Raw genomic sequence first — 54,418 nt, forward strand, 5'->3', positions numbered from 1 at the left:
CTTATCGCTATCCTCGCAGTCGGCCTCGGCCCCGGTACGCGCGACATGCTCCGGGCGGCGTTCGGAATCTAACGGAGTCGTTCGAGCGTCGATTCGGGGTAATACTGGTCGCCACAGTTTTGACATGCTGCGACATCGACCGACCCCACATTTCGGAATCCCAGTCGGTCGACCGACACGCTTTCTTTGGATAACGGCGACCCACACGTTGCACAGGTTAGGTCGAACTCCGTCGTCATACTATCACCCAAACCGATGTGTAGCCCATATTATGCATGATTAATAGCCCACCACTCTGAAAGATACGATGACTTCTGATATAAAACCCGTGTGTTTCGCTAACACGGTACAGTTGGCTCACCCTACGGATACGGATGTGGCTCTCGATCGAGTTTCGGGTCGAATCCGAGCACGTCCGGGACGGTGCGAGCGCGCTCGCCGAAGAACGGGTCACCGGTAAACAGCGGTTGTGCCTCGGGTGCGAGGACACGCACCGTCTCGAAACCGAGCGATTCTACGTCACGAGTCGTGAGGCGCGCACCGTACACGTCGAATGTCTCGCTCGTGCGCGAGACGACCGCTTGTAATTCGGCAGACCCCGTCGGAACCGCACTTCCGACGCTCTCGCTCGGTATCGTCGTTTCCGGCGAGACGAACGGACGAACCGGTTCCGGAAAGTCAGCGTAGTGGGCAATCGACCCCTCCGCGTTCGCCGATTCTTCCGGCCCCATCAGTTTCAGTTCCGTCCAGTTCTGGAGCGCCTCCGCGAGCGCAGACCGGGCCGCAGCATCAGGGTCGAGATTCGCCCCCGACCCGACTGCGAACTTCGGCCACTCGTTTTCTCGATGAACTGCGACTGCGACCACCGGAACGTCCACGTCCTGCGTCACGAGAAGGGCAGTGACGTCGAGGGATTCCGCACGCGCTCGTTTCGTCAGTTCGTCGAATCCGTCGTCTTCGACCTGCAGTCCGAGCGGTTCGAACGATGAGTACCATGCGAGCATGGTCGCATCGCGCTCGATCACCTCGTACAGCCCCGACAACAGGGCCTCGGTGGTCGAATTACCCAACCCCAATCCCGTCGTTATCGCTGGCTTGTATCGCGCGTTCGACGGCGGGAACTGGACGAATTCCGCCGGGAGATGAACCGGCGTCCCCGTGTCGAGATTCCGCCCCGGAACCCACGCGAGTTCGTCGTTCCCCGGTTCGACCCACCCCGTTGGACGAACGAACTCGGCAGGCGAGACCGCATCTTCGAGGTCGGATGGACGTGCCACACCGAACTCCGACTCACGATAGATGCCCGCACAGTAGCGTTCCATCCCCTCTCCCAACGCTTTCATTAGTGCCTCATCCCACTCGCCAGCGACGCCCGCCGACTGCTCCGCGGCGCGCACGTCGCTAAATCCGGATGTATCACAGACGTTCGCCAGGTAGTAGGGAACTGGAAATGACGACACTTCCCCGAGCGACGCGACGGGGCCGATTCGCTCGTCTAGTGCTATTTCCGCGTATGAAACAGCATCGTCCAGACTTCGTTCCATATGGTCGATGCCCAGCGTTCGGTCGCGGGCATCGCCGCATGCGGGACAGTTCGGAACCGGCAGCAGTCTGCGCTCTGCGTGGGGTACTTCCACGACACCACCGAGTACCGGCGATTCCCCGCCGAACCGAAGCGTCACCGCTTCGCGTCCGGCGAGCGCCCCGGCGAACCGAGCAGTCGCGGTATCCGTGACCCCCTCGTCGGTATCGACGTCCCCCGCGTTCGACTCGACACGCGTTCGTAAACATTCAAAACACGCCGTTTCGGCCGTGAAACCGGAAATTGCGGCGTTTACGTCCGGAAGTGAGTGACCACCAATTCCCCCGAGTTCGACGGCGAGCCACGGCGTTCTGGAACGGTTCACGCGCCCGAACGCTCTCGAACCGACTTCTCCGATGACCACGGCGAAATCCACATCACCAACGTCACCTGCTTCGATTTCGGTGACGGTTCCGTCCGTATCGGACAGTGCAGTAATCACAGCGTCGGCCGCAGGGCCGGTTCCGACGACGCCCAGCAGGGTGCTCATGCGCGAGACGAGACGGGCGGATGCCAAAAACGCGACGGATAGCCGCCGCTAGAAGGTGTGAAAAACCGAAGGATTTCGGAGTTAGTGAAGGATACCCTGTGCGACGCTTGCAAGCTGGTCGGTGTCCGCGGTCTGGAGTTCGTCGTTGGCGAGCTTCAGGCGGAGGCGTGGGCGACCAACGTCGATGGGAACCTTCTCCGTGCCGATGAGGCCCATATCTTCGAGCTTGGTCTTCGTTCGAGAGAACGTCGCTTTGCTGGCGATGCCGACGTCCTCGCCCCATTTGCTGATGTCGTAGAGCAGGGCTTCGTTTTTGGCCGCGACGAGGAGGCTGATGGTCACTTCATCGAGACCGTCGCCGTCACCACGTGCGGTTTCGAGCGATGAGAGCACGCTGTTGAAGTCGTCCTCTGCCTCGGGGCTGATCTCTTCTCCGAGCGTCTCGCGGACACGCGTGATCGGGGGCGTGCGCAGGGAGAAATCGTCTGCGTCTTGCCAGTGAGTCGTGTATGTACCGTAGGCCGCATCAACGAAGTCGCCGTCGTCCGAGGTCAGACCGCCAACGCGGTCGCCCGCGGTGACGAGTGCGATGACGACATCGTCGGTGACGAGGAGCGAGTTTCCGGAGGAATCGTCCGTCGTTCGGAGGGTGAGGACACCCTCGTCAATGAGGTCGGCGGCGTTGCTGGCGATGATGAAGTCCTCCATCACGTCTTTCAGCGTGCTCTCGTCCGCGAGCATGCGCATCTCAGGGAGGTCACCGTCGTACTCCGTTGCGGCATCGATGAGCTCTTCGATGGCGTTTGCGGATGGGTTGACAACGACCATGACTTCGGGACTTTCGTCGATAACGGCACGAAGGATTTCGTGGACGCTTTGGTTCAAGAGGTTCGATTTTGTTTCCATAGTGGGTCGGACGAGATTCATCTATTTAATTTTAACGCTCAAAATCAACGGAAATCATAGGTTATGTAGCATGAACAATTAGTCAATGTCGTAATTATAATCGCCTAATTCGTATAATACCACCCTGAAAACCAGAAAGTCTTCGGAATCTTATAACTTTGGGAATTCAGCGAAATCGTGTTCAGAAAGCAGATACTGACGTATTTTTCGTCCCCTACAGGTGTTGCTGAACACCCCATCTGAGATAAATCCTGAGAGTAATCGCTAATTACCAATTACACCTTCCGTGAACAGTCCGAAAGAATGAAGTATGGATGTGAAGTATCAACACATGTCATGCGAGGAAAAATACGCGATTGGCTCATTGGACATCCAAAAGCATTGAACGCCGCATTCGGATTGCTGTTCGGATACACGGTTCTCGCGGAGTGGGGAGTATCTCCCTTCGTAGCTGGTGGAGGAATGGACGGACCATAATCAAAGACCGGATTTGATTTCGTCCGACCAGTACAGTTCTCCTTCGTAAATCGTTGGTATTTTCGCCCGTTGTAAAAATGAAACAAGCGTGTCGTAGCTTAGTTCGTAGCTTGTAGTGTTGCCCGGAATGTACAATTTATCATCGCTTTTGAGATAGGGGAGATAACAGCTCCCGGGCATTCGGACTGCCTCGCAATTATACTCTAGAAGATACTTCGAACCGTTGGATTGCGAAAGTCGACCAACGACAGGAAACCTGTTTTCACATTGTGCCAATTGGTGTGTTCCGTCACCGACGACAGCGTAATCTTTGTTCATCATTATTCGTCGTCGAGCGAGTTGAAGCGCGTGTTGGATGCTAAATCCATTTATTAGCAGTCGGGCGAACGACACACCGACTTTCGCCGCCTGCTTGTTCAGCACTTTGTTGAACGTAACCGCTCCTGCAACACTTCCTTTCGTAATTAGTTCCATTCCCTCGTAGTACGAACCGCAGGCGTTAAGGAAGAACGTTTGAACTTCGCTTTTCGTTATCGCCGCAACCGAGAGATTTCCATCCGTGCATCGAAGTCCATTTTCCTCACAGTGACCGATGTAGTGGACGTAATCACACGGCGTCTCCAACACATCGGTGAGCTCGTCGCATGTCAAATGTTCATGGATAGTGACCTCGATGGGAAGATCTTTCGCTCGGTCGCGATAGATGTTGGCGGCGTCCGCATGTTCGTCGCCCATCTCGTCGTCGTTCAGAACCAATGCCACTTCAATTTCGTCGCTGTCACGGTCGAAGTATTTGAATCGGTTTTCGTACGCACTCGCCTCGGCTTTGAACACGTCGATCGGGACGCCGTCGGCGAGCCACCCGTGAACGCGACCGCGATGTAGTGTCGGCTTGATTCGCTCCACAGAGTTGACGCCCTCCGCTCGAATTGCCCGATACGTACCACCGCTTGCTACGGCGCGTTGGGGATTGCTTGATTCGGACGGTCGATTCCGATAAAAATCGCCGAGAGAAGCATCCAGCAGTTCGTTTCGATTTAGATTGGACGATTCTGGCAGGTAGATGAGGCTGAGACTGGAAAGCAGATGCGGAAGCGTTGAGACGCTTTCGAGCGTGGGCTCGACGTACATCGACAGATGCCAATCCGGAAATTCGTCGTCGATCCGTTCGAACTCACAGAGGTCGTACGCGAGGAGTTGTTCGGCGGGCGTCGCCTCGTATGTCGATTTCGGGTCGATATCGACTTCGTCCAGAAGCGGCATCTCCGCGAGGTTCCACCGATGTGGGCCGCCGTTGCGGACGAGACAGTCGAGGAAGAACATTCGTCGAAGCATATCCGCAACCTCATGTTGATACTGCGGAAGCGAACTAAACGTGTAGGTGAAGTTAACTCCGGGCGCTCGGAGGACTGGTCGCGCGCGGTTCTCGACGGTTACGTTCGCTTGGAGATAATACGCGAGCGGTGCCGTGACGAACAGCGTATCGAAATCGTCGGGAACCCTGATTTCGATACCAACGTCTTTCTTGTTTTGGCGAACTTCTTTCGGAATGTCCAGTTCCTCACCCACCTCGAATCGTGGTGGATGGCTCCGTAATGTCGGAAACGAACGATCTGGGCCGGTTGTTTTGTGCGACGATGAGGCGTAGGAAATCGCCGTCGCTAATCCGTCAGTCGTTGGTGGAACGGTTATCGTATCGACGGGAATTTCGTGATGGCTGCGGAACCCGAGCGTTATCGGAATCTTGTCGTCGAAAGCGATAATTAACGCGTCGAAATCCGACGTTTTTTGAACCGTCGCGGGGCCGGAAAATCGAAAATACGTCTTGATATTTCCGTGGACGTTCGCCAAATATTCGCCCTCGGGGAGTTCGAGCACTTCCGTATCGCTCCCGTGGTGGTGTCGCTCACCCGAACCCACGTCCGTAATTGTAATCAAACTTGGAGGAAATCGAAGTTTCGATGCGTATCCGGCGACGGTTTCGTCGATGGGTCTATCGATGCGCTGCGTTTGGCCACCACTCCGCCAATCAGGCGCACATATCGTAATTCCGGTTTTCGTCCGGTCAAACGCGCGAAGGCCGGTATTTGTCTCCTCCCATTCGATCATACCGATGATAAAAGCGTTATCTCACTGTTAGTTTATATTTCTGTCGGGGACTCCCTACTAGCCGAAAGGTAAACTTATACGCCGTGGTATCCCGGATTTGCACATGGAGTATGACGATGTTCGGTCGGTCGATCCGGCAGTTGCAGACGCTCTCGAAGCGGAAGTCGAACGGGAACGTGATACGCTGGAGATGATCGCCAGCGAAAATTTCGTTAGTGAGGCAGTACTGGAAGCGCAGGGAAGCACGTTAACGAACAAATACGCGGAGGGATACCCCGGCGAACGGTACTACGGCGGTTGTGAGCACATCGATACCGTGGAATCGCTTGCCATCGAACGTGCGAAGGAACTCTGGGGCGCAGAGCACGTCAACGTCCAACCGCACAGCGGGTCGCAGGCGAACATGGGCGTCTACCTCGCCGTCCTCGAACCGGGTGACAAAATCCTCTCGCTTGACCTCACTCACGGCGGGCACCTGAGTCACGGTCACAAGGTCAACTTCGCCGGCAAACTGTACGATGTCGAACAGTACAAGGTAGACCCGGAGACGGGATATCTCGATTACGACGCAATCTACGACCACGCCGTCGAGTTCGACCCGGACATCATCGTTTCGGGCTACTCCGCCTACCCCCGCGAAGTCGAGTGGGAGCGTATTCAGGAGGCCGCAGACGAGGTCGGCGCATACCACCTCGCGGACATCGCCCACATCACGGGTCTCGTGGCGGCGGGTGAACACCCCTCGCCGGTCGGTATCGCGGACTTCGTCACCGGTTCGACACACAAGACGATTCGCTCTGGTCGCGGTGGCATCATCATGTGCGACAAAGAGTACGCCGACGCCGTCGATTCGGCGGTCATCCCCGGCATGCAGGGCGGCCCCCTCATGCACAACGTCGCTGGCAAGGCAGTCGGGTTCAAGGAAGCACTCGAACCGGAATTCGAGGAGTACGCCGCGCGAACCGTTGAGAACGCGAAAGTGCTCGGCGAAACGCTCCAAGACCACGGTTTCGGACTCGTCTCCGGCGGCACCGACACCCACCTCGTGCTCGTAGACCTGCGTGAATCCCACGAGGACGTGACCGGGAAGGACGCGGAAGAAGCCCTCGAAGACGTGGGAATCGTCCTGAACGCGAACACCGTTCCGGGCGAGACGCGCTCGCCTTTCGTCGCCAGCGGAATCCGTGCTGGCACACCCGCGCTGACGACTCGCGGGTTCGATACCGAGGACATCGAACGCGTCGGCGACCTCATCGCACGCGTGGTGAACAATATAGATGACAAGGACGTGAAAGCAGAAGTCGCGGAAGAAGTCCAGGCGCTCTGCGACGCGAACCCGCTGTACGAGTAGTTTCGGAATTCGGGGAAGGTTCGATTCGAACGGGCTTCCAACACAAAACTTATTTTCCAATTTTGACAAATATCGTGTACGGTGAACTCACGACGTCTGTTCCGTGGTGTTTGCGGCACTCTCTTTGCGTTTTTCGGCGGTTGTGTAGGACAAGATGTGGGTACCAGTCCCGGTGTCCCCGACACGACGACTACGACCGAAAAGGACTATCCCGACACAATTTCCGTAACGGAGACGATCAAGCGCGAGGAAATCGAATATCTGCCCGAAAAGGATTTGGTTCGGTACGTAGCGGCCTATCGGCGAGAGAAAACACGGGCGGGTGAGTCGAACGACTCACCCGAAAGGGAACCGGTGTCCGAAACCATTCCGTTCGATGACTGGGCAGAAACGGAGTGTTCACATGTCGGCGCGACGGCAGTCGATTCGGCGATGCAGCGTCGATTGGGTACTGCCGAGGGCCTCGCCGCGGGAATCACGCACGAAGATGGGGAACAAATCATCGCACTCGAACATCGGACGATGCTCAACTGGGACGGCGACGTGGTTTCGGAACCGACTGTGAAATACGAACGAGTGAAACGAGTGGCACCGAAACGAGTTCGGGCGACGATTTCGCTCGACGGTAACGAACACACCTCGGTTGTTCCGGTAAAGACCGAAAAAACGACGATACAACGGCAGTAGTCGCGGAACAGTCGAGAACGACTGTACACTGGTGCAGTAGATGTAACTACGCACACGGAGAGGTTTATCCCATGTCAGAACAGCTAGCGGGCTTCAAAAGCGCGGACATCGTTTTCACCGACGGAAAAACCCTCGCCGACGTGACCGTCGCCATCTACCCGGGATGGATACGAATCCAGACCGAAGCCGCGAACCAGTTCCATCCCCGCGAGCAGGTAGACAGGATTCAGTCAAATCGCCAGTAAGGAAGTGACCGTGATGATTTGTTTGCTCTCTACCCCATCATATTCAAGATTGTGTATATACTGGAGTCAGTAGGGTCAAAAATACTCACAAACCCGAATGTTGAAGGGGCTTCGAACCGGATGATTTGCCAATGACGGACATCATCGACGGGAATGCAGTCGCCGAGCGGATTCGAAATGACCTCGGAACGGGTATCGACGCGCTGAAAGACGAGGGCGTAACACCCGGGCTTGCGACGGTGCTCATGAGCGATGACCCGGCGAGCGAGACCTACGTCTCGATGAAACAGCGTGACTGTGAGGAAGTCGGCATCAACGGCATCCACGTCGAAATCGACCCCGATGCGCCCGCCGAAGAACTGTACGACACCATCGAGAAATTGAACAACGACCCGGAGGTGCACGGCATGCTCGTCCAGATGCCCGTTCCCGACCACGTCGATGCCCGTCAGGTCATCCGTGCCATCGACCCGGCCAAGGACGTGGACGGATTCCATCCCGAGAACGTCGGAATGCTGGTCGCGGGACAGCCACGATTCAAACCTTGCACACCCCACGGCGTCCAGAAACTCCTCGAATCGGCGGACATCAACCCCGAAGGCAAGGACGTGGTCATCGTCGGTCGGTCGAACATCGTCGGCAAACCGCTCGCCAATCTCCTCATCCAGAAGGCCGATGGCGGGAACGCGACAGTGACGGTCTGTCACTCCCGCACGGATGACCTCGCTGAAAAAACACAAAACGCGGACGTCGTCGTCGCGGCCTGCGGCGTGCCGGAACTCATCGACGGGTCGATGCTCTCGGATGGGGCAACCGTCATCGATGTCGGCGTCAACCGCGTGGATGCCGATACGGAGAAGGGGTACGAACTCGTCGGCGACGTGGAGTTCGACAGTGCGAAGGAGAAAGCAAGCACGATTACGCCGGTTCCGGGCGGCGTCGGCCCCATGACCCGAGCGATGTTGCTGTACAACACGGTGAAAGCCGCCGGACAGCAAGCGGAAATCGAAGTGGAACTGCCGTAAACCAGGAACCGAAAAAACGAAGCTGCGAGACGCGGGACTGCTGGTTTTCGATTAGTTGCCGATGTCGACGAGCGCCTGCCACGTGTTCGGGCCGACGACGCCGTCTACGGACATCCCTTGCGAGGACTGGAAGCTCTGGACGGTGTTGGTGACTTCCGAGCCGTAAATGCCGTCGTGGTACTGGAGGTTGTAGCCATGTTGTTCGAGCAGGTACTGAATCGTGTACACGGCCTCGCCTTGGTCGCCGTTCGAGTAAATCGGCCAGCTGTAGCCGCCACCACCGGAGTCGATGTGGTCTGCGAACGAGTTCATCACGTCGCGGATGCCTTCGGCCCAACTGAGATCCGTCGCGTAATCCTGATTCATCCCTCGAAGGGTTGGGCCGTAGGACGAGTAGTAGTGGTCACCACCGAGGGTCAGGTACTCGTCCCGAATAACGGGAATGACCGTCCGGATACACTGCGATTTCGAGGAGAACGATTCAGCACAGGAGTACGGACAGCTGTCGTAGGCTTTCCAACCGTAGATGTTGTTCTTGTCCTGTGCGATGTTGCTGGTTCCCCATGCGGATTCCCACGCGGCATGGGCAGCCATGTACACCGGGTTGATGCCTTCCTGATTGCCGACATCGACCCACGTGTCGCCGAGTCCGATGAGCGGACTGTCGGAACGAACCTGCTGAATCGCGTAATCGAGGTTGCTACCGGAGATGTTCTCGGTATTCGTGAGGTCGCTGTCGATGGAGTATCGCGCCGCGGCACCCGTACCCGTCAGTGCGCCGAAACCGCCGATCGTTGCGATGCTTGCCGTCGCGCTTTTGAGGAATGTTCGTCGTGATTGCATCATTGTTTCATACACCTAATGTAGGTAACATAATCATAATCTTTATAATCAAATAAATTTGTAGTTTGAATTGAGAATTAAAATTCGAAGTCAGGTCATGGAGATTCGGTGATCAGTCGCTGTGGCTGAGCGTCTCACGTGCACTATCCAATGCGTTCTCGTCATCCTCCCGGAGGTAGCATGCAAGGTCGCGTGCGGCCTCCACGAGCGCGTCAACCGTGTCTATATCGAGACCTCCTTCGAGTGCACGTGCGCGTCGGACATGTTCGCCGAGCATTTCGAGCGTGTTCCGGCCCTCACGAGTCAGGTCGTGTTCTCTCACCCAGTCGCCCATCTCTTGATGGTAGTCGTGAAGGGACTCCGCGTCAGCGAGTCCACGAACGTCATACATCGACTGCGGCACGTCGGCGGTCGCAAGGCGTTCTCCTTCGTCCGCCTCGCGGAGAAGGGAGAAAAAGTACAACTCTTCGTCGTCGGTTATCTCCAAGGTGCGGGAAATCACGTCCGCGACGTGCCGAAGTTCCTGTGCCATGAGATACGTATCGTCCAGTGGTTGCAGTTTGCCTCCTTTGATGAAGCCGCGCTTTCTGACGTACTCCCGTGCGGCATCCTTCGCTAGAGCGGCGATTTCCCGAAGCGGTTCTTCGTCCACAGCGCCGCGCACCTTCGTCAGGTCGAGAGTTACGGCGCTATCCGTGTGTTTGACACGGTCGTCTTCGAGTCCGACGCTCTGCATGCTCTCACAGTTCGGACAGGCGATGCTCCCCGTTTCGTAGTACGACCACTGCGTTCCACAGTTTTGGCATTCGCGGGTTCCGCGAACTTTCATACACACTCCTTCTCGTGCCGGGATGAAAACTCTCACGCGGTCGATAGCAAATCAACAGAATAGTGAATATAGCAAAAATCAATTCATATCCGTGATCGAATACGAAGAACCGCTTCTGAAACTTCGCGCCCCCATGTCTCCGGCCGACTGGTCGGCTTACGTCGCGCCACTCACACTGATGGCCGGTATCCTCCTGGTACTGATGCTTGTAGTGGCAGGTATCGACGGGTTCTCGGTCGTCGTTGCTTTCGTCGTCCTCTGTCTCGGAACAATTGCCGCCGGACTGGTTGTCTACAATCTCCTGATGGTCGTCGTGATCTGGCACCATCGGAGATAGCGATCGAACCGCCATCGACTCCATCGAATCGTCCCGTAGATTTATCCGTCACCTCCGTCTATCTGTTAGTACGATGTCGAGTGATGCTCACTCTGAGGATAGAGTAAGTCGCCCACCGGCGGCTGGTCGAGAAATTCTCGACGACGGATAGCACAACAAATTCTACTGAGGAAGACTATCCCGGAGATTTACATCTCACTGTAGTAAGTACGGACGATGGCGTCTCGGTGACGGTTTTCGGGGAACTGCATGAACTGTCCAGACGCGAGGCCGACCGCTTGCGCGAGGCACTCGGACGGGCGCTGACCGAACGCAGGGAGTTTCTCAACACGGTCGGCGAACGCCGCGACGATGGGAGCTACGTCGTCTCACGTCGAGGGGCAGAGTCGTCGGGACACCGAAAAGTGTTCGAGAGCTTCGAGGCGCTGGTAGAACTATACGACCGACTTTCGGCGGAGTTTACCGCCGAGGACGTCGGCGAGCGCGGACTGACCGGCGGACGACGACATATGCTCGTACACCATTTCGCAGAGCACCCCGAATTCGACTGCGAACTCGCCTCGCGCCAACCGCTTACTGCGCGAAAGGTGTGATTTGTGGTGAGCGCACTACCGGAGCTGGTCATAAGCGGCGGTTCCGCGGGGTGAACGCTTTTGCAGGTCGCCTTCTTCGGGAAGTGTATGTCACGACCATCGACGTTCTCCATCGTCGCACGAGACCCCGAGCAGAATGCGATCGGCGTCGCCGTCCAGTCGAAGTTCGTCGGCGTCGGGGCCGTCGTCCCCTTCGTCAGTGCGGACGCTGGAGCGGTCGCCACGCAGAGCTATGCGAACGTCGCCTACGGGCCGGACGGACTCGACTTGCTTCGGGCGGGACGGCCTGCCGACGAAGTCGTGATGGAACTCACCGGGGCCGACCCGGAGTTCGAATCCCGACAGCTCGGTGTCGTCGGACAGGACGGTTCGATTGCGGCCTTTACCGGCGAGGACTGTTTCGACTATGCGGACGACATTCGAGGAGAGAACTACACCGTTCAGGGGAATATCTTGGAGAATCCCGATACGCTCGAAGCGATGGCCGAGACGTTCGAGGAAACCGACGGCGGACTACCGGAGCGACTCATCGCCGCACTCCACGCGGGCAACGAGGCGGGTGGCGACAAGCGCGGCGAGCAGAGCGCGGCGCTCTACATCGCCAAACCCGAAGGCGGGTACGACGGGCGCAACGACCGCTGGGTGGACGTGCGAGTGGACGACCACGAGACGCCAATCGACGAACTGGAACGGGTGTTCAAAATCTACGACGTGACGCTGCTGGAACGCGAAGAACCCGAAGAAACACGAGAGCTATCCGGTGAAACCGCAATAGCAGTAGCGGAAACGCTCGCAGACCTCGGTTTTTTCGAGGGGACACCCACTGAGGAGTTCGGCGAAGAAGAACAGGCTGCGCTCGAAAATTTTCGGGGGATGAACAACTTCGAAAACCATTCGCTGGCCGTGCTGGAGGATGCGCTCGCTCGCGGTTGGGACGATGCCAACGGTGTGGGTGAAGACAGAGTGGTCGATGCGATTTGGCACGGACTGTCGCGGTTGGAACGGAAATGAGACAGAAGGGAAAATCTGAGTTCGCTGGTCGGTCACATCCAGGTGGCAGGCGGGCGGCGGCGGTTACGTGGAGTCTGCAACTGCTACCGACGAGAGGAAAGTACCGTCAGAATCGGGCAATCAGGGGGCGACAGTTATCCCAAACCGGTTTCAAACCTGCTCGACCAACAACCACATCCATGACCTCACGATGCCGATACGCCTAACCCGAAGAAACACGAAAATCCAGCCCACGTATGAGAGACGAAGCGGAAATCCGCGAGCAGTACGAGTATCTCGAAGAACAACTCGACAGCGAGGAGATGAACCACGAGGGAATCCGGCAGATGTTCACCTACTACAAGCGGGCGCTGGGATGGGTACTCGAAGAGGAGTACATTTGACTTTCTTTCGACTATCTTACCGGAGTTATCTAAATCGTTACCTTTAAGTCATTACACCGTCTTGTTGCAGTTGACGCTTCGCTTTGGAGGGCCGAAGCGTCAGCGGGGACCAATTCAGGGCGGCAAGCGGTACGCGGGGTCTTTTCGCCCCCGCGTGTTCCGCTTTCCTTTCGAAGCTACTTACCGAGCGACCGCATTGTTCTACCGACTGTGTAGCCGTACCGAGTCGCGACGTTCTACTCTACGGTCGTACCAAACCGATACAGCACGCCGAAAACGGATTCATCGCTCGGGTTGCGTTGACCGATTACTCGATTTCTAGCGACCCGTCTCTCCCCTCCTCACCCTCTTTCCATTCGAGTTCGAACTCGACGCTGAGTTCGCTCCGACCGGACGAAGACGTTTCACGTTCCGCTTTCACTTCGAACACCGGTCGGGTCGGCGGGTCGAGCGTAACGGACTGGCTCCCGGCGCTCAGGGTTATCGGGTCACCGCTTTCGAGTTTGTCCGCGACGGTACGCAGGTACTGTGCCACGTCCGTTCGGCTCTGCGTGCTTTCGGTTTCGAAGAGAACTTCTTCGGGCATACTTCTGCAGACGCGGCCCACGGAGATAAATACAGTCCCATCGGGAGAAATGAGTGAATTGTTATATTTATTTTATTCAGACAATAATCGATAATATTGACGATGCACGAACTGACGGGTTTTCAGCGCGATATTTTGTACGTTATCGCCGGACACGGCGAATCACACGGGTTGGCGATTCAAGAGGATTTAGAGCAGTACTACGACACGGAGGTTCATCACGGACGTCTCTACCCGAATCTTGACACGCTGGTCGAAGAGGGGTTCGTCGAGAAGGGCAAGCGCGACCAACGAACGAACTACTATCTGCTCACCGACCGAAGTAAAAGGCTCCTCGACGCACGCAAAGAATGGGAACGACAGTTCGTCGACCGCTGAAACGAACTCGGGATGAGTAGAAACGCGAGATTAGTTCGGCGACTCGTCGCCGTCAGTCGGCGTCATCTCCGCCGGTTCCGGGGACGGGTTTTCTCCTTCCGCTCCGTCTTGGTCGTCCTGTTCTGTACCGCCGATTCCCGCAGCGAAATCCCCGGTATCGACCGACTCTTCCGGGTCGCGCGGTGGTTGCAGAAGCGGTTCGCCGCCGCGCATGTTGGTCGGATCGACAGCCCACGGTTGAATCGGCTTGCCAGCGATGAGCTCCGGGAGGACGACTTCCACGAAGTGGACGACGAGCACGAGAATCATCGGGCCGAGGAAGATACCGTACCAACCGAACAGGAGCGGGCCGAAGATGTACGCGAACATCACCATCCCGACGTGCAGGTTCCGCCCGGAAACGTAGGGACGCAACACGAGGTCTGGGATGGTGTCCACGATAACGAACGAGACGAGGGCGAACACCACCGGGAACCAGAACAGACTCGGGTCACCCACCATTAGCGCATCGACACCGATAATCGCGGTAACCGGGAAGTAGACGAGTTTCATCCCGACTACGGGGATGAGACTGGCGACACCCGTCAGCAATCCGACAACGGTTGGATACGGAATCCCCAATCCGGAAGGGGCGATTGTGTTGAGTACGTTGTAGGAAATCGCGCCGATGGTGCCGGTCATGAACGCGTTCAATATGTTTCCGAAAAAGATGCTGTTGAAGTCGGTATCGACCCGCTGAATGTACGTTTCAAGGACACCCTCGCTGTCGGCGAACGTCCGGCGGAACCAGCGCGAAAGCTTGTGGTCGTCGCGAAGCAGGTAGAACGCGATGGCGATCATCACGAACAGGTGCAGAGCACCGTTTCCGATGAACGTGACGTACTTGAGCGTCGAACCGAAGGCCTGCTCGATGAGTTTCGTGTTACTCCCGTCGGTGAAAAACTCCTCTGGATGCTGTGCGATCACCGAAACGTTCGAGTACTGCCGAACCGGTTCCGGGAGCGATGCGACGTTCGTCATCTGCACGACCGCCGTCAACTCCTGAACGGCGATAGCAAGCGTGTAGACGATCAGTAAAATCGCGGGGAGCGCAAGGGCCAACAGCGCAACCGCGGCGGCAAGGCTCGGGGGACGAACGTGTCGTTTCAGTCGCCGGTACACCGGTCGAGTCGCGTAGTAAAGAAAGAGACCGAAGACGAAGGTCCCGATAAACGAGTAGACGACGAACAACGTCGCCAGTCCGAGTGCCGCACCTGCTGACCACCACGCGGCACGAGATTTGTCAATATTCCATCCGCTGACCATATGGCAGAAGTCCGGGCGCAGAACATAAAGATTTCGCGCACGGCACGGCGATGGCAGCAATTCTTTTATCCGCACGACTATATAGTCTATAGAGTGAACGGATTCGAAGACGCTCTTGCGTCGGCTACGTTGGACAGCCACGTTGTCCGTATCGCAATCGCCGGAGCGCTCGGTCTCTTTCTCGGATTGGAGCGTGAGTGGTCACAGAAATCTGCCGGAATCCGGACGTTCACACTCATCAGCCTCCTCGGTGCGGCGTTCACCATCGTCAATAAACCCATTCTGCTCGCACTCGGCGGTCTCCTCGTCATCGTACAAGGAATTCTTCTCGCGGTGCAAGGGTTACTGAATGACGACGAGGAAACGGGATTATCGCTTACGACCTCTGTTTCCATGCTCGTGACGTTCGGTGTCGGCGTCCTCGTCGCCGAAGGGTTCATCCTCGTCGGCGTCACCGTCGCCGTCGTGTCGTCGCTCCTCCTCGTGTTGAAACGGGAGCTTCACACTTTCGCGTGGGGGCTGTCGCGCGAAGAACTGAGATCCGCAGGAGAGTTTGCCATTCTCGCGTTCGTCATCTACCCACTGCTTCCGCCCGGTGAAATAGCGATGGGCAGCGTCATGGTCAGCCCTCGCCTCATCTGGTTGATGGTCGTCACCGTGGCCGGTATCGGAATCGCCAACTACGCAGTGGTCGAAACTTACGGGGGTCGCGGCATCGCCGTGACCGGCTTTTTCGGCGGATTGGCATCCTCGACTGCTGTCGTCGGCACTATGCTCGACCACATCCGTCAGCGGCCGGAAGCAGCCTCCTACGGCGTGGCCGCAATTTTACTCGCCGACGCCGCGATGGCGGTTCGGAACCTCGTCATCGCGCTCGCGTTCACCATCGGAAATCCGGACAAAACGCTGTACGGCGCGATTATCCCGCTCGGAACGATTATCGTCGGGAGCGTCGCCATCGCGGCCTACTCGGCGGATTGGTCACAACAGATGGACATCGACCTCAAAAGTCCGTTCTCGCTCAGAAACGTGCTCGGATTCGGTCTCATCTTCCTGTTCGTCGTGGTCGGTGGCGCGCTGGCGAAGAGTCAATTCGGCCAAACCGGATTTTACATCACGGCCCTGTTGTCGGGACTCGTTTCGAGTGCGGGTGTGACCGCCTCCGCCGTGACGCTGTACAGTGGCGGAAACCTCGACCAACAGACAGCCGTATTCGGGATTTTGTTGGCAACCGCGTCCAGCATCATCGTCAAGGCGGCGCTGACTATCTCATCACCGAACCGCCAGTTCGCCTATCGAATCGCGGTGTGGAGCGGCGTCCTCCTCATCGGGTCAGGAGCGACCGCAATCGTCGCCGTGGTTTGACCACACATAGCGCTTTTTTCGAACTTTTTAAACCAGGGCTTTTCGTAGCGGAGACATGGACCGGGAAACAGCCGAGCCACAGGTCCGGGAGATGCCCGGAAAGAAAGCGAAACAGTGGTCTGATTATCATCACCAGTTTGCCGCCCCGACGACGTACGTGTACGATTTCGTTTGGGACATCACCGAAGACGCAACTGGTCCGTTCTGTACCGACGTTGACGGCAACGTCCTCCTCGATTTTACCAGCCACGTCGCTGCCGCCCCGCTCGGGTACAACAACCCGAAAATCATGGATAAAATCGACGAGTTCGACCTGCCCGACCCGACGAAAATCGCGGGACAGGATTTCTACGCCGCAGGCGGTTGGCCGCCGGAAGACCCCGAATTCCCCGGCCCGACGCAGTTGATGGAACGACTCGTCGATGCGACGAGCCACTACGACATGGACACCGTCTTCCTGTCGAACTCCGGCGCGGAAGCCGTCGAAAACGCGATCAAAATCTGCTACAATCGCGGTGGCCACCGTGCGTTCAACTTCGACGGCGCGTTCCACGGTCGAACGCTCGGCGCACTGTCGCTCAATCGCTCGAAGGTCGCCCACCGGAAAGGCTATCCCGAAATTCCGGGCGTCGTGAGCGTTCCGTACTGTTCCTGTACGGGCGAGTGTGACTGCGGGTGGAAGACCAACGGGCCGGGTAGCAACGTTATCGCCGATAAACTCGACCCCGCTCAGGGCGTCATCGACCCCGAAGAGGTCTCGTACCTCATCCTCGAACCCGTGCAGGGGGAGGGTGGCTACCGCGTTCCGAACCCCGAGTTCGTCGCCGACATCGCCGAGATTCGAGAGACCTACGACATCAACGTCATCGCGGACGAAATCCAGTCGGGCATGGGCCGAACGGGCGAGATGTGGGCAATCGACCACCTCGACCTCGAACCGGACGTCATCACCAGCGCGAAGGGACTTCGCGTCGGTGCGACCATCTCGCGTTCGGACGTATTCCCCGAGGAGAAGGGCCGACTCTCCTCCACGTGGGGCGCTGGCGACGTGCTCTCGTCGCTTCAGGGCGTCCTCACGATGGACGCGATTCAGGAATACGACCTGCTCGCGAACGTCGATGCACGCGGCCAACAGGTACGCGAACTCATCGAGGATGCGAACCCCGAGAACGTCATCGACGTTCGAGGCCATGGCCTGATGCTCGCCGTCGAGTTCGACACGAAAGACCGCAGAGAGGCCGTCGTCGATTCGGCACTCTCCCGCGGCCTGCTCACCCTCGGCTGTGGTTACAAGACGCTCCGCATCCTCCCGCCGCTCGACGTGACCGAACGCGAAATCGACATCGGTGTCAACCTCCTTCTCGACGCCATCGAGGACGCAGCTTAAGCCACACAAGGCTATATCCCTTCGTGGTGTCTCAGTTTCATGAGCGTCACGACCGACCTCTCGATTCCCGGCGAAGAGTTTCTGCTCGGAACCGCCCTGCTTACCGACACCGATGTCCACGTCGAACTGGAGCGAGTGGTTCCGGCATCGCGACAAGTGCTTCCGTTTTTCTGGGCTATCGGCACCGAATTCGAGGCGTTCGAACGAGACGTCCAGTCGAATCCGAACGTCGAACACCTCGTTTCGCTCGACCGTGTCGGCAATCGAGTGCTCTACCGGGTCGAATGGAGCAAAGCCGTCGAAAGTCTCATCTACGGTATCGCGGAAGTCGGCGCGACCATCCTCGAAGCGTACGGCGACGACATCTGGCGGTTTCGGCTTCGATTCAACGACCACGATTCCCTTTCCGAATTTCAGACCTACTGTGAACAACACGACATCCACTTCCGTCTCGACCGAGTCGCGACGGAGATGGAGTCGGAGCAGGGCGAGTTCGGTCTAACCGCAGAACAGAGAGAGGCTCTCGTGTCGGCTGTCGAACGCGGCTACTTCGACGTGCCACGCGGTGTTACTCTCGGAGAACTCGCGGACGAAATCGGCGTCTCACAGCAATCCGTCTCGGAACGTGTGCGGCGCGGTGCTGGCAGTGTGCTCGAATCCGTCCTCCTCGACACGACTGCCGAGAAATTTTGACCCGGATAAAAGAGGTCTGTTATAACAGGCAATGGCGCTATTCTCATTACACTATTCGTAACGAGTACGATGGCCGAAATGCGAGACGAACCACGAAACGACCGAACTGGTGTTCGCCGCGGAGAGGGGATTTCATTCTCGCTGCGGAGTGCGATACAGACACTCGGATTGAACGCGCTCCTCCGTCTTCCCCCGGAGTTGTACGAGGCACTGGCCTCGGAACACCGGCGCACCGTCCTCAGCTATTTACACGAAAACGATGGCCGAGCGACGATAACCGAACTGGCGGCCCATCTCGTCACGTCCGGTATCGAAGCGAGCGAGCAGCGGGCGCACGTTGTACTGCAACATGTTCACCTCCCGAAGCTCGCAGAACGTGGGTTCGTCGAGTGGGCTTCCCGCCGCGATACCGTTGCTCTCGGGCGGGAACTGAACTAACTTCGGCTGGTTAGAACTGATAGCGACGCTCGTCGTCGCGCTGGGGATACTGGGTCGCACCCGTCATTTCTTCGAACGTCATGCCGGAAAGATACTCGTCGTACGTCACGTCGTAAGCGCTTCGCAGATGGAAGTCCAGTTTGCCGGTTTCGACGGTCGATTGGAACAGCAGGTGAACCGCCCTACGAATCAGTTCATCGCGGTCGTCGGGGTCGAGTGACGCCGAAAGCATAGCGAGTTCGTTGCGCGTTTCTCGGTCGAGCGACACGGCCAGTTTGTCGTCAAGGGCGGAGTACGCCGCTTCCACGTCGTCCGTCAACTCATCCAGACTCATAGCCGGGAGGTGGGACGGGCATGGGATACGGTTTTCGCTCTCGAACCGCCCTAAAACTCGTTTTCGCAGTATCGACAGACGTCCCTACTGGCAAAGTTACGGATGCCGCAGTGGGGGCAGATGATGAAATGTTGAGATTGCGGGCTCGACTCGTGCGCCGAGCGCGGCCCACGATTGCGGTGGAGCGCGGTTCCGATTCCTGCGAGAATGAACGCCCCACCCAGCGCCATCCACGCGGTCGGACTGCGGAAGAAAACGACCGGCGCAACGGGGACGACGATGATACCGACACCGATGAGGAAAAGTGTGGAGGGCCGTACGCGCATTTTCCGGAGATTGAGACGAACGGGCAATAAGCCTTCAGGTTGTTCGTTCGTGCGTGTCACGGACTGTCGTGGTCTCGGTGTGACGAGCCGAACACGGTTACTTGGCGGCGAACTCACCACGCACGGCCCCAGCGGTCATCGGTCGAACGGACGAAAACGCCCTCCCGAATCGCTACCGGTAAACCGACCCCGCCCAAAGCGCCGGTAATGACCGACACGTCGTGGTCGCTTCCGGACGACATCGACGCGGTGCGCGACGCCCTCGTTTCGTGGTACGAGGACGACCATCGTTCGTTCCCGTGGCGCGAGACGGACGACCCGTACGCCATCCTCGTCTCCGAGGTGATGAGCCAGCAGACCCAACTCGGACGCGTCGTCACCGCATGGGAGGCGTTTCTCGACCGTTGGCCGACCGCCGCAACCCTCGCGGATGCCGACCGCGCCGACGTGGTCGGCTTCTGGACGAGTCACAGCCTCGGCTATAACAACCGGGCGAAATACCTCCACGAATCGGCGAAGCAAGTCACGACGGAGTACGACGGCGAGTTTCCCGAAACACCCGAGGAACTCCAAAACTTGCAGGGCGTCGGCCCCTACACCGCGAACGCGGTCGCTTCGTTCGCCTTCAACAACGGAAACGCGGTGGTCGATACGAACGTCAAGCGCGTCCTCTACCGGGCCTTCGACGTGCCGGACGACGACACCGCGTTCGAGGAGGCCGCGAGCGAACTCATGCCGGACGGCGAATCGCGCGTCTGGAACAACGCCATCATGGAACTCGGCGGGGTGGCCTGCGAGAAAACGCCCTCCTGCGACGCGGCAGGATGTCCGTGGCGCGAGTGGTGTCACGCCTACGGAATCGGCGATTTCACGGCTCCCGACGTTCCCACGCAACCGAAGTTCGACGGCTCTCGCAGGCAGTTTCGCGGGCGCGTCATCTCGGTTCTGAAGGAGTACGACGAACTCCCGCTCTCGAAACTCGGCCCCCGCGTCCGGGTCGATTACGACGGCGACCACGGCGAAGCGTGGCTTCGTGAGTTGTGTTCAGATTTGGAAGAAGACGGGTTGGTGGAGTTGGAAAACACAGGCGACGAACGTGAGGAGTGTGTCGCCAGTCTCAGGCGATAGGGTCGAGTTGCCAGTCGTGACACAATCCAGAATTTCCGTCGTCGCCACGTGGTAGCCCGCCGACTTCACGAACGACTCGTTCGTGAACACGTTCGCTTCGAAGTCAGGTACGGTCGTTGCTCTTGTTTTCTCTTGGTTGACACGTAGCTATATTCACTTTCCACACCTATCCAGTTCTATGCCCAACGAACCACGCATCGTAGCGATTTGCGGCAGTCTCCGGGAACGTAGTGTAACCCGAGTCGCACTGGAGCAGGCGCTTTCGGGAGCGGAGCCGGCGGGTGGAACCGGCGAACTGCTCGATTTGCGCGAGTTCGACCTGCCGCTGTACGACCCGGATGACCGAATGGCGGGCGATGCGTCGGAACTCAAACGTCGGGTACGCGAGGCGGACGCGCTCATCCTCGGAACGCCGATGTATCACGGGTCGTACTCGTCGCCGCTGAAGGCGGCCCTCGACTACTGCGGGTTCGACGAGTTCGAACAGAAAACGGTCGGCCTGCTCGCGGTTGCTGGTGGACGATTTCCGATAACCGCGATGGATCACCTTCGGTCAGTCTGTCGTTCGCTCGATGCGTGGGTGCTTCCCTACGACGTGGCCGTGCCGCAGGCACACAGTGCGGTTCGAAACGGAAAGTTCACCGACGACGAACTGGCAGACCGCGTGGCCACGCTCGGTGCACAGGTCGTTCGGTATTGCAACATCGAACCGTGTCCGGCGAGTTTCGAGAGCGAGGAAAACATCGGCGCAGTCGATTGAATAAGCAATCCTTTTGATGGAGGATTGAGCGCAGTTCGGATATGCACAAAATTACGAACAGCGGGTGGGTGGAGGTCATCACGGGCTGTATGTTCTCCGGGAAAACCGAGGAATTGCTCCGTCGGCTCCGCCGCGCTGAAATCGCGGGCCAGGAAGTCGCCGTGTTCAAACCGGCGCTGGACGACCGATACGGTGAGGATTCCGTTGGCTCACACGACGGTGCCTCGTGGGATGCGACGGTTATCGAACCCAATGACGAGGGAATCTGGACGATTCCCGAGAAACTGAACGGCGAACAGGTCGTTGCCATCGACGAGGCGAACTTCTTCTCCGCGGAACTCGTCGCCGTCTGCGAACATCTCGCCGAGGACGAGCGACGAGTCGTCGTCAGCGGAACCGACCAAACCTTCCGGGGGGAACCGTTCGACCCGCTGCCACAACTCATTTCGCTGTCAGAGTACGTCGAGAAACTCCAAGCTATCTGTGCGAACTGTGGCGAACCTGCGACGCGAAACCAACGCCTCATCGACGGGGAACCGGCACACGTTGATGACCCGACGATTCTGGTCGGCGCACAGGAGTCGTACGAAGCGCGCTGTCGGAACTGTCATACCCTCCGAACCGACTAAGAAAAACCGTGACACAGTGGGTCGAGAATCCGACGGGTGGGCGCGACCGAGGGCCGCGGGCTATCGTCCGCGCGTGGGGCGAAGTGATGCTCCGCCCCCGGCGATTCTTCAACGTCGGTGTTGCGCCGGGCGACCAAGCTCCGGGAATGGTGTTTGGCGTCCTCGTGACGCTGGTCGAGATCAGTTCTCGAATGGCCTTCGGCGGGGTGGCTGTCGGCGGGGCGGGCGGTGATTCGTTCCTCTCGAAGCTCTTCGTACTAATCGCGGTTGGGTTGTTCGTCGCGCCCGCCGTCCTCCATCTGACGGCGGCGCTCCAGACGGTCGTGTTGATGCTGTTCGTTCCCGACCGGGCAGGCATCAGCGAGACAGTGCAGGTCATCGGCTACGCAGTCGCACCCTGTCTGTTCGCTGGACTCCCGTTCCCCAAAGTACGCGCCGCTTGCACCCTGTATGGTGCGATATTGCTCACGGTCGGGACAAGTGAAGTGCACGATACGTCGCTCATCCGGGCAGTCGTCGTCACCTCGATACCGTCGGCGCTCGTGTTCGGCTACGGGTTCCGCGGATTCGATGCATTCGTGACTTCCTTTCCTGCACTCGGGGGCGTCGTCCCCTGGTAATTAAGGCAAGGAGGGCGTATCGAAGGTATGCTCAACCTTCGGATGGACAATTTCATGGTCGAATTGAAGAACGGGTCGTTGAAGAACGTCGGGCCGACGAACAAGAAAGGAACGGCGAAACTATTCGACGTGGAATCGGCGGAAGCGCGTGAGTTCGGCGACAAGCGCGTGAAACTGGTGTTTGAGGACGAAGAAGGGAACGAAGTGCAGGTTTCGCTGTTCCCCGAACACGTCAGAAAAATTGCTGGAGAGATAGAAAAACTCGAGGACGATAGTCCGGTTTTCGAGTAAACGGCGAAAATAAGTCCCTATTTCGGTACGTTCGTTCGTGTTGCGTTGCTTTCCCATCGTTAGAGACTCAATAATAATATCATGGTAGATTGTAGCATGATCTGGGGAGCATGTCTACAATCACCGACCTCGATGCTATCGATACCTCCGACAGTGACGAAAAGACGGACGCTTCGTCCGACTACTCGTTTTCGACCCCGATTCGATTTCTCGGCTTCTGGGCCGCAATCACCCTTCCGTTCCTGTACGTGCCCCTGTTCGTAACCGGTCTCGACACCCCCGGTGAGTTTCAGACGTTTTTCATCCTGCTGGCGCTGAACCTCACCGCACTGCTGTTGGGTCACCGACACCGGGGAGACGCTTAACTGACCACTAACTCGTTAGTTGGGTGTTAACATGGGGCGCATATATTTCATTAGCGAGACTATAACTATGGGCTCCCGTACCGGAGAGAAGGGTATGTCCCAGTCAGCCATGTCCATCGGGTGCCCTCACTGCGGGACAGCGTCAGCAGTCACACTCGCAAGCAGCGATGGGAACGAGCGACAATCTGGCGAAGAACGGCTCAAAGGCAGACGTGTCGACTGTCAGCACTGCGGTGATGACTTTTCGTTTTACTATTATTGACGAGGTCGAACGGGGTGTGAGTTCGTCGGGATTTCGACAACCGTTTTAGGCCGGGACTATTCTGTCCCAGTATAAATGGGTAACTGCGTCATTTGCGGGACGTCTGCAGACGGCCCGATTTGTTCGAGCCACGAGCAGGACGTTCTCTTCGAATTCGAAGGAAATCGGCCTCAACAACTTACTGCGGGACGTTACTACAAAGGTACCGTCGACGGATTCGCCGACTTCGGCGTCTTCATCGATGTCGGAACGAACGTAACCGGACTCCTCCACAAAAGCGAGTTAGACCAGCGACTGGAGAGCCTCGACTGGAACTCGGGCGACACGGTGTACGTCCAAGTTCTCGGCGTCCGTGATAACGGGAACATCGACCTCGGATGGTCGATTCGCCAGTCGGAACGCGAGTTCCGCGGCAAACTGATTCAGGATGCCGAAAACACGTACCTCCCCGACACGAAGTCGGAAGCAGAGCAGTCGGTATCGGAACAGAACGACACGGACACACAAGACGAACCCGACGAGACACCGGAACCAGCTCCGACGACAGACGGATCGGGAAACGCGGTCGGTAGCGCGACGATTCCGGAACACAGCAAACCACCGGAGCGCGTCGCCATCGAAAGCCTGAGCGAGCGAGTCGGCGAACGCGTCCGAATCGAGGGCGAGATCGTCGGCGCGAGCCAGACGAGCGGCCCGACGGTGTTCGAACTTCGCGACGAAACCGCAGTCGTGGACTGTGCCGCATTCAAGGAGGCTGGCGTCCGTGCGTACCCCGAAGTGGACACGGGCGACGTCGTCCGGTTGGTCGGCGAAGTCGAACTCCGAAACAACGAACTGCAGGTCGAAACCGAACACCTCGACGCGCTCACAGACGAGGAAGAAGACACCGTCGTCACCCGTCTCGCCGAAGCGCTGGAGGACGAAGCACGACCGGCAGACGTTGACCTGCTCGCCGACGACACTGCCGTCGAAGCGATTCACGACGACATCAAGGACGCCGCCGGTGCGATTCGCCGCGCGGTCATCGAATCCCGCCCCGTCATCGTTCGGCACAACGCGAGTGCCGAAGGCTACGTGGCTGGCGCGGCACTGGAGCGCGCAGTCCTCCCGCTGGTGCGCGAGGAACACGCCCGAAGCGACGCCCAGTACCATTACTTCGACCGCCGCCCGCTCGAAGACGGCTTCTACGACATGGAAGACGCGACGAAGGACGCGACGAACATGCTCGACAACCGCGAGCGCCACGACGAGAAGCTCCCCCTCTTCGTCCTCGTCGACGCCGGAAGTACGGTCGAGTCCAGCGACGGTCTCGACCTGCTCGACATCTACGGCGCACCGCATGTCGTCATCGACACCAAGTACCCCGACGATAACGTGGCGGAGACGGCGGAAGTCGTCGTCAACCCGTATCTCGGTGACTCGGGCGAAAACGTCGCCGCTGGCGTCCTCGGTGCGAACGTCGCGGCTCACATCAACGCCGACGTGCGCGAGGACGTATCTCACCTTCCCGCAGTCAGTTACTGGGTGGACACGCCGTCACAGTACGTCGAACTCGCCGAGGGGGCGGGCTACGACGAAGCACACGTGACGGCCCTCCGCGAGGCAGTCGCGCTGGAAGCCTACTACCAGTCCTACGAGGACAAGCGCGAACTCATCACCGACCTCCTCTTCGAGCACGCAAAGCGCGACCTCGCCGAGCATGTCAGCGAGCAGTTCCGCACGAAGCTCGAAAACGAACTGGACACTGCCGAACCGAACCTCTCGGTTCGCGGCGCGAACGGCGTCACCTTCACCGTCCTCGATACGGACGCCTACACGCACCGCTTCGACTTCCCGTCCACGTCGGTTCTCCTCGACGCGCTCCACCGTCACGACATCACGGGACGTCCCGGTGGCAAGAACGTCACGCTCGGCCTCGCGGACGACGAAATCCACATCCGAAGCGATGTTGGCGTCAACGTTCGCGACATCGCGGACACGGCCCGCGAGCGCGCACCCGAGGCAGGCATCGTTGCAGTCGGCACCCGCGACGGAAAAGTCGAGTTCCTCCGCGGCGAGCGCGATGCCGCACTGGATGCGGTTATCGAGTCCGTTAGCGAACGAGTAAACTAGACCCTGGATTTCGGCTTTTGCGACTTTTGAGGAGATTTTTGAAGTATATTCATCGTGAAGGGAGATGTCTGGCGGCTGTCAGTCACAAGCTCGTCTCGCACGCGATACCACTAGATTTTGGTAGAGTTGGGCAGTCTGCAACTAATAGGCGCAAGCCACGCCCTCACTTGGTCAGTCGCTCGTGGCAAGGCCACTCGCTCCCTCCTGCGTTCGCCCGTTGCTACCAGTGAAAGCAGGGCGAGTCGAGGCAGACACCTCGGACCGCCTAGTGACTGATCTCCTTGCTACTATGTGTCATAATACGGGTTTCCGTTCCAGCGTCAAAAGACGAGTTCCCACAGAAGACGGCTGGTCGGCCTTGGATTGGGCGGGCAAGCCGCTGGCTTGCCCGCCCCGCGGTTCCTGGTGGCAACGGGCGAAACGAGGAGCGAACGACTGCAAGGAGTGAGCGACGAGTGAGGGCGTGGCCTGCATCTAGCGGTTGCAAACAACACGTCGTCACAATCAACCCCGAGAATCACAACGGCGAACTGAAATTGACGATACCTTCGAACCACAAACGAAATCGAACGCCGAGTGCTAGTCGTAGACGACACGCTTATCCGGCAGAACCGACCAAATATGACGTAATGAGTACCGAGACGCCGGACGCCACGGAAAGCGAGGCGTTCGAGCAGGTCTGCGAGGCACTCGTCGAACGCATCCTCGCGGGCGACATCGAGCGCGACGACGTGGAAAGTGCCAAGCTGCAAGCCTGTTCGGAGTTCTCCGCCGCGAAAGTGCCGAAGAACTCCGAGATTCTCGACCACGCGCCGAACGACCAGCGTGAGGAGTTAGAAGCCGTGCTCCAGCGCAAACCCGTCAGAACCGCGTCGGGCGTCTCTCCGGTTGCGATCATGACCAGTCCGCACCAGTGCCCACACGGGAAATGTCTCTACTGTCCCGGCGGCCCCGGCTCCGAATTCTCCTCGTCGCAGAGCTACACGGGCCACGAACCGGCCGCGGCCCGCGGTGTCCAGAACGATTACGACCCCTACGGACAGGTCACCCTTCGGCTGGAGCAGATGCGCGAAATCGGCCATCCCGTCGATAAAGTCGAACTCATCCTGATGGGCGGGACGATGACCGCCCGAAGCCACGACTACCAGGAGTGGTTCGTCAAGCGCGCGCTGGAGGCCATGAACGACTACGACGTGAACAAGGAACCCGAACCGGCGGAAGGCGTGAGTTTCGCGCAGGATTTCAACGAGTACGAGTTTTCGTATCTGGAGGATGTTATCGCAGAAAACGAGACGAACGACGTGCGCAACATCGGCACCACGTTCGAGACGAAACCCGACTGGTGTGACCCCGAGCAGATTGACCGGATGCTCGATTTGGGCGGCACAAAGGTCGAAGTCGGCGTTCAAACCACGTTCGAGCGAATCAACCGCGAGATGCACCGCGGCCACGGCGCGCAGGCCTCTATCGACGCGAATCAGCGCCTCCGCGATTCGGCGTTCAAAGTCGGCTTCCACATGATGCCGGGGCAACCCGGCATGTCGAAGGAGATGTGCGTCGAGGACTTCCGGCGCATCTTCGAGGACGAGAAGTGGAAACCGGACTACCTGAAGATTTACCCGACGCTGGTCGTCCGCGGCACCGCCACCTACGACTGGTGGTATCAGGACGAGTACGAACCCCTGCGAAACGAGGAGGCCGCGGAACTCGTCGCGGAAATCAAGTCGATGATTCCGCGGTACGTCCGCCTCCAGCGCGTTCAGAGAGACATCCCCGCCGACTTCATCGACGCTGGAGTGTGGAAATCCAACCTCCGACAGCTCGCCCGGAAGAAGATGGACGAACACGGCTGGACCTGTGACTGCATCCGATGCAGGGAGGTCGGTATGAACGACGAGGAACCCGAAAACGTCGAACTCGACGTGCTGACCTACGAAGCGGGCGCCGGCACGGAACACTTCATCAGCTTCGAGGATTTCGACAAGGATCTGCTCGTCGGTTTCTGTCGCCTCCGGTTCCCCAGCGACCCGGTTCGTCGAGAACTCGACAACGCGGCCCTCATCCGCGAACTCCACGTCTACGGAAGCGAGGTGTCGGTCGGATCCGACAGCGAGGACACCCAACATCAACACCGCGGCTACGGTCGCCAACTGATGGAGAAAGCGGAAGACCTCGCGAGGGACACGGGCTACGAGAAACTCAGCGTCATCTCCGGTATCGGGGCGCGCGAGTACTACCGGAACAAACTCGGCTATCATCAGGACGGCCCCTACGTGAGCAAGCGGATCTGAGCAAAGCAACCGGCTTTTGTCCCGGTTTGGCCGGCTCGTATTTTTCGTCTGTGGACGAACTATTGGACAACAAGCTTACTCACCATGTCACTCGAACTCGTCGTCGTTCAAGGACTCGCCCTGCTCCTTTTCGTGTACGCGATGTATACCGTGTTAAACCCGAGTGAGTACGTAACCGACCTCATTCGCCGGTGGCTTTCGATGCCGAATGGTCGGCAGGTGATTGTGAACCGGTTCCGTCTGTGACTCCTCTTTCGCATCGATTCCTCGCACCTACTCCCATCGAGTTTCCTTCGAGAATTTCCAACACGCCGACACCGGAAGCCAGGTTGTACAAGATTTATAAGTAAGAAGCAAAAAACACCAAACGCCGATACGCGACGCTTTTCTCGTCGTTTGTCGGCACATCGGGACTGTGCGCCTCGTCGCGTGGGCACACTGGTCGGAACCCACCGGCTTCCGGAAGCCACAACCCAACACCCCTCGTCTCCAGTCGTCTTCCACTCTTCGCAAACCAAAACCGAAACACCATCTTCGTGACTATTCTACTTCGAAACTTCGTCATCGGAATCCCGTAGTCGAAACTTGAGGGAACGATCGGTCGCCGGAGAGAGGGACTGGCCACATGTGACAAGGGTGCGCTCGAAGTTCGTGAGCGACTCAGTTCGCGGCACGAAGGAGCGATTTGAAGAAGATGAGCCCACCGAAAATGACGAACGCGAGAACGAATAGCAAGCTATCCGCTACTTTTCCCCTCCCAATGAGGAGGAGCGAGAGTACTGCCGCGACGAGCGCCAAAGCGAAGGTAACGACGTCATCACTGTTCATACTCCCAACCATTCTCTAGAACGGTAAATGCTTTCTCGTCGTACTGATTCGGTTGTACGCGTTTTCGAAAAAACGGGAATCGAGTTCCCTCGTCTTCGGCGAAAACGAACGAGCGCCTCGTTACACTCGGCGTTTATTCGTCTTCGGTCTTGATGTCCGCCGACAGACCCTGGGCCATCTGGATGTCCTTCGAGTTGTTGATGGTCCATGCGGTGCGCTCTGTGACCGCTTCGATGGCTTCACGGGCGCTCGGGTAACCGTTTCCGGACTTCTTCACGCCGCCGAACGGCAGTTGAACCTCCGCACCGATGCACGGCAGGTTACCGTAGGCGAGTCCGATTTCCGCGTTGTCGCGGAAGTAGTTGACCTGGCGGTAATCCTCGCTGATGATTGCACCAGCCAGTCCGTATGGCGTGTCGTTGTGGATTTCTACTGCGTCCTCGATGTCACCCGAGTAGCTCATGAGGGCGACGTGCGGGCCGAAGACTTCCTCGTGGATACAGCGCAGGTCGGGACTGTAATCGACTTCGTAGACGAACGGGCCGACCCAGTAGCCATCCTCGAAGCCGTCCGGAATCTCGTCGTCGTCGAGTTCCTCGCGGTCAACGAGCACTTCGGCACCCTCGTCCTTGGCGAGTTGGTTGTACTTGCCGAACTTCTCGACCTGTTCCTCGTTGACCATCGGACCCATGAAGGTACCTTCGTCGAGTGGGTCACCGACCGAGACTTCCTTCGCGAGTTCGACGTAGCGCTCCTTGAACTCGTCGTACACGTCCTCGTGGACGATGAGTCGCTCGGAGGAGACACAGCGCTGACCCGTCGTCTTGAACGAGGACATGATGGCGCTGTGGACTGCGATGTCGAGGTCCGCGTTTTCGGTGATGACGATACCGTTTTTGCCACCCATCTCACAGGCCGCGAGTTTGCCGGGTTCGCCGCCGACCTTGCCCGCGATTTTGTGACCGACTTCCGAGGAACCGGTGAACAGGACGGTGTCCACGCGGTCGTCCTCGACGATGGCGTTTCCGGCGTCGCCGAAGCCTTGGACCATGTTGAACACGCCTTCGGGGACACCCGCGTCCTCGAACATCTCGGCGATGATTTGGCCACACCACGGCGTTTGCTCGGCGGGTTTCCACACGACGGTGTTCCCTTCGACCAGCGCGAGAGCCATGTGCCAGAACGGGATGGCGACCGGGAAGTTCCACGGGGTGATGCAACCGATGATGCCTCGCGGCTTCCGGCGCATGTAGGCGTCTTTCGCGCCAATTTCGCTCGGTACCACGTCGCCGTGCGGGTGGCGGGCGTTGCCCGCAGCCCATTCGACCATGTGCGCGGCCTCGACCACGTCGGCTTTTCCTTCGGAGATTTCCTTCCCGCACTCCTTCGTGATGACTTCGCCGAGTTCGTCCGTTCGTTTTTTCAGTTCGTGGTAGATGTCCCAGAGGTGTTCCGCACGGTCGATGTACGAGAGGCTTGCCCACTCGTCTTCGGCCTCCTCCGCGGCGGCCAGCGCAACGTCGATGTCCGCGGGTGTCCCTCGGTGGAACTCGCCGAGCGACTCCTTCGTCGCCGGATTGACGCTCTCGAACGTCTCGTCGCCCTCTCCCTCGCTCCACTCGCCACCGATGTAGTGACTGTAAACCTGCTCGCTAGCTTGTTGGCTCATGTTGTACTCGATGAGATTTGAGTCGGCACCATAAAAAAGACTCTTACTTGTCGGGGATACCGTCCGACGACTCAGAGAAATACGACTGCAATCCCGACAGCGGCCGCGCAAAGAACGATAGCACAGACGAACGCTATATTTTCGGGAAGTGACAGGGGAACCAGAGAGACGTTCGATGAGCTGACGTCCGGCAGGTGTTACGCCGAGCCCGGCCATGAACAACAGCACACCGGCAACGATGGGCGCAGGGTTGCATGGAGAACCGCAGCGAGAAGATGGACGAAACCAACCCCAAATACCAACATCGCGAGGGAAATCGTTCCAAATCCGAACGCGTAGCGACCTGCGCGGGGCACAGTCACGGACATATTCATAAATTCGGTCAAGCATCCAATAAGATTTCTCACCGGGGTTTTTACAGGAGAAACCTTCCGAAATCGGGTCGCCTTCGTTACTCGCCGTCCCCGTGCCAGTAGTCCACTTCGGAATCGAGTGGGAAGTAGCCGCTCAACGTCCGCCCCTCGTGGTCACCGGGTGCAGACCCGGCGAACACGCCGATTTTCTCCGAGTCGGGATACACAGACACGTCCGGTTCACGCATGGTCGAAAAACAGAGGTAGCGGAGTTCGTCGTCGGAGTCGTTGATGACCCGTCGGGCGTACTCCTCGCCGACCGGAAACGCGACGTAATCGCCCGCTTCGAGGCTCGCTTCGACGTTCTCGATTCGGAGCGTTCCCTCGCCATCGAGGACGTAAATCGCCTCTTCGTTTCCCGTGTGATAGTGGTACGGCCACGATTTCTTCCCGGGTGGAAGTTCGTAGAGGCTACACCCCAACTGCTCCCCGCCCGATTTCGCTCCCAGTTGTTTGCGGCGAATGTGGAACTCGTCCCCGTGCGATTTCTCGACCCAATCGAGAGCCGATTCGTTGACGACTCGCGGTCGTTGGTCGTGCATACGTGTGCCCTCACTGACTACAGAAAAGAGGGTATCGACTACGGAAAAGCGTTCCTGCTTGCGATCAGCTAGCCTCGCCGTCTTCGGCGTCGGCCAGTTTCTCGATTTCCCCTTTCACCGTGACGGCATCGAAATCGTGGTCGGGTCGCATGTTCACGAAATCAAGGAACTCGCGGGCGACGAGCAGTTCTTCGGCCGAGTAATGCTCTCGAGCGGCCATCACTGCGTCACGAGCGCCGATGAGGGGCGCGAGCGACGCGAGGGCACAGGCGAGGTCGTACGACCTCGCCTCGTCGATACGGTCTTCGTTCACGCTCGTCGCGTCGATGAAGTAGATTTCGTCGTTCGCGATGAGCACGTTTTCTCCCCGAAGATCACCATGCGCGAGGTTGTTGTCGTGCATGCGCGAGAGCGACTCGAATAACTCCGAGGCGTGGTCGTGCATCCCTTCGTCGGACAGTTCCTCGAACGTTTCGAACTCCGGCAGATACTCCATCACCAGCACGCCGAGATCGTCGTATTCGAAGGCCTCTATCGGTGCTGGAACGTTCAAGCCGATTTCGCGCATCTTCTTCGTCGCTTCCAGTTCGTGCTCCGCCATCTCGTTCGGGCCAGCGAAATGCTCGAAAAAGCCCTCGGTGCCGCTCGAAAACGCACCCAAATTCCGGGCACTGGTAAAGAGCGCGTGGACGAGCGAGTTCTGATCCGACGTGATTTTGACGAACCACTGGTCGTCCACGACGCAGGGGGTCGAGAGCCAGTTGTCGGCGTCGATGAACTCGACCCGAACCTCGTTGCGGTCGTATCGTTCTGCGATTTCGCGAACGACCGCTTCGATGCGAGGCCACTCTATCTTACCACGTACCAGTCGCCGGATACCCATCGCGGTTCGTTTGGTTCCCCCGACTGATAAACTCTCCCGCCGACAGTGGCGGAGTGCTGGTTCCATCAGTAATATCGTCCGAATGTGGGCACCGCTTTCGAATTCATCGATTGAGCAGACTATTTCATCAGTGACGAGCCGAGGAAGTAGCGAGCGACGGAGAGATTCTAGAAACATTTGTGAACAAGTTGGTGGTGAATCTGTATTGAATTTGAAAAATTCCTATATCCGATTCCCATCAACTGGTGAGTATGGTCAAACGGAAGATGGCGGAACTCGACCGGCGTCACTTCATAACTGCGACTGCGGCACTTACCGCGGGTGTCTTCGCAGGATGTACGAATTTGGACGGAGGAAGCGGCGGCCAGGAGCAGGACGGCGACTCGATGAACAATGACTCGATGGGTAACGATTCCATGGATAACGACTCGATGGACAACGACACAATGGGCAATGAGTCGATGGACAATGACTCGATGGGCAACGATTCCATGGATAACGACTCGATGGGAGAGAACGGTTCGATGGACGATGGAGGAAATGAATCCATGGATGACGAAACGACGACCACCGAGGGCTGATGGAGCGGTTCGGTAACGCTCGCGTCAGCCGTAACCGACTGTTCGGTACGGCGCAAGCATAGCTGAGAATCTGACACCCCACTCGAACACTCAAAACCGATACGATGAATTTCTCGACTTTCACGAACGGGATTCCAGCGTCACGGCGGGAAACGGTGAGGACGCTACTCGTCGCCCTCTTCGCCGGCATCGCTGGCGTGTCTGGATCCTATGCCTACGCAGGGGACACACCCTCGTTTATCGTCGCGCCAATCGCTGGCTTTCTCGCTCGAGCGATGCTCGCCCCAGTTGTCTCCTTCGCTATCACGACACTCGGTAGCTTCGGCGAGCTACTCAATCTCGGAACTGCGATCTTTCTCGCAGTTGCGCTGCTCGCCGGTACGTCGTTGATTGCGCTCGTCGTCGGACAGCGGTTCGAATCCGCGGTAACAGCCATCGGTTTAACGGCTTCTCTCGGATGGTTGGCTACAGCGTCCGTGACCGAAGCTACCCTGCCTGCGTTTTCTGCCCTCAGCACCGGTTTTGCAAGCGCAACCGTCATCGCCGTCAGCGAGTTGTTGCGGGGTACGAGTGGAAGCGTGGATGATACTCACAGTAGCGAGCGCCGACGACTACTCGGCGGGCTCGCAAGTGCCCTCGGAATTAGCCTCTTCGGATACTTCTTCGGAAGTCAGCAAGCGACGACATCGTCTGAGCGCCTCGAAACGACGCCGCGACGACAACAGCTGTTCGAAGAGGCCACTGCGAAGTCCCTCGACATTCCCGGAATCGACCCCCTGATTAGCGATACGGAGAGCTTCTACGAGGTCGATATCAACAACATCGACCCGGCAGTGGATACGGAAGAGTGGACGCTCTCCGTTACCGGGGCCGTCGAACAGGAACGAACCTACAGCTACACCGACATCACTTCGATGGAGGCTGACGACCGGTTCTACACCCTTCGGTGCGTCGGCGATTCGCTCAACGGAACGAAGATGGACAACGCGATTTGGACGGGAGTGCCGATTATGAACGTCGTCGACGAAGCGAAGCCGAACGGAAGCTACGTCGTTCTGCGCGCGGCGGATGATTACTACGAGGAGTTCCCGGTCGAGGCGCTTCGTGGTGGCATGCTTGCGTACGGTATGAACGGTCGAGGCCTCCCGCGCGAGCACGGTGCTCCCGTCAGGGCGCTTCTTCCCGGTCATTGGGGTGAACCGAACGTCAAGTGGATTACCGAGATAGAGTTCTCGGAAGAGGAGGTGACGGGATACTGGGAGCAACGGGGATGGCACGGAACTGGGCCGGTAAAAACGGTCGCGAAGTTCCACGCTATCAATCATCTTCCCGACGGTCGGATTCAAGTTGGCGGCCATGCGTACGCCGGTACGCGCGGAATCCAATCCGTCAAAGTCTCCGTTAACGGCGACGGCGGTCCGTGGCACGAGGCGACCCTCTCCGCACCGCTTTCCGGAGAAGCCGTGTGGCGACAGTGGGAATACACGTACGAACCGCCAGCGACGGAGTCGCACGAAGTCGTCGTTCGCGCGACTGATGGAACTGGTACCCTCCAACCGCAAGAAAGGGCCGAGCCCTTCCCCAACGGCCCGTCGGGATGGGTTTCCAGAACCGTAAATATGGCGGCGAACGAACAATGAAAAACGGATGCCTGTGCTCGTCCGAACGCTTCGGTCAGGACTGTGGGTACTCAGACGGTGGTGCCGTAACCGTACGAGATACGTTCTTTCCACGCGCCGCCGTCTCGGCGGAAGGCAGCATTCGTCGCCGCTCCGCGATACGCTCGCGCTCAGTTCCCGACGTTCGTAGCGACGGGGTCACCCCCTTTCACAGCACATTGAAAGTGATTGGTATGAGAAAGACGATGTGGCAACTGCTCACCGCGACACGTGGCGGTACGAACCGCGTTCGAATTATCCGTGCGTTAGACGAGCAACCGCGGAACGCCAACCAACTCGCGGAGGACATCGGCCAAGATTACAACACGATTCGATACCACCTCGATATGCTCGTCGATAACGACATCTTGGAAACCGAAGACAGCGATTACGCGAAGTCGTATTTCCTAACTGACCAGTTCGAACGACACAGGAAGGAGTACGAACGGATACTCCAGACGATGGACTGAGCCACATGACCGAGTTGGAGCCGTTAATAACGGGTGGGTTTGCGGGTGTGAACGTGTTACTGCTCCTCATTTTGACAGTCATGTGGGTGCGAAACTACCGAACGTTTCGGACATCCTTGATTTTAGGGCTGATTACGTTCGGCGTCGTGCTCCTCATCGAGAACGCCCTGGCGCTGTATCTCCTTTTTAGTACAGGCATGGTGTACTCGATGGACGCCGAAGTCCAACGCACGCTGGCAATTTTGCGAACGCTAGAGTTTATCGCGATCGTTACTCTCACGTACGTCACGGTGAAATAAAATAGCATCACCTCTTCTCGTGATTCCTTTGGGGGCGTCCAAAGGATCGCAACAGCAACGGTGTTGCGGTGTCCTCGTGAACGACGGAGGTGTGAGTGAGACCTCGAAGCAAGTTCCCTTGCTTTTGTGTCCTCATGAGCGAAGTGAACGAGACCTCGAAGCAGGTCTCCTGCTTCGGTGTCTTTATACTCCAACTCGCACAAATTTTGCGTATGGATTTCAACCTCCCAGACGAGCACAGGATGGTACGGGACACCGTCCGGGAGTTCTGCGACGAAGAAATCGAGCCGATTGCACAGGAAATCGAGAGTGAACACCGATTCCCTGATGAGATTTTCGACCAACTCGCTGACCTCGACATGATGGGTGTCCCGGTCAGCGAGGAGTATGGCGGACTCGGCGGCGACCAGTTGATGTACGCCCTCGTCACCGAGGAACTGGGGCGCGTTTCCGGTTCTATCGGCCTCTCCTACGCCGCACACATCTCGCTGGCGTCGAAACCTATCGAACTGTTCGGGACGGAAGCGCAGAAAGAAAGGTGGCTCACGCCGCTCGCGGAAGGCGAGTATCTCGGTTCGTGGGCGCTCACGGAACCCGGTTCCGGGTCGGACGCGAGCGACATGGACACGACTGCGGAAAAAGAGGGCGACGAGTGGGTTCTCAACGGAACGAAACAGTTCATCACCAACGCCAACGTGGCGGGGAGCGTCCTCGTCAAGGCAGTCACGGACTCCAATGCTGGCTACGGCGGCATCTCGACCTTCATCGTTGACCCCGAGGAGGACGACGGATTCGAAGTCACGACCGTCTGGGACAAGATGGGACTCAATGCCTCGCCGACATGCGAGATTCAGCTCTCGGACGTGCGTCTCTCGGAAGACCGCCTGCTCGGCGAGGAGGGCGACGGCTGGGAGCAGACGAAGAAAACGCTCGACGGCGGGCGCATCTCCATCGCCGCGCTCTCGACCGGTATCGCACAGGGTGCCTTTGAGGCCGCGAAGGAGTATAGCAAAGAGCGCGAGCAGTTCGGCAAACCGATTTCGAAGTTCGACGCCATTCGCAACAAGGTCGTGGACATGGACCGGAAAATCGAGCGTTCGCGCCTGCTGACCCACAAGGCCGCGTGCAAGTACGACGAAGGCTACTCCGTCTCCCACGAGAGCGCGCTGGCAAAACTCGACGCCAGCGAGTCAGCCCGGAAGGTTTCGGAAGATGCAGTGCAGGTGCTCGGCGGCTACGGCTACACCGAGGATTTCGCCCCGCAGCGATTCCTGCGTGACGCGAAACTGATGGAAATCGGTGAAGGGACGAGCGAGATTCAGCACCTCGTTATCGGGCGAGAATTGGGATTGTAAGCAGTAGCGAATCCTTTCTATCGGTCTTAACTGATTTCAGTACGTCGGACTCTCCTCTCGCTCCCCATCACGATTGTTCACCACGCGTGCCAAAATGAAAAGCGCATCCGACAATCGATTCAGATACGTCACGGCGTCGTCGTTGATATCCTCCTCGCTGGCCAGCGCAACCGCGCGGCGCTCGGCCCGCCGACAGACGGCACGGGCGTGGTGTAAGTTCGCCCCCGATTCGCTGCCGCCGGGAAGGATGAACGAAGTGAGCGGGTCTAACTCCTCGTCGTAGTCGTCCATCCACGATTCGAGCAATGCGGCGTGCTCGTCATCCACCTGCGGGTCGTCATCGTCAGGGTCGGGATTTGCGAAGTCGGCCTGCACGATGTGGAGGTGGTTCTGGATTTCGCGGAGTTGCCCATCCACGTCGTCGTGGCCCGTCGGTCGGCATCGTCCGATGAGGGCGTTCACCTCGTCCACCGTGCCGTAGGCCTCGATTCGTGGGCTTGCTTTCGAGACGCGGGACATGTTCTGGAGGTCGGTCTGGCCCGCGTCACCCCGTCCGGTGTAAATTTTCATGTGAGCGACTGCTCCACGTACGCCACGATTTTCTCGCTCTCGGCCATCGTAACACCCGACTCGTCGTTAACGAGAACGGGAACGCCTCGCTGGCCGCTAACGCGTTTCACTTCGTTTCGTTTCGAGTGGAGGGCTTCGACCCATTCCGTCTCGTACTCGATTCCGGCGTCATCGAGCGCGTCGTGGACTTTCTCGCAGTACGGACAGCCGTCGAGCGAGTACAGCGTTATCGAAGGCATGAGGGAATCATCGGACGCGAGCCTAAAGTAAGCTCCCCCCCGGACGATTCCTCGGGCATATTTTTCGCGTATCGCGTCGTACACCGAGTCATGGGCAAAGAACCCGGAGATGGGGAACCGCGGCGAACTCGGCCAACGACGGAGGAAAGCTACGGCATCCCCGACCACGAAACGGGACTGCTCCCGTGGGAGTTCGTCCGAAAGAAGATGGCGGACGATGAAACGTACTGGGTGACGACAACGTTGCCCGACGGTCGCCCTCACGCCCGACCAGTGTGGGGTGTTTGGGTGGACGACACATTCTACTGCGGTGGCGGCAAGAGTACCCGCTGGGTGCGGAATCTGGCGGTGTCGCCCGAAATCGTCGTTCATCGGGAAAGTGGAACGGAAGTCGTCATCATCGAGGGGCGTGCTGACCGAATCGAGGAATCGGAACCCGAACTCGTGGAGCGACTCGATGCGGCCTACGAGGGAAAGTACGGGATTCAGCACGGGACGCCCTTCTTCGAAGTACGACCCGAGACGGTCTTGGCGTGGAGCGACTACCCGGATGACGCGACACGGTGGCAATTCGACTAAGACGATTTTCGTATAGCAAAATACAATTTATTTTCTACTATTGAGCGACGATACCCAGCCACGGGTTGATACTGTCTCAGGTCGAACATCTAGCATGACCCGCGTACAGGAATTGGCGGAGTACCTGGCGGGGATCGATTCGCTCGCAATCATCTGTCACGACAATCCGGATCCGGACTGTATTGCGAGTGCACTCGCGCTCTCAGCCATTGCCAAGTTTAGCGGGGTCGAGGATACGGAACTATTCTACGGAGGGACGATTTCGCATCAACAGAATCGGGCGTTCATCAATCTGTTGCACGTGAATCTCGAACACACTGAATCGTTCGACCCGGAACGATTCGACAAAATCGCATTCGTAGACCATGCGACACCGGCAGGCCACACGGAACTCAAAGCTGTCACCCCCGACATCGTTATTGACCACCACTCGACCGAAGAGCCGAAGTGCGATTTCGTCGACCTGCGCGAGGAGTACGGATCGACTGCTGCCATCCTCGTGGAGTACATCCGCGACCTCGGGATGGAGATGAACGTGCAACTCGGCTCTGCACTGCTGTTTGCCCTCCATCGCGAACGAATCGACTTCATCCGAGACCCCACATCCCACGAGTACGAGGCCGCACTGTACGTCTATCCCCATGCGGATCTCGAACTGCTGGAACGACTGTACGGGGCTGCATTCTCACCAGCCACTGTGGACGCCATCGGTGAAGCTATTCGAAACCGTGTCCAACGGGGCGCAACCCTCGCTACCTCCGCTGGTCGAACGAGCGAGCGGGATGCACTCGCACAGGCCGCGGACTATCTTCTGAACGTCGAAGGCGTGGATACGGTGCTGGTGTTCGGCATCGTCAACGATGCAGTCGATATGAGCGCGCGGTCCATCGACCCCCGCGTACACGCGGGGAACGTCCTCCAACAGGCATTCGACGACGTGGGAAGTGCGGGCGGACATGCCGACATGGCGGGTGCCCAGATTCCGCTCGGTCTGTTCGCCGATTCGAATGCCGACGACGGGGAACTCGTGGATTTCGCCTCTCGACGGGTGTTACACCGATTTTTCGACGCCCTCCATCTTGAACGCGGAGAGGAGTAGTCGAGCGAAACCAGTATCTTAAACTGCGTGAGTCCCGGAGTGGCGAGCATGACCCTCGAAATTCAACATGACTGTCCCGAGTGTGGGGGCGAACAGACGTTTTGGCGCAGCGCGAGTACTGTTCTCCACCTCGGCGAGAAAACGAAGTGGCGCTGTTCCGAATGCGACTTCGGAATCGTTCGCATCAACGGCGACATCGACTCCGCATCGGCGTAACCTCGACTTCTCCCTTTTCAGGCTTTTCAACCCCGAGTGACGACGATGAGCCGTGGCTCTGCCGAAGTTAATAAACTTCATTACGATATATGAAATCCGACAGTCGTTCACGTCCACAGTTTTGGAGGGCTATTTTCGCGTGTTTTCAGACCTAATCGTGGCTCGACTGGCCGACATTGGTGAAGTCACAATCACTTCGATCATTACGTCGATTGTCGATGTATCGGCAGACAACTGTGGTACCATTAATGTTTTTTTGATAGTCATTCTCATATTTGTTATGAAAGCCGTCCAGTTTTCGGAGCACGGTCGCAAAGATGTTCTCGAATACGACGAGTTCGACGACCCCGAAATCGACCGCGACGAGGTTCTCATCGACGTGAAGGCTGGTGCGCTGAACCACCTCGACGTCTTCACTCGGATGGGACTGGGCGCGCTCGAGCGCCTCGACTTAGAGATGCCACACATCCCAGGCAGTGATGCCGCTGGCGTCGTCGACGAAGTAGGTGAAGACGTCGACCGGTTCGAACCGGGAGACAGGGTCGCAGTCTCTGCGGGGCTATCCTGCGGGCACTGCGAGTTTTGCCGCGATGGCGACCCGACGCTTTGTACGGATTACAAGATTATTGGTGAGCACGTCCGTGGCGTCCACAGCGAAAAAACGGCGGTGCCCTCGGAGAATCTCGTTCCCGTCCCGTCGGGTGTCGACTGGAAAACAGCAGCTGCGGCACCGCTGGTCTTCCAGACGGCCTGGCGGATGCTCGTTACCCGCGCGGAACTCCAGCCCGGCGAGTCTATCCTCGTCCTCGGTGCCAGCGGCGGGGTTGGCCACGCCGCCGTCCAAATTGCCGACTACATCGGTGCGGAGGTGTATGCGACCGCTAGCACCGAGGAAAAACTGGGGTACGCCGCTGACATCGGCGCTGACCACACCATCAACTATGACGAGAAGAACTTCGCTGACGCTATTGCCGACGCGACCGACGAGCGCGGCGTCGACGTGGTGGTAGATCACATCGGCAAGGCGACCTGGAAAGATTCGCTGGACAGCCTTGCGAAGGGCGGAACCATCGTCACATGTGGTGCCACGACGGGCCGCGACCCCGAGACGGATATCAACAGCATCTTCTGGAACCAGCTGGAGATTCACGGCTCGACGATGGGGACTCCTGGCGAAGTCGACGATGTGCTCGAACTCGTCTGGGAAGGTTCGTTCGAACCTCGTATCCGCGAGACGCTGCCGATGAGCGAAATTGAGCGTGCCCACGAAATCATCGAGGAGCGTGAAGGCTTCGGGAAGGTCGTAGTCATCCCGGACAGCGAACTGTAGTTTCGGCAGACCTTCCGCACTGGCGGTCTGTATCCGGGGTTGCGGGTAAATCATCACCCCTTACTTTTATCTTGCAGGGTGAATCCCATTTCGTACCGGATAAGCAGATGTAGTCAGTAGTCAGTCCATCCGCAAACATGGTGAAAGAAAGGAACGCATCAAAATCATTCTCCGAAGTCGTGCACGTCGGTCGTATCGACGGCAGCGGCCCGTTGCCGGACTTCCGATTCGAATTTTCGCGATACATGCTAAGTTACTGACTTCGAGTCAGAATCTCCGAGCGAAAAATCACTACTCCCACCGATTGTCGCAGTGCATAGAAATCACCGTTCGGAAACACCTACACTGTGTCACCGCATGTTTCTCTCACCCCGATTCCACTGACTGACAGTTACACGTTCGGCGCAAAATCCCGTTCCACTCGAAAGAAACGAACTGCGCGACTATTCGTCCAGCGCCTGCCACGAGAGCCGCAGATTTCTCGCGGCGCTCGCCTGGTCGATACGCTTCGCAGTCGTCTTTTCGGGTGCGGCTTCCAGCGTCTCGTCGTCTTCCGCTACGACGGCGTTGAACGCTTCGGCGAGTTGGTCGAGCGTTTCCCGACTCTCGATTTCCGTCGGTTCGGTCATCAGCGCCTCCGAGACGATTTCCGGCCACTTCGTCGTTGGCGGGTGGACGCCGTAATCGAGCATTCGCTTCGCAACGTCCGCGGCGTCCTGGTCGCCCGCGCTGGCGACGAACTCGTGATGAAACGGGCCGAACGGAACGTCGTACTCGATTTGTGAGGCCAGATAGTTCGCGTTGAGCACGGCTTTCGCGCTGGCGTCCGAGAGACCTTCGTCGCCGAGTCGCGCGATATAGGCGTAGGCTTTGACCAGCACGAGCCAGTTACCCGTGAATCCATGAACTTTGCCGATGGTCTGCTCGGGGTCGAATCGCTCGTATCGGTTGTCTACCTTTCTGACCCGCGGCGCGGGGAGGAACTCGGCCAGTTTCTCGCCGACACCGATTGGGCCAGCACCCGGGCCACCACCACCGTGTGGCGTGGCGAACGTCTTGTGGACGTTGTAGTGCATGATATCGAACCCCATGTCGCCGGGGCGAGCGCGCCCGAGCAGGGCGTTCAGGTTCGCGCCGTCGTAGTAGAGCAGCCCGCCGGCACCGTGGACGATTTCGGCGATTTCCTCGATATCGCGCTCGAACAGGCCGAGCGTGTTCGGGTTGGTGAGCATGAACAGCGCGGTGCTGTCGCCGACGGCGGCCGAGAGTGCGTCCAAATCGACGCGTCCGTCCTCGGCACTCGGCAGTTCGACCACATCGTATCCGCCGAGTGCGGCACTGGCAGGGTTGGTTCCATGGGCACTGTCGGGAACGATGATTTCGGTGCGTTGGTCACCCTCGCCGTTTGCCTCGTGGTAGGCTTTCGTGACGAGGATTCCGGTGAACTCACCCGCCGCACCCGCAGGCGGTTGGAGACTCACCGCATCCATACCGCCGATTTTGCCGAGATACTCTTGCAACCCGTGCATCAGTTCGAGCGTTCCCTGCACGCTTGCCTCGGAGCGGTCGGGGTGGATACTCGCGCCCGGAAGCGCGGCCACGTCTTCGGTGAACTTCGGATTGTACTTCATCGTACAGGAACCGAGTGGGTACGGCCCGCTGTCGATGCCGTAGTTCATCTGGCTGAGTCGCGTGTAGTGGCGCGCCAGTTCGGGTTCCGAGAGATCCGGCAATTCGAGGCTATCGCGGGTCAACTCGTCCGGCAGGGACGAGTCTACTTCGACAGCGTAGCCGTCTTTCTCCGAGAGGAGCGGTTCGTACAGATTTTCATCTTCGTGTTGCCACGTCGCTTGGGTATACTTCATCATGCCACCTCCTCGAACAGTGTGACGAACTCGCCGACAGCGTGTTCGTTCACGTCAGTCACGCAGACTTGCACCTCGTGTTCGCCGACTTCGTGCACCGCAAAGCCGCGTTCTTCGAGGTCGGCGACGATTGGCGGTGCCGGTTGGTCGGTGCGCGCGACGAATTCACGGAAATGGTGTCGGTCGTAAACCGGGGCCTGAACGCCGTTGATGTCGTCTAATCGCTGAGCGAGGTCGTCGGCCAACGTGACGCATTTTTCCGCCAGTTCGACCAGTCCGGACGACCCGAGATATGCGATGTGGATTGCGGTTCGAAGCGCGACCCACGCCTGATTCGTACAGATGTTCGAAGTCGCCCGCTCCCGGCGGATATGCTGTTCGCGCGTCTGGAGCGTGAGCGTGAATGCGCGATTGTCGTCCACGTCTTCACTGATTCCGATTAGCCTGCCCGGCACTTGTCGAACGAACTGTTCGCGCGTTGCGAACAGACCGAGACCCATCCCGTAACTCGCTGGCAGGCCGAGCGTCGCCGCATCGCCGACGACTACGTCGACACCGACATCGGCGGGTTTCTGCAACAGTGCGAGTGCGACCGGGTCGGAACCGAGGCAGAACAGCGCCTCGTGGTCATGTGCGAGGTCACCGATTGCGGTGAGGTTTTCCTCGATGGTACCTAGGGTCGTAGGGCTCTCCGCGTACACCATCACAACGTCGTCGTCCATCGCTTCGGACAGTGCGTTCACATCGACGTTTCCGTCGTCGGTGCCGAACTCCTCGACGGTGAGTCCCGGCCCTTCGGTGTAGTTTTCGAGGACGCTTCGACGCTCGGGCAGCAGATACTCCGGCACGAGCACTTTGTCGCCGCTGGTCTGGCGAACCCGCGAGGCCAGCAACGCCGACTCCGCCAGCGCCGTCGCGTGGTCGTACATCGAGGCGTTGGCGATTTCCAACCCAGTTAGTTCCACCAACATCGACTGGTACTCGAACAGTGCTTGCAGAAATCCCTGTGTGACTTCGGGTTGATACTGTGTGTACGAAGTCAGAAACTCTGACCGATCCGCGATGTGGTCGACCAGCGATGGCATGTAATGACTGTACTGTCCTCTCCCGAGGAACTCGGTCAGATTCCGGTTTTCGCCGAGTGTTCGCTGTAACTCGTGTCGGGTTGCCTGTTCCGACCGCTTTTCGATGCCGAACTCTCCGTCGAATCGAACCGCCTCGGGAATGTCGAAGAGGTCTTCGACGCTCTCGACGCCGACCGCGTCGAGCATCGCCGCCGTCTCCTCGACCGTGTGCGGTGCGTACGGACTCCCCGTACTCGCGTTGCCTCCGGTCATTGACTGCGGCTAGGGAGCGCACCCCTTTAATATAGGTGGAAAGCGGATGCCCGCACTGCACATTCGTGTATAAACCTATGGATTCACCGAGAAAAAACCGGAAAAGTATGCACGATAGCGCAAACAATCTCCGTATTTTCCCGTGGTCGGTTACCACGTGTATCCACCGCAGTCGCTGGGAACGATGGTTCGAAACAGGTGTGAGAAAATTCGAAACGGTCGCGTTACTCGATCTGGTTGCGGTACTCCTCCGCGGACAGCAGGTCGTCGAGTTCGCTCTGGTCGTCCACCTCGACTTCGAGCATCCAACCGTCACCGAACGGATCTTCGTTGACCAGTTCTGGCGTGTTTTCGAGGTCGCCGTTGACGGCCGTGACGGTTCCCGAAACGGGGGAGTAGAGGTCGGACACCGCCTTGATGCTCTCCACGACGCCGAACTCGTCGCCCTGCGTGAGTTCGTCGCCTTCGCTCGGTAGTTCGACGAAAACCACGTCGCCCAGTTCGTCCTGCGCGAAATCGGAGATGCCGATTTTTGCGGTGCCGTCGGTTACGTTTACCCACTCGTGCGATTCAAGATACTTGCGGTTTTCAGGTACTTTGAAGCTCATTATTTGTCTTTCAGGAAGGGTGTGCTCTCAATCTTTGCTTTCTTCGACTGGCCACGCACCATCACGCGGATGACGGTTCCCGGGTCTGCGTACTCCGTCGGCACGTAGCCCAGACCGATGGGTTCGTTCAACGTCGGACTCATCGTTCCGCTCGTGACCGTGCCGATGATGGTGTCATCGGTGTTGGTGATATCGTAGCCGTGACGGGGAACGCCTCGGTCGACGAGTCGGAAGCCGACGAACGTCTCCTCGACGCCATCCTCTTTCGCTCGTTCGAGCGCGTCACGTCCCACGAACTCCGTATCGAGTTTCACGGTGAAACTTACTTTGGCCTCGTAGGGGTTGCGGGGGTCGTTCTCGTGGTTGAAATCCTGCCCGGACAGGAGGAATCCCATCTCGGTGCGAAGCGTGTCGCGGGATCCGAGACCGCACGGTTGGCAGTCGAAGGCGTCCCAGACGGTTTCGGCGTCGTCCCACGGGCAGATGAATTCGAATCCGTCTTCTCCCGTGTACCCGGTGCGCGCGACCCAGCATCGCGCGCCCGCGATGGTCGCGTACATCGCCTCGAATTTCGAGAGGTCGATGACGGACTCGTCCGTCACTTCGCTCACGGCGTCGGCGGCATCCGGCCCTTGTACCGCATACATCGCATAATCGTCCGTCGCGTTCCGAACTTCCGCGTCGAGTTCCCACTCGTTTCGGAACCGCTTCCAGCGGTCGTGCATCTGCTCGTCGTGGCCCGCGTTCGGGATGAACAGATAGTCGGACTCATCGTCCTCAGGAAGTCGGTAAACGACGGTGTCGTCGATGATAGCACCGTCCTCGTCGGTGATCATCGAGTACTGGGAGTCGCCCGGGGACAACTGCGTCACGTCGTTCGTCGTCAATCGCTGCATGAGCTGTTCGGCATCCGGCCCGCTAACTTCTATCTCGCCCATGTGGGAGACGTCGAAGATGCCGACGGAATCGCGAACGCTCTGATGCTCTTCTTTTATCGAATCGAACTCGACAGGCATGTCCCACCCGCCGAACTCGGTAAACGTCGCGCCCCGCTCATCGTGTCGGTCGCGCAACGGCGGTTTCCGAAGGGGCATACTCGAACCGTCGGAGCGAGGGAAGTAATGTTTTGGTTTCTCTGTCGCACCATGCCGGTACCGTAGTCGAAGACTTATCAATATGTGTTCATATTATGCCGGTTCGATGACGATTTGTCCGTCGCGCTTCTTGAAGACGAGCCGGTCACCCTCTTCGACTTCTATCCCTTCGTCCGCGAATTCCTCGCGAACGGCCTTGATGAGGCTGATTCGCCATCGTTGGGTTACGGTCGTCGTGCCGAGAATTTGTTCGGAAGACATCTACAGCCCTCATCGTAATCGGTACTGTTATGGATTTGTAGCTATTTCGTCGCAATAGTTACAAATGACTATTTCGACGCCGAAGTTCGTGCGACGACCGCGCGAACGAGGATGCGTTTGGAGCCTCGTTCGCGATCGGACCCACCGACCGGAACGATGGACGACATCGCGACGTTCGACACGGGCACCGTCGCGGCATTCGCCGGTGACCACTGGCAGCTGCCGCTGTACGTAACAGTGCCGACCTCCGACGGACTGGCGAAAAGACAGTTCGATACGACCAGGTTCGCCGATGCTATCGAGGCTACGGAGCAGTTGCTCACCGAACACACACCCGACAGCGTGTGGCTGTTGCATCACGCATCGCTCGTCGATTGTCTCTGTCCAGTCACCGTCGGAGTACTCGAATCGAGACTGGCACGAACAGCATCCACTATCGATGCGACGTTCGTGACGTGGACGGAGGCCTCGACACCGGCGAGCGACGGAATTTATGACTCCGTCGTCGAGTCTTGAACCCGCGCAAGCAGGTCGGTCGCTTCGAGTGCGACATCCGTGCTCGCACACGAGGGGCACTGAATGGCGAGCGACCAATCGAGCGGTTCGACGTCGCTCGTGACGTGAGCAACGATGTCGAGAAGCAAAACGAACGAATCGGAGTGTCAACATTTTCGGCAGGTCATGGATGGTCAGACCGACTGGTGTATTCACGTTGTCGGCCAGTTCGAACTGGTTTCGTTTCTGTATTTCAACGTTCGGGTCAGTTACTACCCAAGGAAAACAGTTCGGTCAATCATCACCGAAGGGAACCAATTCGGTCAGTCGTTGCTGGTAGAAAGACCGTATTCATCGACGCGTGCGCGCCAGAACTCCCTGTATCCTTCCTTCTCCGGATCTTCTCGGACCGTGCTCTCACCGCCGTCGACGCGGTCGAGTTTGAGGTCGACCTCCTCCAACAGTCGCTCACCCACGTCGTCGCTGACGACGCCGGAACGCATCGCGTCCATAATGGCGCTCTTTTCTTCTTTCAGGACGCGACGCTCCCCGACGAGGAGTTCTTCCCTGCGCAGGTCGGGATTATCCATGAGCAGTTGTGAGATGGCCGAATTCAGGTCGTCTTTTTCGTGTTCGTATTCGCCGCGGAAGTCCTCGTATACGTCGCCGGGGAGTTCCCCCTTGTTGTGGAGCCGTTTCGCGGCATTGAGCGCGGAGTCCACTGCCCGGGCGCGACCGAGAAGGAGTTCATACAGCTCTTCCGCTTCGCTTCGGGTGACGACGCCGAGTCTGTCGAGCAGGTTTCCCATTGTCAATCCCTGCACGACGAGGCTGAACGCGGCGACGCCGAACACCATCGCACGGAGTTGCGTCACGCGGGGAAAGTTGTCTGGCAGAACGAGCACGAGCGCGATAGGAATTGAGGCGTGAAGCCCGCCCCAAACCATCACGTGCTGATACGAGAGCGGAACCGTCCGATTGCTGTATCGATTCACGATGCCCGTAATCGGATAGACGATGAGTGCGCGAACCGCTAGCGTCAGCACGATGGCGATTGCGATTATTTGCCAGTTGTCGAGCATCTGGGCGATGGGCGTTTTCGCGCCGATCAGGACGAAGATGAGCGTGTTGACGAGGAAGGCCGCCGTCTCCCACGTGTTGAAGATGGAAATCTTGGTCTGGGGGCTCATCGCGTACTCCGCACCCTGATTCCCGATGAACAGGCCAGCGGCGACGGTGGCAATGACGCCACTGACGTGGAGGTAATGTTCGGCCAGCAGGAAACTCCCGTAGGCGAGGATTAGCGTGAGCACGATTTCGGTCATATGCTCGTCCAGGTTGACCATGATGCGATAGATGAGATAGCCTGCCGCGAGCCCGACGAGCAAGCCTCCAAGACTGGAAACAACGATTTCGATACCCGCGTCGGCGATGACTTCTGGGGAAATGAGTTCCGATAGCGCGGTGTTATTCTCCACCGAGTCTTGCACCAGTAAGAACAGCGTCGAGAAAATCACGACGCCGACACCGTCGTTGAGCAGGCTTTCACCTTCGACCAGTACCGACAACCGCTCCGGTGCGCCGAGTTCTTCGAACAGCGCAAGCACCGAAACGGGGTCGGTCGGCAGTACCATCGCGGCGAACAGCAGGGCGAGCAACAGCGGATAGCCGAAGGCATAGCTTCCGACCCACCCTAAAATCAAAACCGAGATAATCAACCCTGGAACAGCGAGCGCCAACACGGGAACGATGTTCTCCCGAAACCGTTCCAAGTCGGTCGTTGCCGCCCCTTCGAACAGAAGCGGTGGCAAGAGGACGAGTAGGATGAGGTCGTGTGAGAGCGTAATGTCGATGTTGAGGCCGAGAATCGAGACGGCAAGTCCGGCGAGGAGCAGGGCGATAGTGTACGGAAAGCGGCCGACTTTTGCGACGAAGACGCCGACGCCTCCCGCGATGATGAAAACCGCGAGCAAATCGATGAGACCTGCTTCGATTCCCGATGATGCAGCCATGTCTGGCGGTTGGGTCGGGATGTAATTAAAGATTAAAGCCGAACAATCAGTGACGCCGTCGTCGTCACTCGACAAGCATCGAAACGGGAGAATGGGAACCGATCGATCGACTGCGGTTACTTGTACTCCGTGATGGTCAGGTCGTAGCTTCCCGACCCGCTGTAGGAGTCAACGTCGATCTGCAGAGCCGTCGAGGTGTCAGGGTTGTCGATGGTGATTGTTTCCTGACTGTTGGTGCTCGTGGATGCGTAGTCGTAGTTGCTCGGACTTGCGGCCGTCGTCGTGCCTTCGTTGACGTAGAGGTCGAAGTCGGCGCTCGATGGGCCGTTGAGTTCGAGTTTGATCTGGCTTGGACTGCTGTACTCCCAGTTCCACGAGTAGTCGGCGTAGTCGGCGTAGCTCGATAGCGAGCCACTGACCGTTTCGGTGAAGGAGTCTCCGCCGCCACCGCCGCCACCGCTACCGGGTTCGGTGGTGACTGCGTTGTTGGCGTTGACCTGACCGGCACCCTGCTTGTTCGAGGAGAGGCCGATGTCCTTCGCGGTGTCCTTCAGGTGGGTACGCAGTTCGTTGTTCGTGAGGCTCGGCCACTGTGCGAGCGTCAATCCAGCGACACCGGACGTGACGGGCGTCGCCATCGAGGTACCGCTGAACTGTGCATAGCTGTCGGTCGGAATCGTGGAGAGAATGTCCACACCAGGTGCGGCGAGGTCGACGTCGCCGTACTGGGAGAACGAGGCGAGGTTCTCGTTGCTGTCAACAGCCGAGATAGCCATACATTCGCTGTAGGCTGCCGGGTAGGAGACACTGCTACTCCCGTTGTTACCAGCGGCACAGATGATGAGCGAACCTTGGTTGTTCGCGTACGACACCGCGTTCTTCATCGTGCTCGTGTATCCACCGCCACCGAGCGACATGTTGATGATGTCCGCGCCTTGGTCTGCGGCCCATTCGACTGCGTCCGCGATGTCGGCCGTCGAACCGCTGCCGCTCTCGTCGAGCGCGCGGCCGTTGATGAGCGAGGAGTTACCCTGGCCAGCGACGCCAGTGCCGTTGTCAACGACTGCGGCGGCACAGCCGGAAACGTGAGTGGCGTGCTGTTCTTCCGATGGGACGTCCGGGTATGGGTCGGAGTCGCCATCAGCGAAGTCTTGTCCGGGGTTGGATTTGTAGTTCGCGGCGAGGTCGGGGTGGTCGTACTGTGCGCCCGTGTCCACGACTGCGATGGTGACGTCCGAGGAGCCGGTTCCTGCCGTGTCCCATGCGGTGTCGGATTCCACTTGTTGTGGCGCATACTGGCTTCCGAACTGCGGGTCATTCGGGGTCAGCTGCGTCGAGAGCGTCTCGTTTTTCTCGGCATATTTGATGCCGTCCCGCTTTTTGATAGCATTGATGAAGTTCTCGCGGGCAGTCTCGTTGCCGGGAACTTTCACTGCGACGTAGCGAAGCTTCTCGTTTTTGTGAACGATTTCGGCGTTGCCCATCGTGTACTGGGCGACCTTCTGTTCGATGTCTCCCTCACCCGCAGAGATACCGACCAGTACTTCGTCTTCCTTTGGCCCTGGTTTACGACCCGGCGTCGCTACAGTGACCCCACCAAGGGCTGCAGTCGCACCAATTGCGCCGGTCGTTTTCAGGAATGTCCGCCTGTCAAATCGAGATGTGTTGTCGTCTACCATACAGCACGCTATCAAACCGCCTACCAATATTTAAATTTTATTTATTCAAATAAGAAAACTGTAGAATTGGAAAAATAAATAAAGCCGAAATTTCGTGATACTAATTGATAGTATGAGTACGATAATTATATGAATTATAGAATATAATATCGGTAATGATGATTCTGCGCTGAAATCGCCACGGTGTTTACGCTTGGTGTTGTCAACGGGTAGAATCGCCACGGCTATGTCTCGGTATCATCTAGTCCGACGCATGACTGGCGGCCTGCGGTCGGTACTCGGCGGGAAGGCTGACGACGACAAGCAAACCGTCGCGCTGTTCGTCGATGGCCCGAACGTGCTTCGCGACCAGTTCGACGTGGATTTGGACGACGTTCGAGCGGCGGGACGAGAACTCGGTCAACTCGTTGTCGCCAGACTCTATCTCGACGAACACGCCACGCCGGGCCTGATTCAAGCGGCAGAGGCGCGTGGATTCGAAGTCGTGATAACGAGCGGGGACGTGGACGTGAAACTCGCTATCGACGCCACCGAACTCGCGCTCGACGAACGAGTTGACGCGCTCGCTATCGCGTCGCGGGATACGGATTTCAAACCCGTCTTGGAGAAAGCGGCACGAAACGGCGTTCGAACGGTCGCTATCGCACCCGGCGAGTACGGACGATCCGACGCACTCCAGAACGCCGCACATGATGCGTTCGTCATCGAAGAAGAGTAGGCGTTTTTTCCTCGCGGTGCGACGGGTCACACATGAACGACCTCGGCACGCCCGTCCTCGACAATCACATGCATCTAGACCCCGACCACGGGCGGGGCATCGAAGCCGTCAAAGATTTCGCTCGGAGCGGCGGCACGCATCTCCTCGTCGTCAACAAACCGTCGTGGTTGCTCGGCGTCGAAGCGAAGTCGGGCGATGACTTTCGTTCGGTGTTCGATACGACGGTCGATGTCGTCGCGCACTCGAACGAAATTCTCCCGGGACGAGCGTGGCCCGTCCTCGGCGTCCATCCCGGTCTCATCTCGAAGTTGGTGGACGACCGCGGGTACGCGCCCGCGGACGCACGCGATCTAATGCAAGCAGGACTCGAAGTCGCGAGCGAATACGTCGCGAACGATTCCGCTATCGCCTTGAAATCGGGGCGACCACATTACGACGTATCTGACGAGGTGTGGGACGCCTCGAATGCCGTGCTCCGGCGCGCACTAGAGTTGGGAGCGGAGACGGGATGTGCCGTCCAACTACATACGGAGGGAACCGACGACCTCACCGACATCGCTGAGTGGGCCGAAGCCGCCGGACTCGCGCCCGAGCGTGTCGTGAAACATTATGCGGGCGGAAAATTGGCCGGAGTAACACCGAGTGTGATGAGCGAAAAAGAACGATTGACGGTCGCTGTCGAACGTGAGGAGCCGTTTTTAATGGAAACCGACTTCGTGGATGACCCCGACCGGCCCGGTGCGGTGATGGGGCCGAAGACGGTTCCGCGGCGAGTCAGTTGGATGCAAGAGCAGGGGTACGACGGTGAAATTCGAACAGCCCACGTTTCGACGCCAGAGCGGTTGTACGGCATCAATACGGTCGAAACGCTGTCCCGATAGACGCGGGCCGAAGGAAAGGCCTATTTATCGTGCTACGCAGGAGAGAGATATGAGCGCTCCTCCAGAGGAGTTCTACTCCGAAGAACGCTGGCAGAACTGGTTGGACAGAATCAAGGACGAGGACATCGACCCGGAGAACGAGGATTCGGCGCGTCTGCTCCTCAATCTTCAGGACGACGTGGCCATCGCCGTCGCCAAAATCGTCACCGCCTACAATGACGATGACATCGACGAAGAGACAGCGCTTGGCGAACTCACGGACATCCGTGAGACCGTCCTCGCTGAAGTCGAGTTCGAAGACGAGGAAAAAGCGATGCTTATCGATGGCGTCCAGACGAGTCTCCTCTGTGTCTTTTACGCCTCGGAGGAGTACGTGGCGCACGGCCCCGCGGAGGACGCGGAAGTCGAGGAGTACATCTTGGAAGCGCAGAAGGCCGAGGCCGCGGAGGATTTGGATTCGGCACTGGGTCTCGTCTCCGCCGGTGGAACGCGCATCATCGCAGGTGACGAACTCGACATGTCTGTCACCGAAGACATGGATTACGGATTAGTAACGGAGTGGGTAAACGGTCTCGACAGCCTCCAGAGCGCCATGAGCGACCCCGAAGTGGTCGAAGAAGAAGACAAGTAATCGAGTAACAGGTTTTTTATCCTTTTCCTGTATCTGTCCCATTCATGACGTTCTGGGCGGACGAGCGGGGGTGACCGTGCAGGTAGGGACGATTTTGCTGTTTGCCACGCTCATCGTCGCCATGTCGCTGTATCAAGCGACCGCGATTCCGACCCAGAACGCGGAGGTGGAGTTTCGCCACAACGAACGGATACATGGCCAGATGCAGGACGTGCGCAACGCCGTGATTCGGACGGGCGCAACCGGTGCAGGCCAGCGAACTTCGGTGACACTCGGGACGCAGTATCCGAGTCGCATGTTTTTCATCAACCCGCCGCCGACGTCGGGAACGCTGCAAACGGCGGATTTGGGCGCGCTCGGTGTCGAAAACCGTCACTGCACGCGCGCCCGAAACGGCTGACTACTGGGATAGCGGTCGGACGAACCTCTTCGTTTTCCACGCGCGCGCTGGTGTACGCGCCGAACTACAATCAGTATGGAAACGCACCCGATACCGTGATGGAGAACACGGTCGTCTACAACCGTGCGGACGAGGGGAACGCGACCCTGACCGGGCAACAAGTTCGTCCAAGGGCGGAGCATCACGCTCGTCACGCTCAACGGGTTGCTGTCGAAATCCCAGTCCACGACGGCAAGCATCGACCCGCATGCAGTCAGTCCTTCGACCACCGTGACGCGGACGATTCCGGTGCGGGCGAACAGGAGTGGAAACGTGACGATTCGCGTGCCGACGACCCTCAGTGAGGAAAAATGAAAACAACTCCTTTCCGATCAGCTGGCACCGAAGGGGTACGTCGCCGGCGTCAATGTCGAACGTGGCGTTCTTTCTCTGAGACTGCTCGAAACCGACGCGAGCGGTACGAGGGTCACCTATGACCTCCGAATGTCGAAGGTTGGTGTGGGGTCGAATACGTGGGAGACAAACGCGACGTACATCACGAACGTCAGCGGCGGCGGTGGCATTTCTGTCGGTGAGACGACCACGCTCGTCGCGGAAGTTCGCGACGAATACAACAATCCGGTCAGCGGTGTTGTCGTGAACACGAGCGGTAACGTACCGCCGACGAGCGCGCGAACCGACGAGCAAGGTCGAATTCGATTCACCCACAGCGCGGACTCCCCCGGAACCGAAACGGTCACGCTCTCGATCGACGACAACAGCGCAGAACACGAGCGGGTGACCTTCGATATCGAAGCGAGCGCCGGCGACGGCGGTGGAACTGGTGGTGGAACCTACGATGTGGAGTGGATAGCGGGCGAAAATCTGGATTGTGATAGGGCTCTCGAGGTTTGTATTCTGAATAAAACGGCGTACTCTTCCGCCACTCTCGGTGCGGAAGTGACCTACGGCGGCGACCCCGTCACGGATACGGACGTGGACTTTGGCCTGAACAGAACTGGCATCGTCGCACATACTCCCAAAGGTGCGACGACGGATTCGAGCGGACATGTCGAGACGACGATTAGCGCCGGGTCAACAGGGAGCGTCACGGTGTACGCCGCGAGTGGTGGAGATGCAGATCCGGTCGTAATTCATGTTCGACAATCAGGTGAACCAAATCAACCACCTACCGCGGACTTTACGTATTCGCCACTGAACCCGGGCGTCGGTGAAACTATCGATTTCGATGGGACGGACTCAGCTGACGACGGCAATGTCGTGCGCTACGTGTGGAACTTCGGCGACGGGACGACGACAACCGGGCCGAGGCCGTCTCACACGTACGATTCATCAGGTACATACGATGTGACGCTGACAGTCACCGACGACGATGGTGCGACAGATACGGTCAGCAAACAACTATCGGTTAGCGGATTAGAATATGCCAACGAGGCTCGAGCACTGAAAGGGTCTAAAAACGGAAAAGAGTCGATTGTAGCGTTCAACGTTACCAATACTGCTTCCGAGAGCATCACGATCCAGTCGGTCGCGGTTACAGCACCGAATCCCGCCACCCAACTAAGAGG

Annotated in this window: 63 protein-coding genes (2 of these 63 only partly in view); 39 read left to right on the plus strand and 24 right to left on the minus strand. The window is 58.3% G+C overall.

The window, feature by feature from the left end; translation table 11 throughout:
- Nucleotides 1–72 carry the end of a DUF63 family protein gene (locus ACN2TU_RS08665; protein WP_435154688.1) on the plus strand. The gene continues 1,062 nt to the left of window position 1, outside the view, so the window shows 72 of its 1,134 coding nt (coding positions 1,063–1,134); the start codon falls outside the window, past its left edge; its stop codon occupies nt 70–72.
- On the opposite strand, the gene ACN2TU_RS08670 is transcribed toward ACN2TU_RS08665, so the two are convergent.
- From ACN2TU_RS08670 to ACN2TU_RS08685, 4 genes are all read right to left on the minus strand, one after another.
- The gene (locus ACN2TU_RS08670; RefSeq protein WP_435154689.1) at nt 69–239 is read right to left on the minus strand and encodes a DUF7479 domain-containing protein; all 171 of its coding nucleotides are present in this window, start codon (nt 237–239) and stop codon (nt 69–71) included. The two genes, ACN2TU_RS08665 and ACN2TU_RS08670, sit on opposite strands and share 4 nt — an antisense overlap.
- A gap of 123 nt (nt 240–362) precedes the next feature.
- Nucleotides 363–2,072: a YcaO-like family protein gene (locus ACN2TU_RS08675; protein ID WP_435154690.1), complete on the minus strand. Its 1,710-nt coding sequence runs from the start codon at nt 2,070–2,072 to the stop codon at nt 363–365.
- Nucleotides 2,073–2,153: 81 nt separating this feature from the next.
- A complete protein-coding gene (tbsP, locus tag ACN2TU_RS08680; protein WP_435154692.1) occupies nt 2,154–2,978 on the minus strand; it encodes a transcriptional regulator TbsP in 825 nt (274 codons plus the stop codon).
- 477 nt (nt 2,979–3,455) lie between these two features.
- Nucleotides 3,456–5,564 carry a hypothetical protein gene (locus ACN2TU_RS08685; RefSeq protein ID WP_435154694.1) on the minus strand — a complete coding sequence of 703 codons (2,109 nt, stop codon included), beginning with the start codon at nt 5,562–5,564 and terminating at the stop codon, nt 3,456–3,458.
- A 103-nt stretch (nt 5,565–5,667) separates the two neighbouring features.
- On the opposite strand from ACN2TU_RS08685, the gene glyA reads away from it, so the two are divergent.
- The 4 genes from glyA to ACN2TU_RS08705 all read left to right on the plus strand — a co-directional run bounded on the left by glyA (nt 5,668) and on the right by ACN2TU_RS08705 (nt 8,872).
- Nucleotides 5,668–6,915: a serine hydroxymethyltransferase gene (gene glyA / locus ACN2TU_RS08690; RefSeq protein WP_435154696.1), complete on the plus strand. Its 1,248-nt coding sequence runs from the start codon at nt 5,668–5,670 to the stop codon at nt 6,913–6,915.
- Between the two features lie 81 nt (nt 6,916–6,996).
- On the plus strand, nt 6,997–7,602 hold the full coding sequence (locus ACN2TU_RS08695) for a hypothetical protein (protein ID WP_435154697.1): 606 nt from the start codon (nt 6,997–6,999) through the stop codon (nt 7,600–7,602).
- A 71-nt stretch (nt 7,603–7,673) separates the two neighbouring features.
- Nucleotides 7,674–7,847, plus strand: a complete 174-nt coding sequence (locus ACN2TU_RS08700) for a hypothetical protein (RefSeq protein ID WP_435154699.1) — start codon at nt 7,674–7,676, stop codon at nt 7,845–7,847.
- Nucleotides 7,848–7,978: 131 nt separating this feature from the next.
- Entirely contained in the window at nt 7,979–8,872 is an 894-nt protein-coding gene (locus ACN2TU_RS08705) for a bifunctional methylenetetrahydrofolate dehydrogenase/methenyltetrahydrofolate cyclohydrolase (RefSeq protein WP_435154701.1), read from the plus strand.
- 51 nt (nt 8,873–8,923) lie between these two features.
- On the opposite strand, the gene ACN2TU_RS08710 is transcribed toward ACN2TU_RS08705, so the two are convergent.
- A complete protein-coding gene (locus tag ACN2TU_RS08710) occupies nt 8,924–9,718 on the minus strand; it encodes a glucosaminidase domain-containing protein (protein ID WP_435154702.1) in 795 nt (264 codons plus the stop codon).
- Nucleotides 9,719–9,827: 109 nt separating this feature from the next.
- Entirely contained in the window at nt 9,828–10,544 is a 717-nt protein-coding gene (locus ACN2TU_RS08715; protein WP_435154703.1) for a DUF7117 family protein, read from the minus strand.
- A gap of 91 nt (nt 10,545–10,635) precedes the next feature.
- Between ACN2TU_RS08715 and ACN2TU_RS08720 the strand changes: the two genes are divergently transcribed.
- The 4 genes from ACN2TU_RS08720 (at nt 10,636) to ACN2TU_RS08735 (ending at nt 12,868) form a co-directional block, all read left to right on the plus strand.
- Complete coding sequence (locus ACN2TU_RS08720) at nt 10,636–10,881, plus strand: hypothetical protein (RefSeq protein WP_435154704.1); 246 nt, start codon at nt 10,636–10,638, stop codon at nt 10,879–10,881.
- Between the two features lie 227 nt (nt 10,882–11,108).
- The gene (locus ACN2TU_RS08725; RefSeq protein WP_435154705.1) at nt 11,109–11,474 is read left to right on the plus strand and encodes a DUF7528 family protein; all 366 of its coding nucleotides are present in this window, start codon (nt 11,109–11,111) and stop codon (nt 11,472–11,474) included.
- An 87-nt stretch (nt 11,475–11,561) separates the two neighbouring features.
- Nucleotides 11,562–12,485, plus strand: a complete 924-nt coding sequence (locus ACN2TU_RS08730; protein WP_435154706.1) for a DUF1028 domain-containing protein — start codon at nt 11,562–11,564, stop codon at nt 12,483–12,485.
- Between the two features lie 236 nt (nt 12,486–12,721).
- Nucleotides 12,722–12,868: a hypothetical protein gene (locus tag ACN2TU_RS08735; protein WP_435154708.1), complete on the plus strand. Its 147-nt coding sequence runs from the start codon at nt 12,722–12,724 to the stop codon at nt 12,866–12,868.
- Nucleotides 12,869–13,175: 307 nt separating this feature from the next.
- Here ACN2TU_RS08735 and ACN2TU_RS08740 read toward each other — a convergent pair whose 3' ends face one another.
- Nucleotides 13,176–13,454, minus strand: coding sequence for an amphi-Trp domain-containing protein (locus tag ACN2TU_RS08740; RefSeq protein ID WP_435154709.1), 279 nt, complete (start codon nt 13,452–13,454; stop codon nt 13,176–13,178).
- A 102-nt stretch (nt 13,455–13,556) separates the two neighbouring features.
- Between ACN2TU_RS08740 and ACN2TU_RS08745 the strand changes: the two genes are divergently transcribed.
- Nucleotides 13,557–13,832, plus strand: a complete 276-nt coding sequence (locus ACN2TU_RS08745; RefSeq protein WP_435154710.1) for a PadR family transcriptional regulator — start codon at nt 13,557–13,559, stop codon at nt 13,830–13,832.
- Nucleotides 13,833–13,862: 30 nt separating this feature from the next.
- Here the strand turns inward: ACN2TU_RS08745 and ACN2TU_RS08750 are convergent, their stop codons facing one another.
- Nucleotides 13,863–15,137 (minus strand): AI-2E family transporter, encoded by a 1,275-nt coding sequence (locus tag ACN2TU_RS08750; RefSeq protein ID WP_435154711.1) that lies wholly within the window; start codon nt 15,135–15,137, stop codon nt 13,863–13,865.
- Between the two features lie 93 nt (nt 15,138–15,230).
- On the opposite strand from ACN2TU_RS08750, the gene ACN2TU_RS08755 reads away from it, so the two are divergent.
- From ACN2TU_RS08755 to ACN2TU_RS08770, 4 genes are all read left to right on the plus strand, one after another.
- Nucleotides 15,231–16,502 (plus strand): MgtC/SapB family protein, encoded by a 1,272-nt coding sequence (locus tag ACN2TU_RS08755; RefSeq protein ID WP_435154712.1) that lies wholly within the window; start codon nt 15,231–15,233, stop codon nt 16,500–16,502.
- Between the two features lie 55 nt (nt 16,503–16,557).
- Nucleotides 16,558–17,889, plus strand: a complete 1,332-nt coding sequence (locus tag ACN2TU_RS08760) for an aminotransferase class III-fold pyridoxal phosphate-dependent enzyme (RefSeq protein ID WP_435154713.1) — start codon at nt 16,558–16,560, stop codon at nt 17,887–17,889.
- Nucleotides 17,890–17,928: 39 nt separating this feature from the next.
- Nucleotides 17,929–18,582 carry a helix-turn-helix domain-containing protein gene (locus ACN2TU_RS08765; RefSeq protein WP_435154715.1) on the plus strand — a complete coding sequence of 218 codons (654 nt, stop codon included), beginning with the start codon at nt 17,929–17,931 and terminating at the stop codon, nt 18,580–18,582.
- Between the two features lie 69 nt (nt 18,583–18,651).
- The gene (locus ACN2TU_RS08770) at nt 18,652–19,020 is read left to right on the plus strand and encodes a DUF7344 domain-containing protein (RefSeq protein ID WP_435154717.1); all 369 of its coding nucleotides are present in this window, start codon (nt 18,652–18,654) and stop codon (nt 19,018–19,020) included.
- A gap of 10 nt (nt 19,021–19,030) precedes the next feature.
- Here ACN2TU_RS08770 and ACN2TU_RS08775 read toward each other — a convergent pair whose 3' ends face one another.
- Nucleotides 19,031–19,354 (minus strand): ribbon-helix-helix protein, encoded by a 324-nt coding sequence (locus ACN2TU_RS08775; RefSeq protein WP_435154719.1) that lies wholly within the window; start codon nt 19,352–19,354, stop codon nt 19,031–19,033.
- 50 nt (nt 19,355–19,404) lie between these two features.
- A complete protein-coding gene (locus tag ACN2TU_RS08780; RefSeq protein ID WP_435154721.1) occupies nt 19,405–19,680 on the minus strand; it encodes a hypothetical protein in 276 nt (91 codons plus the stop codon).
- A 207-nt stretch (nt 19,681–19,887) separates the two neighbouring features.
- Between ACN2TU_RS08780 and ACN2TU_RS08785 the strand changes: the two genes are divergently transcribed.
- The 9 genes from ACN2TU_RS08785 (at nt 19,888) to ACN2TU_RS08825 (ending at nt 28,384) form a co-directional block, all read left to right on the plus strand.
- Complete coding sequence (locus tag ACN2TU_RS08785; RefSeq protein WP_435154723.1) at nt 19,888–20,808, plus strand: HhH-GPD family protein; 921 nt, start codon at nt 19,888–19,890, stop codon at nt 20,806–20,808.
- Nucleotides 20,809–20,986: 178 nt separating this feature from the next.
- Complete coding sequence (locus tag ACN2TU_RS08790) at nt 20,987–21,568, plus strand: NADPH-dependent FMN reductase (RefSeq protein WP_435154724.1); 582 nt, start codon at nt 20,987–20,989, stop codon at nt 21,566–21,568.
- A 41-nt stretch (nt 21,569–21,609) separates the two neighbouring features.
- Nucleotides 21,610–22,197, plus strand: coding sequence for a thymidine kinase (locus tag ACN2TU_RS08795; RefSeq protein WP_435154726.1), 588 nt, complete (start codon nt 21,610–21,612; stop codon nt 22,195–22,197).
- Between the two features lie 8 nt (nt 22,198–22,205).
- A complete protein-coding gene (locus tag ACN2TU_RS08800; RefSeq protein WP_435154727.1) occupies nt 22,206–22,817 on the plus strand; it encodes a YIP1 family protein in 612 nt (203 codons plus the stop codon).
- 27 nt (nt 22,818–22,844) lie between these two features.
- Nucleotides 22,845–23,108 (plus strand): hypothetical protein, encoded by a 264-nt coding sequence (locus tag ACN2TU_RS08805; RefSeq protein WP_435154729.1) that lies wholly within the window; start codon nt 22,845–22,847, stop codon nt 23,106–23,108.
- A gap of 110 nt (nt 23,109–23,218) precedes the next feature.
- Nucleotides 23,219–23,473 (plus strand): DUF8028 family protein, encoded by a 255-nt coding sequence (locus ACN2TU_RS08810; RefSeq protein ID WP_435154731.1) that lies wholly within the window; start codon nt 23,219–23,221, stop codon nt 23,471–23,473.
- Between the two features lie 337 nt (nt 23,474–23,810).
- A complete protein-coding gene (locus tag ACN2TU_RS08815; protein WP_435154732.1) occupies nt 23,811–25,847 on the plus strand; it encodes a DHH family phosphoesterase in 2,037 nt (678 codons plus the stop codon).
- Nucleotides 25,848–26,476: 629 nt separating this feature from the next.
- A complete protein-coding gene (locus ACN2TU_RS08820) occupies nt 26,477–28,138 on the plus strand; it encodes a tRNA uridine(34) 5-carboxymethylaminomethyl modification radical SAM/GNAT enzyme Elp3 (RefSeq protein ID WP_435154733.1) in 1,662 nt (553 codons plus the stop codon).
- An 84-nt stretch (nt 28,139–28,222) separates the two neighbouring features.
- Nucleotides 28,223–28,384, plus strand: a complete 162-nt coding sequence (locus tag ACN2TU_RS08825; RefSeq protein ID WP_435154734.1) for a hypothetical protein — start codon at nt 28,223–28,225, stop codon at nt 28,382–28,384.
- A 414-nt stretch (nt 28,385–28,798) separates the two neighbouring features.
- On the opposite strand, the gene ACN2TU_RS08830 is transcribed toward ACN2TU_RS08825, so the two are convergent.
- From ACN2TU_RS08830 to ACN2TU_RS08845, 4 genes are all read right to left on the minus strand, one after another.
- On the minus strand, nt 28,799–28,966 hold the full coding sequence (locus tag ACN2TU_RS08830) for a hypothetical protein (protein WP_435154735.1): 168 nt from the start codon (nt 28,964–28,966) through the stop codon (nt 28,799–28,801).
- Between the two features lie 133 nt (nt 28,967–29,099).
- Nucleotides 29,100–30,635 carry an aldehyde dehydrogenase family protein gene (locus ACN2TU_RS08835; protein ID WP_435154736.1) on the minus strand — a complete coding sequence of 512 codons (1,536 nt, stop codon included), beginning with the start codon at nt 30,633–30,635 and terminating at the stop codon, nt 29,100–29,102.
- A 451-nt stretch (nt 30,636–31,086) separates the two neighbouring features.
- Entirely contained in the window at nt 31,087–31,590 is a 504-nt protein-coding gene (locus ACN2TU_RS08840; protein ID WP_435154737.1) for a cupin domain-containing protein, read from the minus strand.
- 64 nt (nt 31,591–31,654) lie between these two features.
- Nucleotides 31,655–32,473, minus strand: coding sequence for an RIO1 family regulatory kinase/ATPase domain-containing protein (locus ACN2TU_RS08845; protein ID WP_435156157.1), 819 nt, complete (start codon nt 32,471–32,473; stop codon nt 31,655–31,657).
- 251 nt (nt 32,474–32,724) lie between these two features.
- On the opposite strand from ACN2TU_RS08845, the gene ACN2TU_RS08850 reads away from it, so the two are divergent.
- From ACN2TU_RS08850 to ACN2TU_RS08870, 5 genes are all read left to right on the plus strand, one after another.
- Nucleotides 32,725–33,054 carry a hypothetical protein gene (locus tag ACN2TU_RS08850; RefSeq protein ID WP_435154739.1) on the plus strand — a complete coding sequence of 110 codons (330 nt, stop codon included), beginning with the start codon at nt 32,725–32,727 and terminating at the stop codon, nt 33,052–33,054.
- Between the two features lie 104 nt (nt 33,055–33,158).
- Nucleotides 33,159–34,694: a molybdopterin-dependent oxidoreductase gene (locus ACN2TU_RS08855; protein WP_435154740.1), complete on the plus strand. Its 1,536-nt coding sequence runs from the start codon at nt 33,159–33,161 to the stop codon at nt 34,692–34,694.
- Between the two features lie 212 nt (nt 34,695–34,906).
- A complete protein-coding gene (locus tag ACN2TU_RS08860) occupies nt 34,907–35,182 on the plus strand; it encodes a winged helix-turn-helix domain-containing protein (protein WP_435154742.1) in 276 nt (91 codons plus the stop codon).
- 5 nt (nt 35,183–35,187) lie between these two features.
- Complete coding sequence (locus ACN2TU_RS08865) at nt 35,188–35,481, plus strand: DUF8036 family membrane protein (protein ID WP_435154743.1); 294 nt, start codon at nt 35,188–35,190, stop codon at nt 35,479–35,481.
- Nucleotides 35,482–35,693: 212 nt separating this feature from the next.
- On the plus strand, nt 35,694–36,836 hold the full coding sequence (locus ACN2TU_RS08870; RefSeq protein WP_435154745.1) for an acyl-CoA dehydrogenase family protein: 1,143 nt from the start codon (nt 35,694–35,696) through the stop codon (nt 36,834–36,836).
- Nucleotides 36,837–36,872: 36 nt separating this feature from the next.
- Here the strand turns inward: ACN2TU_RS08870 and ACN2TU_RS08875 are convergent, their stop codons facing one another.
- Together ACN2TU_RS08875 and ACN2TU_RS08880 are read right to left on the minus strand one after the other, a co-directional pair.
- Nucleotides 36,873–37,406 (minus strand): cob(I)yrinic acid a,c-diamide adenosyltransferase, encoded by a 534-nt coding sequence (locus ACN2TU_RS08875; protein WP_435154746.1) that lies wholly within the window; start codon nt 37,404–37,406, stop codon nt 36,873–36,875.
- Nucleotides 37,403–37,645, minus strand: a complete 243-nt coding sequence (locus ACN2TU_RS08880; protein WP_435154747.1) for a glutaredoxin family protein — start codon at nt 37,643–37,645, stop codon at nt 37,403–37,405. The genes ACN2TU_RS08875 and ACN2TU_RS08880 overlap by 4 nt, the downstream gene beginning before the upstream one ends.
- 90 nt (nt 37,646–37,735) lie before the next feature.
- On the opposite strand from ACN2TU_RS08880, the gene ACN2TU_RS08885 reads away from it, so the two are divergent.
- The 4 genes from ACN2TU_RS08885 (at nt 37,736) to ACN2TU_RS08900 (ending at nt 40,869) form a co-directional block, all read left to right on the plus strand.
- Entirely contained in the window at nt 37,736–38,224 is a 489-nt protein-coding gene (locus ACN2TU_RS08885) for a pyridoxamine 5'-phosphate oxidase family protein (protein ID WP_435154748.1), read from the plus strand.
- 94 nt (nt 38,225–38,318) lie between these two features.
- Entirely contained in the window at nt 38,319–39,323 is a 1,005-nt protein-coding gene (locus ACN2TU_RS08890; RefSeq protein WP_435154749.1) for a DHH family phosphoesterase, read from the plus strand.
- A 48-nt stretch (nt 39,324–39,371) separates the two neighbouring features.
- The gene (locus ACN2TU_RS08895; RefSeq protein ID WP_435154750.1) at nt 39,372–39,539 is read left to right on the plus strand and encodes a DUF7838 family putative zinc beta-ribbon protein; all 168 of its coding nucleotides are present in this window, start codon (nt 39,372–39,374) and stop codon (nt 39,537–39,539) included.
- Between the two features lie 280 nt (nt 39,540–39,819).
- Nucleotides 39,820–40,869: a zinc-binding dehydrogenase gene (locus ACN2TU_RS08900; protein WP_435154751.1), complete on the plus strand. Its 1,050-nt coding sequence runs from the start codon at nt 39,820–39,822 to the stop codon at nt 40,867–40,869.
- A 443-nt stretch (nt 40,870–41,312) separates the two neighbouring features.
- On the opposite strand, the gene gcvPB is transcribed toward ACN2TU_RS08900, so the two are convergent.
- From gcvPB to ACN2TU_RS08925, 5 genes are all read right to left on the minus strand, one after another.
- The gene (gene gcvPB / locus ACN2TU_RS08905; protein WP_435156159.1) at nt 41,313–42,734 is read right to left on the minus strand and encodes an aminomethyl-transferring glycine dehydrogenase subunit GcvPB; all 1,422 of its coding nucleotides are present in this window, start codon (nt 42,732–42,734) and stop codon (nt 41,313–41,315) included.
- Nucleotides 42,734–44,071, minus strand: a complete 1,338-nt coding sequence (gene gcvPA / locus ACN2TU_RS08910) for an aminomethyl-transferring glycine dehydrogenase subunit GcvPA (protein WP_435154753.1) — start codon at nt 44,069–44,071, stop codon at nt 42,734–42,736. Before gcvPA ends, gcvPB begins: the two co-directional genes overlap by 1 nt.
- Before the next feature lie 224 nt (nt 44,072–44,295).
- Nucleotides 44,296–44,679, minus strand: coding sequence for a glycine cleavage system protein GcvH (gene gcvH, locus ACN2TU_RS08915; protein WP_435154754.1), 384 nt, complete (start codon nt 44,677–44,679; stop codon nt 44,296–44,298).
- On the minus strand, nt 44,679–45,773 hold the full coding sequence (gene gcvT / locus ACN2TU_RS08920) for a glycine cleavage system aminomethyltransferase GcvT (protein WP_435154755.1): 1,095 nt from the start codon (nt 45,771–45,773) through the stop codon (nt 44,679–44,681). The genes gcvH and gcvT overlap by 1 nt, the downstream gene beginning before the upstream one ends.
- 93 nt (nt 45,774–45,866) lie before the next feature.
- Nucleotides 45,867–46,034, minus strand: a complete 168-nt coding sequence (locus ACN2TU_RS08925; RefSeq protein WP_435154757.1) for a hypothetical protein — start codon at nt 46,032–46,034, stop codon at nt 45,867–45,869.
- 156 nt (nt 46,035–46,190) lie between these two features.
- On the opposite strand from ACN2TU_RS08925, the gene ACN2TU_RS08930 reads away from it, so the two are divergent.
- Nucleotides 46,191–46,550: a hypothetical protein gene (locus ACN2TU_RS08930; protein WP_435154759.1), complete on the plus strand. Its 360-nt coding sequence runs from the start codon at nt 46,191–46,193 to the stop codon at nt 46,548–46,550.
- Here ACN2TU_RS08930 and ACN2TU_RS08935 read toward each other — a convergent pair.
- From ACN2TU_RS08935 to ACN2TU_RS08945, 3 genes are all read right to left on the minus strand, one after another.
- Nucleotides 46,526–46,678, minus strand: a complete 153-nt coding sequence (locus tag ACN2TU_RS08935) for a hypothetical protein (RefSeq protein WP_435154761.1) — start codon at nt 46,676–46,678, stop codon at nt 46,526–46,528. The two genes, ACN2TU_RS08930 and ACN2TU_RS08935, sit on opposite strands and share 25 nt — an antisense overlap.
- 174 nt (nt 46,679–46,852) lie before the next feature.
- Nucleotides 46,853–48,541 carry a Na+/H+ antiporter gene (locus ACN2TU_RS08940; RefSeq protein ID WP_435154763.1) on the minus strand — a complete coding sequence of 563 codons (1,689 nt, stop codon included), beginning with the start codon at nt 48,539–48,541 and terminating at the stop codon, nt 46,853–46,855.
- 116 nt (nt 48,542–48,657) lie between these two features.
- Nucleotides 48,658–50,220: a S8 family serine peptidase gene (locus ACN2TU_RS08945; protein ID WP_435154764.1), complete on the minus strand. Its 1,563-nt coding sequence runs from the start codon at nt 50,218–50,220 to the stop codon at nt 48,658–48,660.
- 253 nt (nt 50,221–50,473) lie between these two features.
- Here ACN2TU_RS08945 and ACN2TU_RS08950 point away from each other — a divergent pair, with 253 nt between their 5' ends.
- The 6 genes from ACN2TU_RS08950 to ACN2TU_RS08975 all read left to right on the plus strand — a co-directional run.
- Nucleotides 50,474–50,938, plus strand: a complete 465-nt coding sequence (locus ACN2TU_RS08950; protein WP_435154765.1) for an NYN domain-containing protein — start codon at nt 50,474–50,476, stop codon at nt 50,936–50,938.
- A 32-nt stretch (nt 50,939–50,970) separates the two neighbouring features.
- Nucleotides 50,971–51,819: a TatD family hydrolase gene (locus ACN2TU_RS08955; protein ID WP_435154766.1), complete on the plus strand. Its 849-nt coding sequence runs from the start codon at nt 50,971–50,973 to the stop codon at nt 51,817–51,819.
- A gap of 49 nt (nt 51,820–51,868) precedes the next feature.
- The gene (locus tag ACN2TU_RS08960) at nt 51,869–52,450 is read left to right on the plus strand and encodes a DUF2150 family protein (protein ID WP_435154767.1); all 582 of its coding nucleotides are present in this window, start codon (nt 51,869–51,871) and stop codon (nt 52,448–52,450) included.
- 70 nt (nt 52,451–52,520) lie between these two features.
- Nucleotides 52,521–52,850: a hypothetical protein gene (locus tag ACN2TU_RS08965; RefSeq protein WP_435154768.1), complete on the plus strand. Its 330-nt coding sequence runs from the start codon at nt 52,521–52,523 to the stop codon at nt 52,848–52,850.
- 50 nt (nt 52,851–52,900) lie between these two features.
- Nucleotides 52,901–53,194, plus strand: a complete 294-nt coding sequence (locus ACN2TU_RS08970) for a hypothetical protein (protein WP_435154769.1) — start codon at nt 52,901–52,903, stop codon at nt 53,192–53,194.
- 154 nt (nt 53,195–53,348) lie between these two features.
- Nucleotides 53,349–54,418: the 5' portion of a PKD domain-containing protein gene (locus tag ACN2TU_RS08975; protein ID WP_435154771.1), read on the plus strand. The gene runs 304 nt beyond the window's last position; only the first 1,070 of its 1,374 coding nucleotides appear in the window; its start codon is at nt 53,349–53,351; its stop codon lies off the right edge, out of view.

The organism is Haladaptatus marinus (genome assembly GCF_051194195.1).

What these genes read in the sequence shown, in the direction of transcription:
- ACN2TU_RS08675 (WP_435154690.1), bottom strand. Translation starts at nt 2,072, where the DNA reads ATGAGCACCCTGCTGGGCGTCGTCGGAACCGGCCCTGCGGCCGACGCT.
- ACN2TU_RS08780 (WP_435154721.1), bottom strand. Translation starts at nt 19,680, where the DNA reads ATGCGCGTACGGCCCTCCACACTTTTCCTCATCGGTGTCGGTATCATC.
- ACN2TU_RS08685 (WP_435154694.1), bottom strand. Translation starts at nt 5,564, where the DNA reads ATGATCGAATGGGAGGAGACAAATACCGGCCTTCGCGCGTTTGACCGG.
- ACN2TU_RS08815 (WP_435154732.1), top strand. Translation starts at nt 23,811, where the DNA reads ATGGGTAACTGCGTCATTTGCGGGACGTCTGCAGACGGCCCGATTTGT.
- ACN2TU_RS08890 (WP_435154749.1), top strand. Translation starts at nt 38,319, where the DNA reads ATGACCCGCGTACAGGAATTGGCGGAGTACCTGGCGGGGATCGATTCG.
- ACN2TU_RS08745 (WP_435154710.1), top strand. Translation starts at nt 13,557, where the DNA reads ATGCACGAACTGACGGGTTTTCAGCGCGATATTTTGTACGTTATCGCC.
- ACN2TU_RS08775 (WP_435154719.1), bottom strand. Translation starts at nt 19,354, where the DNA reads ATGAGTCTGGATGAGTTGACGGACGACGTGGAAGCGGCGTACTCCGCC.
- ACN2TU_RS08955 (WP_435154766.1), top strand. Translation starts at nt 50,971, where the DNA reads ATGAACGACCTCGGCACGCCCGTCCTCGACAATCACATGCATCTAGAC.
- ACN2TU_RS08810 (WP_435154731.1), top strand. Translation starts at nt 23,219, where the DNA reads ATGTCTACAATCACCGACCTCGATGCTATCGATACCTCCGACAGTGAC.
- ACN2TU_RS08835 (WP_435154736.1), bottom strand. Translation starts at nt 30,635, where the DNA reads ATGAGCCAACAAGCTAGCGAGCAGGTTTACAGTCACTACATCGGTGGC.
- ACN2TU_RS08960 (WP_435154767.1), top strand. Translation starts at nt 51,869, where the DNA reads ATGAGCGCTCCTCCAGAGGAGTTCTACTCCGAAGAACGCTGGCAGAAC.
- ACN2TU_RS08850 (WP_435154739.1), top strand. Translation starts at nt 32,725, where the DNA reads ATGGTCAAACGGAAGATGGCGGAACTCGACCGGCGTCACTTCATAACT.
- ACN2TU_RS08765 (WP_435154715.1), top strand. Translation starts at nt 17,929, where the DNA reads ATGAGCGTCACGACCGACCTCTCGATTCCCGGCGAAGAGTTTCTGCTC.
- ACN2TU_RS08945 (WP_435154764.1), bottom strand. Translation starts at nt 50,220, where the DNA reads ATGGTAGACGACAACACATCTCGATTTGACAGGCGGACATTCCTGAAA.
- ACN2TU_RS08865 (WP_435154743.1), top strand. Translation starts at nt 35,188, where the DNA reads ATGACCGAGTTGGAGCCGTTAATAACGGGTGGGTTTGCGGGTGTGAAC.
- ACN2TU_RS08950 (WP_435154765.1), top strand. Translation starts at nt 50,474, where the DNA reads ATGACTGGCGGCCTGCGGTCGGTACTCGGCGGGAAGGCTGACGACGAC.
- ACN2TU_RS08930 (WP_435154759.1), top strand. Translation starts at nt 46,191, where the DNA reads ATGGACGACATCGCGACGTTCGACACGGGCACCGTCGCGGCATTCGCC.
- tbsP (WP_435154692.1), bottom strand. Translation starts at nt 2,978, where the DNA reads ATGGAAACAAAATCGAACCTCTTGAACCAAAGCGTCCACGAAATCCTT.
- ACN2TU_RS08855 (WP_435154740.1), top strand. Translation starts at nt 33,159, where the DNA reads ATGAATTTCTCGACTTTCACGAACGGGATTCCAGCGTCACGGCGGGAA.
- ACN2TU_RS08785 (WP_435154723.1), top strand. Translation starts at nt 19,888, where the DNA reads ATGACCGACACGTCGTGGTCGCTTCCGGACGACATCGACGCGGTGCGC.
- ACN2TU_RS08790 (WP_435154724.1), top strand. Translation starts at nt 20,987, where the DNA reads ATGCCCAACGAACCACGCATCGTAGCGATTTGCGGCAGTCTCCGGGAA.
- ACN2TU_RS08840 (WP_435154737.1), bottom strand. Translation starts at nt 31,590, where the DNA reads ATGCACGACCAACGACCGCGAGTCGTCAACGAATCGGCTCTCGATTGG.
- ACN2TU_RS08670 (WP_435154689.1), bottom strand. Translation starts at nt 239, where the DNA reads ATGACGACGGAGTTCGACCTAACCTGTGCAACGTGTGGGTCGCCGTTA.
- ACN2TU_RS08830 (WP_435154735.1), bottom strand. Translation starts at nt 28,966, where the DNA reads ATGAACAGTGATGACGTCGTTACCTTCGCTTTGGCGCTCGTCGCGGCA.
- ACN2TU_RS08795 (WP_435154726.1), top strand. Translation starts at nt 21,610, where the DNA reads ATGCACAAAATTACGAACAGCGGGTGGGTGGAGGTCATCACGGGCTGT.
- ACN2TU_RS08940 (WP_435154763.1), bottom strand. Translation starts at nt 48,541, where the DNA reads ATGGCTGCATCATCGGGAATCGAAGCAGGTCTCATCGATTTGCTCGCG.
- ACN2TU_RS08760 (WP_435154713.1), top strand. Translation starts at nt 16,558, where the DNA reads ATGGACCGGGAAACAGCCGAGCCACAGGTCCGGGAGATGCCCGGAAAG.
- gcvPB (WP_435156159.1), bottom strand. Translation starts at nt 42,734, where the DNA reads ATGAAGTATACCCAAGCGACGTGGCAACACGAAGATGAAAATCTGTAC.
- ACN2TU_RS08820 (WP_435154733.1), top strand. Translation starts at nt 26,477, where the DNA reads ATGAGTACCGAGACGCCGGACGCCACGGAAAGCGAGGCGTTCGAGCAG.
- gcvPA (WP_435154753.1), bottom strand. Translation starts at nt 44,071, where the DNA reads ATGACCGGAGGCAACGCGAGTACGGGGAGTCCGTACGCACCGCACACG.
- ACN2TU_RS08895 (WP_435154750.1), top strand. Translation starts at nt 39,372, where the DNA reads ATGACCCTCGAAATTCAACATGACTGTCCCGAGTGTGGGGGCGAACAG.
- ACN2TU_RS08715 (WP_435154703.1), bottom strand. Translation starts at nt 10,544, where the DNA reads ATGAAAGTTCGCGGAACCCGCGAATGCCAAAACTGTGGAACGCAGTGG.
- ACN2TU_RS08770 (WP_435154717.1), top strand. Translation starts at nt 18,652, where the DNA reads ATGGCCGAAATGCGAGACGAACCACGAAACGACCGAACTGGTGTTCGC.
- ACN2TU_RS08870 (WP_435154745.1), top strand. Translation starts at nt 35,694, where the DNA reads ATGGATTTCAACCTCCCAGACGAGCACAGGATGGTACGGGACACCGTC.
- ACN2TU_RS08735 (WP_435154708.1), top strand. Translation starts at nt 12,722, where the DNA reads ATGAGAGACGAAGCGGAAATCCGCGAGCAGTACGAGTATCTCGAAGAA.
- gcvT (WP_435154755.1), bottom strand. Translation starts at nt 45,773, where the DNA reads ATGCCCCTTCGGAAACCGCCGTTGCGCGACCGACACGATGAGCGGGGC.
- gcvH (WP_435154754.1), bottom strand. Translation starts at nt 44,679, where the DNA reads ATGAGCTTCAAAGTACCTGAAAACCGCAAGTATCTTGAATCGCACGAG.
- ACN2TU_RS08925 (WP_435154757.1), bottom strand. Translation starts at nt 46,034, where the DNA reads ATGTCTTCCGAACAAATTCTCGGCACGACGACCGTAACCCAACGATGG.
- ACN2TU_RS08845 (WP_435156157.1), bottom strand. Translation starts at nt 32,473, where the DNA reads ATGGGTATCCGGCGACTGGTACGTGGTAAGATAGAGTGGCCTCGCATC.
- ACN2TU_RS08710 (WP_435154702.1), bottom strand. Translation starts at nt 9,718, where the DNA reads ATGATGCAATCACGACGAACATTCCTCAAAAGCGCGACGGCAAGCATC.
- ACN2TU_RS08805 (WP_435154729.1), top strand. Translation starts at nt 22,845, where the DNA reads ATGCTCAACCTTCGGATGGACAATTTCATGGTCGAATTGAAGAACGGG.
- ACN2TU_RS08860 (WP_435154742.1), top strand. Translation starts at nt 34,907, where the DNA reads ATGAGAAAGACGATGTGGCAACTGCTCACCGCGACACGTGGCGGTACG.
- glyA (WP_435154696.1), top strand. Translation starts at nt 5,668, where the DNA reads ATGGAGTATGACGATGTTCGGTCGGTCGATCCGGCAGTTGCAGACGCT.
- ACN2TU_RS08875 (WP_435154746.1), bottom strand. Translation starts at nt 37,406, where the DNA reads ATGAAAATTTACACCGGACGGGGTGACGCGGGCCAGACCGACCTCCAG.
- ACN2TU_RS08730 (WP_435154706.1), top strand. Translation starts at nt 11,562, where the DNA reads ATGTCACGACCATCGACGTTCTCCATCGTCGCACGAGACCCCGAGCAG.
- ACN2TU_RS08705 (WP_435154701.1), top strand. Translation starts at nt 7,979, where the DNA reads ATGACGGACATCATCGACGGGAATGCAGTCGCCGAGCGGATTCGAAAT.
- ACN2TU_RS08900 (WP_435154751.1), top strand. Translation starts at nt 39,820, where the DNA reads ATGAAAGCCGTCCAGTTTTCGGAGCACGGTCGCAAAGATGTTCTCGAA.
- ACN2TU_RS08700 (WP_435154699.1), top strand. Translation starts at nt 7,674, where the DNA reads ATGTCAGAACAGCTAGCGGGCTTCAAAAGCGCGGACATCGTTTTCACC.
- ACN2TU_RS08740 (WP_435154709.1), bottom strand. Translation starts at nt 13,454, where the DNA reads ATGCCCGAAGAAGTTCTCTTCGAAACCGAAAGCACGCAGAGCCGAACG.
- ACN2TU_RS08825 (WP_435154734.1), top strand. Translation starts at nt 28,223, where the DNA reads ATGTCACTCGAACTCGTCGTCGTTCAAGGACTCGCCCTGCTCCTTTTC.
- ACN2TU_RS08750 (WP_435154711.1), bottom strand. Translation starts at nt 15,137, where the DNA reads ATGGTCAGCGGATGGAATATTGACAAATCTCGTGCCGCGTGGTGGTCA.
- ACN2TU_RS08885 (WP_435154748.1), top strand. Translation starts at nt 37,736, where the DNA reads ATGGGCAAAGAACCCGGAGATGGGGAACCGCGGCGAACTCGGCCAACG.
- ACN2TU_RS08880 (WP_435154747.1), bottom strand. Translation starts at nt 37,645, where the DNA reads ATGCCTTCGATAACGCTGTACTCGCTCGACGGCTGTCCGTACTGCGAG.